This is a genomic window from Streptomyces sp. NPDC050619 (assembly GCF_040654815.1).
Taxonomy (GTDB): Bacteria; Actinomycetota; Actinomycetes; order Streptomycetales; family Streptomycetaceae; genus Streptomyces.
Genome location: NZ_JBFAIR010000032.1, coordinates 1 through 56,801, shown reverse-complemented (window position 1 = coordinate 56,801; position 56,801 = coordinate 1). Strand labels below are relative to the sequence as shown.

Sequence of the window (56,801 nt, the reverse complement as noted above, 5' to 3'; positions counted from 1 at the left end):
GCAGCACCGGGCCCGCGCCGATCTTCTCGCCGCGCGCCAGTGCCGAGCGGAACATCGCGAAGTTGAGCGACATGCGCGTGATGCCGAGGCGGGGGGCCGCCTGGAGGGCCGCCACGATCAGCAGCTCGTTCATGCCCGGGTCGGCCGAGCGGTCGCGCCGCATCAGGTCCAGGGAGGCGCCGTCCGTGCCCCACGGCACGAAGTGGAGGATCGCCTTGAGGTCGCCGTACGCCCCCGGCCGGTCGTCCGCCTTGTGGGCCGTGGCGATGAGGCAGTCGCCGTCGGCGGCGTCGCCGATGCGGCCCAGGGCCATGGAGAAACCGCGTTCGGTGTCGGTGCCGCGCCAGTCGTCGGCGGCGCGGCGGATCCGCTCCAGCTCGGCCTCGCCGATGTCACGGACGCGTCGTACCCGGGTCTCGTAACCGGCCCGCTCGATGCGCTTGACCATCTGGCGGACATTGCGCATCGCGCGGCCGGCGAGGGAGAAATCCGCGACGTCCACCACCGCCTCGTCGCCCAGTTCGAGGGCGTCGAGACCGGTCTCGCGGGTCCAGACCTCGCCGCCGGTCTCGGAGCAGCCCATGACGGCGGGGGTCCAGGAGTGGGCTCTGGCCTCGTCCATGAAGCGCTCGATGGCGCCCGGCCAGGCCTCCACGTCGCCGATCGGGTCACCGCTGGCGAGCATCACGCCGGACACGACGCGGTAGGTCACCGCCGCCTTGCCGCTGGGCGAGAAGACGACTGCCTTGTCGCGGCGCAGTGCGAAGTGGCCGAGGGAGTCGCGGCCGCCGTGCTTGTCCAGCAGCGCCCGCAGCCTGCTCTCGTCCTCCTGGGTCAGCCGCGCGGCCGGGTGCTCGGGCCGGAAGGCCAGGTAGATCGTGGTGATGGCGGTGAGCAGGCCCAGGGCGCCCAGGGAGACGGCGACGGTCCATGACGTGGGGCCCTGGTAGTCGACCGGGCCCTCGAAGCCGAACAGGCCGTACAGGACGTGCGTAATGCGATCGGCCACGCTCGGATCGCCGACCATGTGCCTCGAGTGGACGCTGACGATGATCAGTCCGAGGACGAGGGAACCGGCGCCCATGAGGACGAAGTTGGCGAGCGCGCGCCACCGGCTGCGCGGGTCGGGCAGCGCCGCGAACTGGTCGCGGTGGCGCAGCAGTGGGACGAGCAGGGCGAGCGAGATCAGCGCCCCCACGGGCGAGTGGCGGTACGTGAACTGGGCCACTGCCCCCGCCGGGAGCAGTACCAGCGCCAAGCGCCAGGCCCGGCGCTTGGCGCGCTTGAGGCCGTGGGCGAGCAGCAGCAACAGGACGCCGGCGCTGAGCGAGAGCGCGGCCGCGAACGGGCCGAGCGCGCCGGGCAGCACCTCGGCCATGGTGTGCATACGGCTGTGCCTGAAGCGTGGGAAGACGCCCGCGGCGATGTCCAGGAGGCCCACGAGGGCACAGGCTCTGCCGACGAGGGCGGGGACAGCCTCGGGCCGCGGACCACGGATGACCCGCCCCACTCGGTGTGATCGGGTCGGAACCGAGCCCGACATTTCCTCATCTGTCCTGACAGACATCGCATCCCGTAGTTCTTGCGAGAGACCTTGAATCCGGTGCCGATTCGGGCATCCGGCGACATTGCGCCCTCTAGGACGGTGTCTTGGAGGTGCCGGTTCACTCACCTTCTCAAAACCGGTTCAAAGGCTGAGGAAAGTCCCGGACAAGTCCTGGCAGGCAGAAAGCGACCCATGGGTCTCACGAGCAACAAGGTGTTGGTACTGGCGGTCCTGTCCGCCGTACTGCTGTTCGTCGGCACGGTATGGCTGTGGCCGCGGCTGGCGCGGCGGAACTGGCGGGCCGTCGGCGGACGCGTCGGCCTCCTGCTCGCCACTCAACTGGCGCTCTTCCTGTCGCTGGGGCTGGCCGCCAACCAGGCCTTCGGCTTCTACGCCTCCTGGGCGGACCTCTTCGGGCAGGAGACCGACCAGGGAGTGGTCGTCGACCACACCGGGCGCGTCGGTTCCGGCGGCCCTCTTCAGGTGATCGACACGCGGCGGGTGAAGGACGCCGGCAGTTTCCCGCCGCGGTCCGGCGGCCGGATCCAGCAGGTCGAGATCACGGGCCGTACGACGCACATCGCCACGCGCGCGTACGTGTATCTGCCGCCGGAGTACTTCCAGTCGCGGTATCGCACCCGGACGTTTCCCGCGGCCGTCGTCCTGACCGGTTATCCGGGTACGGCTCTGGCGCTGGTGGACAAGCTTCAGTACCCGCGCACGGCTTCGGACCTCGCCAAGGACGGCCGTATGCAGCCGATGATCCTGGTGATGCTCCGGCCGACGGTGGCGCCGCCGCGGGACACGGAGTGCGTGGACATCCCGGGCGGCCCGCAGACCGAGTCGTTCTTCGCCAGGGACCTGCCCGACGCCGTACTCGCGCACTACAGGGTGGGCAAAAAGCCCGGCAGTTGGGGCATCATCGGCGACTCCACGGGCGGCTACTGCGCGCTGAAGCTCGCCATGCACCACCCCGGGGTGTACGCCGCCGGGGCGGGCCTGTCGGCGTACTACGACGCGCCCGTCGACCCCACCACGGGCGACCTCTTCCACGGCGACAGGCGGGTGCGCGACCGCGCGAACCTGTGGTGGTACCTCAAGCACATGCCCGCCCCCGACACTTCACTGCTCGTCACCAGCAGCAAGATCGGCGAGTCCAACCACAAGGACACCCTGAAGTTCATAGAGCGGGTGAAGGACACCGGGCTGACGCGGATCTCGTCGATCATCCTCGAAAGCGGCGGGCACAACTTCAACACCTGGCGGCGGGAGATTCCGGCGACGCTCCAGTGGATCAGCGGGCGGCTGAGCGACCGCTGAAAATGATCTTGTGTTTCCTGTCGTTCTTGCCATTCCTGTCGAATTCTGCGGCGGATCCGATTCCTGATGGCGCGTGAAGGCATCGGGATGGCTGGGTTTTTGTGGGGCGGGGCACCATGATTCCCCTACGCGCGGTAAGTTTCTGGCCATGCCACGTGGACGTCACCGCCATTCCCCGCCCTTGCACAGGCTGCTGCCCCCGTCGGCGATAGCCGGCGTCTCTTTCGTCTGCGCGCTCGGCCCCTGGGTGTTCACGGAGCAGACGGTGCTTCGTGGTCTGGCCGCGGCCGCCGCGGCGACGGCGGTCGTCGGTGCGGTCGTCATGCGCCGCTGGGACACGCAGGCGGGCAAGCAGGTCGCCGACCTCACGCGCGCGCGTGCGAGCGACGAGTGGCGCAACGAGGAGCGGGTCGCCGAACTGGAGACCGACCTGGAGGAGTCGCGCGAGGTGCGCGTCAAGCTGGAACAGCGGCTGCGGGCGAAGCGCACGGAACTGGCGGGCCTGCGCAACGAACACGCGGCGCTGCTGCGTCGGTACGCCACGGCGGAGACCGAGCGGGCGAGCGCCCTGGAGGGCCGCCGACTGCTGGAGATAGAGGCGTCGGCTCCGGCGACGCGCGAGTTGCTGCCGGCGCCGGTCGAGTCCGTGGAAGTGAAGGCGGAGGAGGCGGGGGCCGACGCGGGTGCGGAGGTGGCCGCGGCGGAAGAGGAATCAACGGTTCCGGCAATCTTCTCGCCGGACGGTTCCAAGCTGTTCCGGCGGGCGGGGGCGGCGCTGAAGAAGTTCGACGTGGAAAGCGACGCTTCGCCTCAGAGCGATGGTTCTCCGAAAGGCGACGGTTCCTCGAAGGGCGACGGCTCCCCGAATGGTGACGGTACGTCGGGTGTGAACGGGGCCGGGGCCGCGAAGGGCGAGCCGGTGAAGTCGGTAGAGGCGGTGCAGGCGGATTCCGCCCCGGCCGAGGCCGCCGCCGCACCAGCGGAGGCCGCGCCGGAGGACGAGGCGCAGGGGAAGCCCAAGGCGGTCGACGGGCATGAGCGCGCGACCGCCATCACTTCGGCCAAGGCGCTCCAGCCCGCCCGGCAGCCCACCGGGCACTTCATCGCGCCGACCGCGGTGGCGGTCGTACCGCCGACGCCCGCGCGGCGTCCCGCGGTCGAGGGCGGCTTCGACTTCTTCGGTGCGAAGCAGGAGGCCGGGCCGGCCGCCCTGGAGGCCGTGCAGAACGAGGACCTCGCCGATGTGGTGGGCCAGGAGGCGCTCGCCCTCCACAAGGCCGAGTCCGAGGCCCAGTTCAAGCCGGCGGACGAGGAGTCGCGGGGCGTCGGCCAGGTGATCGACCTGACGGCTCACGACGAGACGGAGCAGATCGACGTACAGGGGCTGCGGAGCGCGGTTTCGTAGCGCTGGCGCGGCTTGGACCCCATGGCTTGGACCCCACGGCTAGGACGCCATCCAGCGGTCCGGTCGCGCGTCCTTCCGTCCCGTCCGGGACCTCTCCGCCTGCCCGCGCAGCAGCTTCGCGGCCTCCTGAGCGTCCCGTAGCCGCGCTGTCACGGTCTTGTTGGCCCCCGTGTCCACGTGCACGTCGGCGACTCGCCAGACGCGCTGCCAGGGCCCTTGTGCGAGCCGCACGCTCTGCACCTTCGCGTGCGGTACGAGCGACAGGCTCCGCCGCAGCAGCCCGTGCCGGGCCGCGAACACCGCGTCGGTGACGACGAGTCCGTTGCCCCGCCACCACACCGGCACGCACCACCGCGCCCGCCCCGGCGGGCGGGACAGTGCCGACAGGGGTGGCACGGTCACCCCGGGCAGCACGCGCGCGACGACCGATTCGGCGACCTCCCGTGGAGCGACCGGCAGCAGCACGGAGTTGGACGATCCCGCCACGTCCAGCTCCACCCGCACCCAGCCGCGCCTGCGCCACAGCGGCGGCTCCACGATCCGTACGGTCTGCACGCGCCCCGGTGGCACCGTCTCGTGCGAACGGTCCAGCAGCCCGTGGTCGATGCGCAGCCCGTCCGGCGACTCGCCCACCGTCCAGTCGTACTCGCCGACGAACCGCCCCACACTGCTCGCGCCCGCCGCGCCCAGCAGCGGCAGCGCGGTCGCGAGGACCGTCCACACGCTTTCGGTGGCCAGCCACAGCACGGACGGTACGACCAGCGCGGCGGCCAGCGTGCCCCAGGTCGCGCCGGTCAGCAGCAACGAGACGGCGAGGACGCCCGGCGGCACGCGCAGCAGCTCGCGGGACGGCGCCTCGCCCACCTCGTGCGCGGTCTCGGGCGCGAAACCGGCGGCGCGCGCGAGGAGTTCCGCGCGCAGCGCACGCGCCTCGTCCTCGCCCAGGAAGGCGAGCTCGTCCTTCTTGTCCGTGCCGACGACGTCGAGTTTGAGCTTCGCGACACCCGCGACCCGCCCGAGCAGCGGCCGGGTGACGTCGACGGCCTGGATCCGCTCGAGGCGGATGTGCGCGGTGCGCCGGAACAGCAGACCGGTACGGATGCGCAGTTCCGACTCGGTCACCGCGAAGTGGGTGAACCACCAGGTCAGAAAGCCGTAGAGGGCCGCGGCCGGGACGAACACGGCGAGGCCGATCAGCAGGGTGGCCGTGGTCAGCCGGGTCAGCTGCTCCTGCGTCTGGTTCGGATCGTGCGCCGCCCAGCCGATGATCACGGCGATCGGCGCCCACGCTCGCCTGAGCGGCGTCACGGGGTGCAGCCGCCGCTCGATGAGGGGCGGCTTCTCGGGTACGTCGCCCTCGACGCCCGGCGCCGTCACAGCCCCGCCGATCGGGCCTCGCCGAGCTCGGTGAGCCGGTCGCGCAGCCGTTCCGCCTCGGCCGGATCGAGGCCGGGGATGGTGGCGTCGGTCGCCGCGGCCGCCGTGTGCAGCTGCACGCCGGCCAGCCGGAAGCGGCGCGCGACGGGCCCCGAGGTGACCTCGACCAGCTGCATCCGGCCGTACGGCACCACGGTCTCCTCCTGCCACAGCACGCCCCGGCTGATCAGCAGGTCGTCGGCGCGCTCGGCGTACCGCCAGGAGCGCCAGTTGCGGCCGAGCAGCACCCAGCCCCACGCCATCAGGGCCAGCGGCAGCAGCGCGAAGACGGCCCAGACCGGGCCTGCCGTCAGCCCCAGCAGCAGCCCGATGGCGACGGCCAGCAGCCCCAGCCACACCACCAGCAACAGCCGTCGCATGGTCAGCAACCTCCGCGGAAGCCCGGTCCAGACCGGTTCGTCCCCCGCGGTCCCCGTGTTCTGCGTGCTCCCCGTCTCCATACGGCCAGCGTACGTAGGGGAGACTGGGTCCATGACTCCTACGACGGAGACCATGGTCGGTATCGGCGGCGCCGCGGAGAGCACCGACATGGTGCTCAACATCGGCCCCCAGCACCCGTCCACGCACGGCGTGCTGCGGCTCCGCCTCGTCCTGGACGGGGAGCGCATCATGCGCGCGGAGCCGGTGATCGGCTATATGCACCGCGGCGCGGAGAAACTGTTCGAGGCCCGCGACTACCGCCAGATCATCATGCTCGCCAACCGCCACGACTGGCTGTCGGCCTTCTCGAACGAGCTGGGCGTGGTCCTCGCCGTGGAGCGGATGCTCGGCATGGAGGTCCCCACGCGCGCGGTGTGGACGCGCACGCTGCTCGCCGAGCTGAACCGGGTCCTGAACCACCTGATGTTCCTGGGGTCGTATCCCCTGGAGCTGGGCGGCATCACGCCGGTCTTCTACGCGTTCCGGGAGCGCGAGGTCCTCCAGAACGTCATGGAGGAGGTCTCCGGCGGCCGTATGCACTACATGTTCAACCGTGTCGGCGGCCTCAAGGAGGACCTGCCGGCCGGCTGGTCCGCACGCGCGCGTGCCGCCGTCGCCGCAGTGCGCTCCCGCATGGACCGCTTCGACGATCTGGTGCTCGGCAACGAGATCTTCCGGGGGCGCACCCGGGGCGTGGGCGCGCTCACACCGGAGGCCGTGCACGCCTACGGCGTGAGCGGGCCGATCGCGCGCGGCTCGGGCGTCGACTTCGACCTGCGCCGGGACGAGCCGTATCTCGCCTACGGGGAGCTTCAGGACACCCTCAAGGTCGTCACCCGGCAGGAAGGCGACTGTCTCGCCCGCTTCGAGGTCCTCCTGGAGCAGACGCACATCGCCCTCGACCTCGCCGACGCCTGCCTCGACCGGCTCGCCGAGCTGCCGCCCGGTCCGATCAACCAGCGGCTCCCGAAGGTCCTGAAGGCACCCGAGGGCCACACGTACGCGTGGACCGAGAATCCGCTCGGCATCAACGGCTACTACCTCGTCAGCAAGGGCGAGAAGACCCCGTACCGGCTGAAGCTGCGCTCCGCCTCGTACAACAACATCCAGGCGCTGGTGGAGCTGCTGCCCGGGACGCTGGTTTCGGACATGGTGGCGATCCTGGGGTCACTGTTCTTCGTGGTCGGGGACATCGACAAGTAGGCCGTCGAGGCCGACCGGCTGGAGCAGCCAGCCGAAGTCGCCGAGTCCGCCCGCCGCGGTCAGCTCGGCGGCCTCTGAGGCGCTCGCGAGGGCGCGTAGGTACTGCGCGGGCTGTGTGGACGCCAGGGCGAGCGGGGGGCGTGCGCCCGTGATGCCCAGGGTGCGCAGTGCCTCGCGCTGCGGCAGCAGGCGCGCGCCGGGGAGCGCGCAGGCGTCCAGTGCCACATGCGCCGTGATGTCGCAGGAGCCGTCCGGCACGGGCGCCGTCTCACGCCCCTGACGGAAGCCGGTGAGCGTACCGAAGGGCGGGCGCGCGTGCGCGGTGTGCGCGTAGTCGACGGCGACGGCGAGCCCCCGGTCGAGCGCCGAGACCGTCGACGCCCACGCCTCGTCCCTGGGCAGACCGATCTCCGCCCGCAGTCCCTCCTCGCCCGGCAGCGGCCACCACCGCGCGAGCCACTGCGCCTGCGCGCCGGAGACGGGCTCCCCGAGCCGCTCCCGCCCGTCCTCCCGGACGAGCACCAGCCGCGGCACGCCCGCGGAGTCCACCTCGGCGACCTCCACGGGGACGTTGTCCAGCCACTCGTTGGCGAACAGCAGCCCGGTGACGCCCCGCGGGGGCTCGGCCGACCACTCGATCCGGTGATCGAGGCCCTCCGGGCGATCGGCGATCTCGACGGCGTACCCGCGCGCGCGGGAGGCCACCTCGGCGGGCAGCGCGGCCAGCACCCCGGCGACCAGCTCGCCCCGCCCCGCGCCCATGTCGACGAAGGCGAGCGCCTCCGGCCGCCCCAGCGCCTCGTCGACCCGGCACAGCAACCGGGCCACGGCCTCGGCGAACAGCGCCGAGGCGTGCACCGACGTACGGAAGTGCCCGGCCGGCCCCTCGGGCCCGCGATAGAAGCCGTCCGGCCCGTACAGCGCGGCTTCCGCCGCCGCCCGCCAGCCGAGCCACACGCATGCTTCGTCCTCCGTCACGCGGCCAGGTTAGGCACACAGAGGAACGGAGCCTCCACCTTGCGGAGTATGCGGGCGGGGTACGGATCGGCCCTCCGGTTGACCCCTGCACGCATCACACGTCCCTACGCTGGGTTACGTGCAGCGCCTCTACGACTTCCTCCGCAGGCATCCGACATGGCTGGACAGCTTCTGGGCCGTCTTCCTCCTCGGGATCTCGGTGGTGAGCGAGACCGCCCGTCAGGAGTCCCGGGGGTCCGACTCCGAGGCGGTGGTCGTCCCGATCGTCCTTCTGCTGTGCCTGGTGATCGCGCTGCGCCGGCGCATGCCGGAGAAGATGCTGCTGCTGGCCATCGGGCTCGGCGTGGCGCAGGTCGCGCTGGACGTCGAGACCAGGGCCGCGGACTTCGCCCTGCTGGTGATCGTCTACACCGTGGCCGCGACGGGCGCCCGCTGGGCCTCCCGGCTCTCCCTGGCCACCGGCCTGTGCGCGGCCCTCGTGGCACAGTCGCGCTGGCCGAACGACGACACGAGCGCGCTGGGCAACATCGCGATAGTGATCTTCCAGACGGTGCCGTTCGCGCTGGCCTGGGTGCTCGGCGACTCGATCCGCACCCGCCGCGCCTACTTCGCGGAGCTGGAGGAGCGGGCCGCGCGCCTGGAGAAGGAGCGCGCGGCGCAGTCCAAAGTCGCGGTCGCCGCCGAGCGCGCCCGGATCGCGCGCGAGCTGCACGACGTCGTCGCGCACAACGTGTCGGTGATGGTGGTCCAGGCCGACGGCGCCGCCTACGTCCTCGACGCCGCCCCCGACCAGGCGAAGAAGGCCCTGGAGACGATCTCCTCCACCGGCCGCCAGGCCCTCGCCGAGATGCGCCGCCTGCTGGGTGTCCTGCGCACCGGCGAGCACCAGGAGGGCGGCGAGTACGTCCCGCAGCCCGACGTCGAGCAGATCGAGGACCTCGTCGAGCAGTGCCGCCGTTCCGGGCTGCCCGTCGACTTCAAGATCGAGGGCACCCCGCGCCCGCTGCCCAGCGGCGTCGAGCTCACCGCGTACCGCATCGTGCAGGAGGCGCTGACCAATACGCGCAAGCACGGCGGGCCCGACGCGGGCGCCAGCGTCCGCCTGGTCTACTTCGACGACGGACTCGGTCTCCTCGTGGAGGACGACGGCAAGGGCGCCCCGCACGAGCTGTACGAGGAGGGCGGCGTCGACGGCGCCGGCCACGGCCTGATCGGCATGCGCGAGCGGGTCGGCATGGTCGGCGGCACCCTGGACGCGGGGCCGCGCCCGGGCGGAGGATTCCGCATCAGCGCCCTGCTCCCGCTCAAACCCGCGCACTGACGCCGACGCACACACCTTGTTGACACCTGTAACGGCCCCGAAGACGGACATGGAAGAGGACCCCCGATGACGATCCGCGTGATGCTCGTCGACGACCAGGTGCTGCTGCGCACCGGGTTCCGGATGGTGCTTGCCGCCCAGCCGGACATGGAGGTCGTCGCGGAGGCGGGCGACGGTGTCGAGGCCCTCGAGGTGCTGCGGGCGACCACTGTGGACGTGGTGCTGATGGACGTCCGCATGCCGAAGCTCGACGGCGTGGAGGCCACCCGCCGCATCTGCTCGGGGCCCAACCCGCCGAAGGTGCTGATCCTGACCACCTTCGACCTCGACGAGTACGCCTTCTCGGGGCTGAAGGCGGGCGCCTCCGGCTTCATGCTGAAGGACGTACCGCCCGGCGAGCTCCTGACCGCCATCCGCTCCGTGCACAGCGGAGACGCCGTCGTGGCCCCGTCGACCACCCGGCGCCTCCTGGACCGCTTCGCGCCGATGCTGCCCGCCACCGGCAAGGAGCCCCAGCACAAGGAGCTGGAGCGGCTCACCGGTCGTGAGCGGGAGGTCATGGTGCTGGTCGCCCAGGGACTGTCCAACGGCGAGATCGCGGCCCGGCTCGTGCTCTCCGAGGCGACGGTCAAGACCCATGTGGGCCGCATCCTGACCAAGCTGGGGCTGCGGGACCGGGTGCAGGTGGTCGTCCTGGCGTACGAGACGGGGCTGGTGCGGGCGGGGGGCCAGGGCTGAGCCCGGGGACGTGACCTTCACGTAATGGGCGCCCACTAGGGTCTGCGCATGCTCCTGTGGATCAACGGCCCTTTCGGCGGCGGCAAGACACAGACCGCACATGAGATCCAGCGGCGCCTGCCCGGCAGTGTCATCTGCGACCCCGAGCACGCTGGCTTCGGCCTGCGCCGCATGCTCCCGCCCGACCTGCGCGGAAACTTCCAGGACCTGACGTCCTGGCGGCAGGGTGTCGTCGAGGTTCTGGACCTCGCCCTCACCAAGCATGACGGCGTGGTGATCGCCCCGATGACCGTCACGGACTCCGTCTGCTTCGAGGAGACCGTCGGCCGGCTGGGCGAACTGGGTCATGACGTACGGCACTTCACGCTCCTCGCCGAGCGCGAGACCGTCCTGAGACGGCTGCACGAGCGCGGCTTCGGACACCTCCTTCAGTACGTCGCCGGGAAGAACGCGGGTCTGCGCAAGGAGACTTGGGCCGTGCGGCAGCTCGATCACTGCCTGGAGCGGCTGAGCGAGCCGGAGTTCGCCGAGCATCTGTGGACCGACCACTCGACCGTGCCGAAGACGGCGGACCGCATCGCCGTCCTGGCCGGGCTCACGCTCAGCCCGAACAACGAGGGCGCGCTGCGGACGCGGCTCAGGCAGGTGCGGGTCGGGCTGCGGCACATCCGGTTCGACTGACGGGTCGCCGGAGGGCTGCCTCAATGGAGGGCTGCCTCGGAGGGCTGCCTCAACGGAAGGCTGCTTCGGAGGGCTACCTCAATATCCCTTCCAGGAAGTCGCTGCCCAGCCGGGCCACCACGGTCACGTCCAGCTGGTGCAGGACGTACCGCCCACGGCGGCGCGTGGTGATCAGGCCCGCCTTCTTCATGACGCCCAGGTGCCGGGATATCTCGGGGGCGGTCATGCCGTGCACCAGGGTCAGCTCGCCGGTGGTGAACGCGCTGCGGGCCAGGCTGCGGCACAGCAGCATCCGCACCGGGTGGGACAGGGCGGCCATCCGCAGCGTCAGCTGCTCGACCGAGGGCGGAGCCGCGAGCTCCGGGGAGCCGAGCGGGTAGTGCAGCACCGGCTGCCAGTCGTACCGGTGCAGGACCATCAGGTGGGGCCAGCCCAAGCTGGTGGGGATGAGCAGCAGGCCGCCGCCGCCCGTGGCCGTACGGCCGTCGCCGAGCTTGTCGACCGTGATCCGTGCGGCGGACTCGTCGAGCGCCACCGCCGGCGACACCGAGGCCAATGCCTCGGCCAGGCCCCTGCGCCGCAGGAGGTCCGTCTTGTGCCGGGCGTCCGTGGCCAGCTGGTGGCGCAGCCGGGACCAGGTCTGCGCGAAGAACGCCTCGTCGCAGTCCTCCAGGAACTGTCTCAGCCAGGCCCGGATTCCCGGTGGGTCGGCCAGCAGCCGCTCACTGAAGCGCACCTGCTGTGGCCCGCGCGCGGCGGCCAGCTCCAGCGCCCGCCGGCGCAGCTCGGGGTCGGAGAGCGCGGTGGTCCGGCGCGTGCTGTACGGCAGGGCGCAGGTGAACTCGAGCGCCGCGTCCACGAACTGCTCGTCCGTCAGCTTGTCGAGCAGGTCCAGCTCCTCGGCGAGAGTCGCGCCGGGGAGCGTGGCACCGCCCGGGATGCCCGCGGCCGGCAGGAACAGGTCCGAGAACAGCGTCCGCCACAGGAAGTCGGCCTCGCACATCCGGTCGGCCAGATGCGGGTCGAGCCCCGCGGTCACGCTCGTCACCCAGCCCTGCAGGCCCGGATGGTGTCCCGGCTCGGACAACGCGTGCAGCGCCATGCAGAGCTCGGCCAGAGGAGAGGTCACGACGGCGACCCTCTCCGGCCGCAGCCCCGCGATGTCGATGGTCACGCTCATGCCCTCATGGTGCACCTCGCCACTGACAACGCGGCCGTCGATTGACGGGGGTCGTCAACCGACGCGGAGCCGCGGCGGCGACACAACCCGGGACCACCGGGGCAGCCGCGGAGCCCGATCCCGGCTGCGTCCGCGGCCCCGTTCTACCCGCTGACCTCCTCGGCCACCCGGGAGGCGAAGTGCGCGACCGCCGCCTTGACGTCGTCGGCCGTCCATTCCAGGCCGGGGGCCCGTACGCCGACCTCCGTCCAGGTCAAGCCGGGTCCCGGAGCGCACCAGGCGTTGGCGAAGAGCGTGGTGCCCGTCTCCTCGGCCGTTCGGATCGCGGCCTCCGAGACGGCTTCGGCGTCGTACGGCAGCCAGACCTGGAACTCGTTCGTGTGCGGCTCGGCCGGGTGCACGCGCGTCCACGGCAGCGCGGACGCCGCGAACCCCTCGCGCAGCGCGGCGGCCACCACGCGCGCGTGCCGCACGTAGTCGGGCAGCCGGGGCAGCTCACGCTCCAGGCCGACGAGGGCGGCCAGTGCCGTCGGGAACTGCTGGAAGACCATGCCGCCGTAGCGGTGCCGCCACGCCCTCGCCTCCTCCACCAGCGTCTTCGGACCGGCGAGGGCGGCGCCGCCGAAGCCGTCGAGGGACTTGTAGAACGACACGTAGACGCTGTCCGCCAGGTCCGCGATCTCGTCCAGGGAGCGACCGAAGTGGACGGTGGACTCCCACAGGCGGGCGCCGTCGAAGTGCACCACCGCGTCACGCTCGTGCGCCGCCTCCACCACGTCGGTGAGCTCCTCCCAGGTGGGCAGCACGAAACCGGCGTCCCTGAGGGGCAGTTCGAGCATCAGCGCCCCGAAGGGCTCCTCGAAGTCGCGCACCTCCTCGGCCGTGGGCTGCCGTGGCTCCCTGCCGACACGGACCGGACGCAGCCCGCTGACCTGACTGAAGGCGCCTCGCTCGTGCACCTCCGGGTGGGCCAGCGCGTGCAGGGCGACGGTCGGATTGCCGGTGCGGCCCGCCCAGCAACGCAGGGCGACCTGCTGGGCCATGGTGCCCGTCGGGAAGAAGGCGGCGGCCTCCTTGCCGAGCAGCCCCGCGACCTTCTCCTCCAGGGCCTCGACGACGCCGTCGCCGTAGATGTCCGAGGGTTCGTCGAGGTCGTAGCAGTCCGGGACGTGTTCCAGCAGCGCCAAACGCTCCCGCAGCGTGCCCAGATAGCCGGGGCGCGCCAAGGCGCGCTTCGAGGCGCGGTGGGCGCTGATGCGCCGCTCCCGGTGTCCCTTGCGCCACTCTTCGTCCGAGACCTGCTCCGCCGTATCGCTCATGGAGCCGTATTTTCCGCCCTCTCACGCGGGGGACTCGCAGCCTGTGGAAAACCCCACAGCCTGTGGACAACCGAACGCCCCTCGAACCAATCGCGTTAACATGACGAGAAATCGTCCGGTACCCAGAGCGGACTGGAACGGGAAGGCCGCCGTCGCGTGAGTACAGTCCAACAGCCAGACACCCAGGACCGCCCCGCGCGGCTCTCCGTCGGCGTCGTCGGCGCCGGCCGGGTGGGCCCCGCACTCGCCGCGTCCCTGCAACTCGCCGGGCACCGCCCGGTGGCCGTCTCCGGAGTCTCCGACGCCTCCCGGCGGCGCGCCGCGCTGATGCTCCCCGACGTACCGGTCGTGCCGCCCGCCGAGGTCATGGAGCGCGCCGACCTGGTGCTGCTGACCGTCCCGGACGACGCCCTGCCCGGTCTCGTCGAGGGCCTCGCCGAGACCGGGGCCGTGCGGCCGGGGCAGCTGCTGGTGCACACCTCCGGGCGGTACGGCGCGAAGGTCCTGGACCCCGCCCTGCGCGCGGGCGCGCTGCCGCTGGCCCTGCACCCGGCGATGACCTTCACCGGCACTCCCGTGGACGTGCAGCGCCTGGCGGGGTGCTCCTTCGGCGTCACCGCGCCCGAGCAGCTGCGGCTGGCCGCCGGGGCCCTCGTCATCGAGATGGGCGGCGAACCCGAGTGGATCGACGAGGAGATGCGGCCGCTGTACCACGCGGCGCTCGCGCTGGGCGCCAACCACCTGGTGACGCTGGTCGCCCAGTCCCTGGAGCTGCTGCGCGCGGCCGGGGTCGAGGCCCCCGACCGGATGCTCGGCCCGCTGCTCGGCGCCGCCCTCGACAACGCCCTGCGCTCCGGCGACGCGGCCCTGACCGGCCCCGTCGCGCGCGGGGACGCGGGCACGGTCGAGGCCCATGTCGAGCAGCTGCGCCTGCACGCCCCGCAGACCGTCGCCGGCTACCTGGCGATGGCGCGCGCGACGGCGGACCGCGCGCTCGCCCACGGACTGCTGAAGCCGGAACTCGCGGAGGACCTCCTCGGGGTACTCGCCGACGGAACCGACGGGCCTGACGGGATCGACGGCCCTGACGGAACCGATGGCCGTGACGGAACCGATGGCCCGGGCGGGCCTGACGGGATCGACGGCGCCGAAGGGGATGCCCGGTGACCGCCGCCCTGCTGCGTACCGCCGCGGCGCTGCACGCACGCGCGCGTGCCGGCCGCCGAGCCGTCGTGATGACCATGGGCGCGCTGCACGAGGGCCACGCCACGCTGATCCGTACCGCTCGCGAGATCGCCGGCCCCGACGGCGAGGTCGTCGTCACCGTCTTCGTGAACCCGTTGCAGTTCGGCAAGGGCGAGGATCTCGACCGCTACCCGCGCACCCTGGACGCCGACCTCAAGATCGCCGAAGAGTCGGGCGCGGACGCTGTGTTCGCCCCCGGCGTCGAGGAGGTCTACCCGGGCGGCGAGCCCCAGGTCCGCATCAGCGCCGGGCCCATGGGAGAGCGGCTGGAGGGCGCCTCGCGCCCCGGCCACTTCGACGGCATGCTCACCGTCGTCGCCAAGCTGCTGCACCTCACGCGCCCCGACATGGCGCTGTACGGGCAGAAGGACGCCCAGCAGCTCGCCATGATCCGCCGCATGGTGCGGGACCTGAACTTCGGCGTCGAGATCGTCGGCGTACCGACCGTCCGCGAGGAGGACGGCCTGGCCCTGTCCAGCCGCAACCGCTACCTCTCGTCCGAGGAGCGGCGCACCGCGCTCGCGCTGTCCCGCGCGCTGTTCGCGGGCCGCGACCGGCACGCGGCACAGGAGGCGCTCCGCGCGCGGGCGCGCGAAGTGCCCGCCACGCACGCGCGTGCCGAGGCCCTGAGCGCCATAGGGGAGTCCCGAGCTGCGGCCGACGCGCACGCCGTCGCGAAAGCCGCCCCGGGCGGCCCCGCGGCCGTCCGCGCGGCCGCCCGCCTGATCCTCGACGAGGCCGCCCGCCTCAACCCGCCCCTGGCGCTGGACTATCTGGCCCTCGTGGACCCGTCCGACTTCACCGACGTCAAGGACGACTTCACCGGCGAGGCCGTCCTCGCCGTCGCCGCCCGGGTCGGGACGACCCGGCTGATCGACAACATCCCCCTGACCTTCGGAGCCGCCTCGTGACCAGCACCGGCATACGACTGCACGCGCCCGCACCCGGGTGGTCCATCTCCGCGGACGTCGTGGTCGTCGGCTCCGGAGTCGCCGGCCTCACCGCCGCCCTGCGCTGCGAGGCGGCCGGCCTGCGGACGGTCGTCGTCACCAAGGCCCGCCTCGACGACGGCTCCACGCGCTGGGCGCAGGGCGGCATCGCCGCGGCCCTCGGCGAGGGCGACACACCCGAACAGCACCACGACGACACGCTGGTAGCGGGCGTGGGCCTGTGCGACGAGGAGGCCGTACGGATCCTCGTCACCGAGGGCCCCGACGCCGTACGCCGGCTGATCGCGACCGGTGCGCACTTCGACGAGTCCGAGGAAGGCGCCCTGGAGCTCGCCCGCGAGGGCGGCCACCACCGGCGCCGCATCGCGCACGCCGGCGGAGACGCGACCGGCGCGGAGGTCTCCCGCGCGCTCGTTGAGGCGGTACACGCGCGTGGCCTGCGCACCATCGAGAACGCCCTCGTTCTCGACCTCCTGACGGACGCCGACGGTCGTACGGCGGGCGTAACCCTGCACGTCATGGGCGAGGGCCAGCACGACGGCGTGGGCGCCGTGCACGCCCCCGCCGTGGTCCTCGCGACCGGCGGCATGGGCCAGGTGTTCTCGGCGACCACCAACCCCTCGGTGTCGACCGGCGACGGCGTGGCGCTCGCCCTGCGCGCGGGCGCCGAGGTGAGCGACCTCGAATTCGTCCAGTTCCACCCCACCGTGCTCTTCCTCGGCCCGGACGCGGAGGGCCAGCAGCCCCTGGTCTCCGAGGCGGTACGCGGCGAAGGCGCCCACCTCGTGGACGCCGGCGGTGTGCGCTTCATGGTCGGGCAGCACGAACTCGCCGAACTCGCCCCCCGGGACATCGTCGCCAAGGGCATCCTGCGGCGCATGCAGGAGCTGGACGCCGAGCACATGTTCCTCGACGCCCGGCACTTCGGCGCCGACATGTGGGAGCACCGTTTCCCGACGATCCTCGCCGCCTGCCGCGCCCACGGCATCGACCCGGTCCACGAGCCCATCCCGATCGCCCCGGCCGCCCACTACGCCTCCGGCGGCGTCCGCACCGACCCCCACGGCCGGACCACCGTTCCCGGCCTGTACGCGTGCGGCGAGGTCGCCTGCACCGGCGTGCACGGCGCGAACCGGCTCGCCTCCAACTCCCTCCTGGAGGGCCTGGTCTACGCCGAGCGCATCGCCGCCGACATCGCGGCGAGCCGGACGGAAAACGGCCTCCACGCGCGCGTGCCCGCACCGGTCGAGCGGCCCGAGAAGCCCGCGCATCCCCTGCTCGCGTCCGAGGCCCGGTTCGCGGTCCAGCGCATCATGACGCGGGGCGCGGGCGTCCTGCGCTCGGCCGGGTCCCTGACCGCCGCCGCGGACGCCCTCCAGCAGCTGCACAGCGAGGCCCGTGGCGCCCTCGACGAGAACGGCAAGACCGCCGAGCCCGGCGTCGACACCTGGGAGGCCACCAACCTCCTGTGCGTGGCCCGCGTCCTGGTCGCCGCCGCCCGGCTGCGCGAGGAGACCCGCGGCTGCCACTGGCGCGAGGACCACGCCGAGCGCGACGACACGACATGGCGCCGCCACATCGTCGTACGGCTGAATCCCGACCGGACGCTGGCCGTACACACCACGGACACCGCAGACTTCCCCCCGACCCGGCAGCAGCACCGTCCCCAGGAGCAGTGACAGAAGTGAGCACCCCCGATCTCCCCCTCGCGTCGACCGGCGGCTGCGGCGACGGCTGTGCCTGTGGCGCGGAATCCGACGCGGGATACGCAGAGTACGAAGAGTGCGGGCTCGACCCCGCGCTCGCACAGCTCCTGGCCGACGCCGGACTCGACCCCGTGGAGGTCGAGGACATCGCCAACATCGCCATCCAGGAGGATCTCGACCACGGCGTGGACGTCACGACGGTCGCGACCATCCCCGAGGAAGCCGTCGCCACCGCCGACTTCACCGCGCGCGAGGCGGGCGTCGTGGCCGGCCTCAGGGTCGCCGAAGCGGTCCTCTCGGTCGTCTGCGCGGACGAGCTGGAAGTCGAGCGGCACGTCGAGGACGGCGACCGCGTGGCGGAGGGCCAGAAGCTCCTGTCGGTCACCACGCGCACGCGTGACCTGCTCACCGCCGAACGCAGCGCGCTCAACCTCCTGTGCCGCCTGTCGGGCATCGCGACCGCCACGCGCGCGTGGGCGGACGAACTGGACGGCACCAAGGCGCGGGTCCGGGACACCCGCAAGACGACGCCGGGACTGCGCTCCCTGGAGAAGTACGCGGTGCGCTGCGGCGGCGGCGTCAACCACCGCATGTCGCTCTCCGACGCGGCCCTGGTCAAGGACAACCACGTCATCGCCGCGGGCGGCGTCACCCAGGCCTTCAAGGCCGTACGGGAGGCCTTCCCGGACGTACCGATCGAGGTCGAGGTCGACACCCTGCACCAGCTGCGCGAGGTCGTGGACTCCGGCGCCGACCTGATCCTGCTGGACAACTTCACGCCGGGCGAGTGCGAGGAAGCGGTGGCCGTCGTGCACGGCCGCGCGGCGCTGGAGGCGTCGGGCCGGCTCACCCTGGAGAACGCGAAGGCGTACGCGGACACCGGCGTCGACTACCTCGCCGTAGGCGCCCTGACCCACTCCTCGCCGATCCTGGACATCGGTCTCGACCTGCGCGAGGCGGAGTAGTCGCGATGCTCCTCACGATCGACGTAGGAAACACGCACACGGTTCTGGGCCTGTTCGACGGTGAGGACATCGTCGAGCACTGGCGGATCTCCACGGACGCGCGCCGCACGGCCGACGAGCTGGCGGTGCTCCTCCAGGGCCTGATGGGCATGCACCCGCTCCTCGGGGACGAGTTGGGCGACGGCATCGACGGCATCGCGATCTGTGCGACGGTCCCCTCGGTCCTGCACGAGCTGCGCGAGGTGACCCGGCGCTACTACGGCGACGTGCCCGCCGTCCTGGTCGAGCCGGGCGTGAAGACGGGCGTGCCGATCCTGACGGACAACCCGAAGGAGGTCGGCGCGGACCGGATCATCAACGCGGTGGCGGCGGTCGAGCTGTACGGCGGCCCGGCCATCGTCGTGGACTTCGGTACGGCGACGACCTTCGACGCGGTCAGCGCGCGCGGGGAGTACGTCGGCGGGGTCATCGCCCCCGGCATCGAGATCTCCGTCGAGGCGCTCGGCGTCAAGGGCGCGCAGCTGCGGAAGATCGAGGTGGCCCGGCCGCGGAGCGTGATCGGCAAGAACACGGTCGAGGCGATGCAGTCGGGCATCATCTACGGGTTCGCGGGCCAGGTGGACGGTGTGGTGAACCGTATGGCCCGGGAGCTGGCGGACGATCCGGAGGAGGTGACCGTCATCGCGACGGGGGGACTGGCGCCGATGGTGCTCGGGGAGTCCTCGGTGATCGACGAGCACGAGCCGTGGCTGACGCTGGTCGGGTTGCGGTTGGTGTACGAGCGGAACGTGTCGCGCATGTGAAGCGGGTCGCGCATGTGAAGCGGCCGGGTGGCTCACCGCGCCACACCCACACCCCTTATGTCGAGTTTGTCTGATTAGCGCGTATCGTCGCCGCATGCCCACGCCATACGGATCCCGCGGCGGCATGGCGTTCGGCGTGGAGGAGCTGCGTGTGCTCCGCCGCGCTCTCGCCCTCGCCCTCGACCCCACGCCCGCCCCGGCCGAAGACGTCCAGGACTGCCTCCGCCTCGCCGAGTCCCTCGACGAGGCGATGCGGGAAGGAGCCCGGCTGCGGGCCTTCCTGGTGGCCGACCTCGCCCGGTACCGCGCCGCCCTGCCCGGCACCGTCGCCGGCTACCTCACGCTCCTGGAGGAGGCGCTGGGCGCCGGATACCGCCCGAACCCCGACGACCTGGCCGCACTCCGCGCCCTGCGCGGTAACCCCGCCGCGGCCACCCTCCTGGACCGCTGCCAGGCCCTGGCCGAACAGGACGTACGCGCCCGCCTGGCCCGCGGTAGGTCCCACCGGACCACTGTGCCCACCCCGACCGTCCCGGCCTCCCGTACCCGCCTCCTGGCGCTCCCAGGGGGGCTTTCCGCCGCCTCCGAGAGCCTGGTTCATGGCTCCGCCAGGGGGTCGGTCAAGAGTCCGGCCGAGAGCCCGGTTCAGTGCTTCCCCGGAGGGTCGGTCAAGGATCCCGCCGAGAGTCTGGCTCAGTTCTCCGCCAAGGGTCCGGCCAAGGACCCCGCCAAGAGGCCCGCGGAGAAGCCCGCCGAGCGCCCCGAGCGCCCCGAGCGCCCCGAACGACCCGCCGCCCCCAAGCCGCCGACCCCGGCCACCCCCAAGCCCACGCGTCCCATCCCGACCCCGGGCGAGGTCTTCCCCCGCCGCAAGCCGACCCCGCCACCCGCGAACCCTCCACAGCAACTGGCCGCGGGCTGAGACACCCCGCCCGGGTCGTTCACCGGCCCCTGGCTACCCTGGACGCATGGACTATGTCTCGGCGCTCGTGCCCCCGGTCGTCATGGCCGTGTTCTTCATCGGCCTGATCAGGGTGATCGTGAAGACCCAGGGCGGGGCCAACAAGGCCAAGGAGGACGCGGCCGTCGACGCCGCCCTCGCGCGCGTGGAGAACGCCCGTCAGAACTCCGCGAACACCGACGCCTGAGCAGCCGACGGCCGTCGCCCCCGGCGTACTACTCCAGTACTTTCCGTAGTCGTACGCCCCCTTTGTCGCCGTCCGTCATCAAAAACGCACGTTCGGCAAGCGAATGCCGGAATCTCTCACTATTGTGTCGAGTTGTGCCTCGCCCATTGGGAGAACTCGAAGACGCGGTCATGACGCGGGTGTGGAAGTGGAACCGCCCGGTGACCGTTCGAGAAGTCCTGGAAGATCTTCAGCAGGAACGGTCCATCGCGTACACCACCGTGATGACCGTTCTGGACAATCTCCATCAGAAGGGCTGGGTGCGCCGCGAGGCGGAAGGCCGGGCCTATCGATATGAGGCGGTCTCCACCCGCGCCGCGTACGCCGCCGCGCTGATGAACGAGGCCTGGTCCCAGAGCGACAACCCCGCCGCCGCTCTCGTGGCGTTCTTCGGGATGATGAGCGAGGAACAGCGAGTTGCCCTGCGGGACGCCGTACGCATGGTCCAAGGGCCGGAATCGTCCGAAGTCACCCCGGAGACCCCGTCCGATACCGCGGAGGAGAACCCCGGCTCGGCGCGGGAGAGCGGCGGGCGATAGCGTCCGCTCATGTCAGCAGAGAGCTCAGCAGAGAGTCCCTCGACGGAGAGCCCCGAAGTCACCGCAAAAGCCATCACCGTGCGGCGGGCCCGTACCGGGGATGTCGCTGCCGTACGTCGTCTCCTTGACAGGTACGTCCGCGACGGCATCCTGCTCGACAAAGCGACGGTGACACTTTACGAGGACATCCAGGAGTTCTGGGTGGCCGAACGGGACGCCGGCTCAAGTACTGAGGTGGTCGGCTGCGGTGCCCTGCACGTGATGTGGGAAGACCTCGCGGAAGTCCGCACTCTCGCCGTGAAGCCGGGCCTGAAGGGCGCCGGTGTCGGCCATCAGTTGCTGGAGAAGTTGCTGCACACAGCGCGCTGGCTAGGGGTTCGCCGCGTTTTCTGTCTGACCTTCGAAGTGGACTTCTTCGGCAAGCACGGCTTCGTCGAGATCGGCGAGACCCCCGTCGACACCGATGTCTACGCGGAGCTGCTGCGTTCCTATGACGAAGGCGTGGCTGAGTTCCTCGGCCTCGAACGAGTGAAACCGAACACCTTGGGCAACAGCCGGATGCTTCTGCATCTGTGATCGCCGAGGGGGACAAGGCGAGACCCTATTCCGCCCGGCCGAGCCCTGCCCAGGTTCCCTATGTCCGAAACGCGCATGTTTCCGGACTGAGGGCGGCCGGTCTGTCTCTCCCGGGGGTTTGTGTTTTTCCAGCAAAAGCGGTTTGCTTTCCGACGTAGTGCAGTACTGCATATATCAGGGGACGGCGAAACGGCGGACGCCGCAGACCCCCGGCCCACGAGTTATGGATGAAAGGAAATCCGGTGGCACAGAAGGTTCAGGTCCTTCTTGTCGATGACATCGACGGCGGCGAGGCGGACGAGACCGTCACGTTCGCGTTGGACGGCAAGACGTACGAGATCGATCTCACGACCGCCAATGCGGACAAGCTGCGCGGTCTTCTCGACCCTTACGTGAAGGGCGGTCGTCGTACCGGAGGCCGCGCTTCGGGTGGGCGTGGAAAGGCCCGTGCCGCTTCCGGCGGCAGCCAGGACACCGCGCAGATCCGCGCCTGGGCGAAGGAGAACGGTTTCGAGGTCAATGACCGCGGCCGTGTTCCCGCGACCATTCGCGAGGCCTACGAGAAGGCCAACGCCTGATTCGGGGCCTGGCAGGCGGTCGACGGCTGTGCGCACGCGCGTCGCAGCCGCAGGCGGTGGCACTGAGCTGCCACCGTGTCCAGCAGGCGTACAAGATCGGGGGCGTCCCCACCGCCCCCCATGGCCGACAACGTCGGCAGCGAGGCCTCGACGTCGCACCCGGGCTCGGGGGGCCGCACCCACACGGCGGCCCCCTGCACGGCCCCGGAGCGGCCCGGGGCCAGTGGCGGCGGGCCTCCGGCGGGCCCCGGCTCGTACGGAAGCCCTCTCGCCCTGGCCGGCCCCGGCTCGTACGGAAGCCGTGCCGGCATACCCGGCCCGGGCACACCCGTCCCCGGCCGGAAGGAATGGGGCGTCGCCCCGACCGGCGTCGGCGGCCCGGCTTCGGGTGGCAGCGGCGCGTCCATGACGCCGCCCTCGCCGATCGCCGTGAGATCGAGGGTCAGCCCGCCCCACTCCAGCCAGTCCAGCACTCCGGGCAGTTCCTCGGCGTTGCCCGCGGCCACCAGCAGCCGCATCCGGTCGCCCTGAAGTGCCACCGGAGAGCCCGGCACCAGGTGGCGCAGTGCCGCCCGCCCCGCCTCGGCGGGCACATCCAGGACGTCGAAGTGCGGGCCCACGGCCAGCCGCAGCCCGGTTCCGGTGTTTCCGGGGCCGGCGGGCACTGTCGTCCAGCCCAGTTCGTTCTCGTACCACCGGCGGATCGGATCACTCGGATCGAGCGGCCGGCGGGGGAGCGGGAACGTGGTGAGGTCCGTGGTGACCGAGGGAAGGGTGCCAACCATGCCAAGTGCAACCGTCGAAGAGACGTGCGGGTTACGCTGGGTGTCCCTGTGATTGCGCAGAGTTCCGTAAATGGGGGCGCGCTGGGGTACGGGGAGGCGCAAGGTTGTTCGCCCATAGCGGAGCGAACCGGTGCGCGCGGCATGGACTGTCGGTCCGTGCGGGTAAGACATCCCTAGTGGGAGGGGGCGACACGCAGGAAACGGCGTCTCACGTTCGCCATCGGCGTACTGGTGGTGAGGGTAAGGGCCTGGCCTGCGGGAACATCGTCTCGCACCATCGGGTTGGAGCAGATGTCGGCTAACCGGGGTCAGGAGGCCAAGGATGGTGTCGGCAGTTGGAATGAGCGGTCCCCGCTTGCGGGACTAAGCTGCGGAAGGACAGGGAGGGGAAGTTCCCCCCACTGCCTGACCGCTCTGAGGAGCGATTAACGATGTTCGAGAGGTTCACCGACCGCGCGCGGCGGGTTGTCGTCCTGGCTCAGGAAGAAGCCCGGATGCTCAACCACAACTACATCGGCACCGAGCACATTCTCCTGGGCTTGATCCACGAGGGTGAAGGTGTCGCCGCCAAGGCCCTTGAGAGCCTCGGGATTTCGCTCGAGGCGGTCCGCCAGCAGGTGGAGGAGATCATCGGCCAGGGCCAGCAGGCCCCCTCCGGCCACATCCCCTTCACCCCCCGTGCCAAGAAGGTCCTGGAGCTGTCGCTCCGCGAGGCCCTTCAACTGGGCCACAACTACATCGGCACGGAGCACATCCTGCTCGGCCTGATCCGTGAGGGCGAGGGCGTCGCCGCCCAGGTCCTGGTCAAGCTGGGCGCAGACCTCAACCGAGTGCGGCAGCAGGTCATCCAGCTGCTCTCCGGTTACCAGGGCAAGGAGACCGCCACCGCCGGCGGGCCTGCGGAGGGCACTCCCTCGACGTCCCTGGTCCTCGACCAGTTCGGCCGGAACCTCACCCAGGCCGCTCGTGAGTCCAAGCTCGACCCGGTCATCGGGCGCGAGAAGGAGATCGAGCGGGTCATGCAGGTGCTGTCCCGCCGTACGAAGAACAACCCGGTCCTGATCGGTGAGCCCGGCGTCGGCAAGACCGCCGTCGTGGAGGGTCTCGCCCAGGCCATCGTCAAGGGCGAGGTGCCCGAGACGCTCAAGGACAAGCACCTCTACACGCTGGACCTCGGCGCCCTGGTCGCCGGCTCCCGCTACCGCGGTGACTTCGAGGAGCGCCTGAAGAAGGTCCTCAAGGAGATCCGCACCCGCGGCGACATCATCCTGTTCATCGACGAGCTGCACACGCTGGTCGGTGCGGGTGCCGCCGAGGGCGCCATCGACGCCGCTTCGATCCTGAAGCCGATGCTGGCCCGCGGTGAGCTCCAGACCATCGGTGCGACCACGCTGGACGAGTACCGCAAGCACCTGGAGAAGGACGCCGCGCTGGAGCGCCGCTTCCAGCCCATCCAGGTCGCGGAGCCGTCCCTGCCGCACACGATCGAGATCCTCAAGGGTCTGCGCGACCGCTACGAGGCCCACCACCGTGTCTCCATCACGGACGAGGCGCTGGTGCAGGCCGCCACCCTGGCCGACCGGTACATCTCGGACCGCTTCCTGCCGGACAAGGCGATCGACCTGATCGACGAGGCCGGCTCCCGGATGCGCATCCGCCGGATGACCGCGCCGCCGGACCTGCGCGAGTTCGACGAGAAGATCGCCGGTGTCCGCCGGGACAAGGAGTCCGCGATCGACTCGCAGGACTTCGAGAAGGCCGCCTCCCTCCGCGACAAGGAGAAGCAGCTCCTGGCCGCCAAGGCCAAGCGGGAGAAGGAATGGAAGGCCGGCGACATGGACGTCGTCGCCGAGGTCGACGGCGAGCTGATCGCCGAGGTCCTCGCGACCGCCACCGGCATCCCGGTCTTCAAGCTGACCGAGGAGGAGTCCTCGCGTCTGCTGCGCATGGAGGACGAGCTCCACAAGCGGGTCATCGGCCAGGTCGACGCCGTCAAGGCGCTGTCCAAGGCGATCCGTCGTACGCGTGCCGGTCTGAAGGACCCGAAGCGTCCCGGTGGTTCGTTCATCTTCGCCGGCCCCTCCGGTGTCGGTAAGACCGAACTGTCCAAGGCGCTCGCCGAGTTCCTCTTCGGCGACGAGGACGCGCTGATCTCCCTCGACATGTCGGAGTTCAGCGAGAAGCACACGGTGTCGCGTCTGTTCGGTTCGCCCCCCGGATACGTGGGCTACGAAGAGGGCGGCCAGCTGACCGAGAAGGTCCGCCGCAAGCCGTTCTCCGTCGTCCTCTTCGACGAGGTGGAGAAGGCCCACCCGGACATCTTCAACTCGCTGCTGCAGATCCTGGAGGACGGTCGCCTGACCGACTCCCAGGGCCGGGTCGTCGACTTCAAGAACACGGTCATCATCATGACGACCAACCTCGGCACCCGGGACATCTCCAAGGGCTTCAACCTGGGCTTCGCGGCCTCGGGCGACAAGAAGTCCAACTACGAGCGCATGAAGAACAAGGTCTCGGACGAGCTCAAGCAGCACTTCCGCCCCGAGTTCCTCAACCGCGTCGACGACGTGGTCGTCTTCCCGCAGCTGACGCAGGAGGACATCCTGCGGATCGTCGACCTGATGATCGGCAAGGTGGACGAGCGCCTCAAGGACCGGGACATGGGCATCGAGCTCTCCCAGTCCGCCAAGGAGCTGCTGTCCCAGAAGGGTTACGACCCCGTCCTGGGCGCCCGGCCGCTGCGCCGGACGATCCAGCGCGAGATCGAGGACTCGCTCTCCGAGAAGATCCTCTTCGGCGAGCTGCGTCCCGGTCACATCGTGGTCGTGGACACCGAGGGCGAGGGCGAGGCCAAGACCTTCACCTTCCGGGGTGAGGAGAAGTCGGCCCTGCCGGACGTCCCGCCGATCGAGCAGGCGGCCGGCGGAGCCGGTCCGAACCTGAGCAAGGAGGCGTAAGCCTCAGGGCGACGCCAGAAGGGGCCGGTGCTTTCGAGCACCGGCCCCTTCGTCATGCCCGCACGCTTACGACAACTGGCCGTCGTAGTCCGGCAGTTTGTACGTCTTCTCGGCGTGGCCGCCCGACAGGTCGGTGGCGCTGTTGCCGATGTTCGCGATGATCGTGTAGCCCTTCGACTCGATGTCGACGCGCTGGGCGGTCTTGTAGGCGGCGACGTCCTTGAAGAGGTCGCCCAGGCTGCGGACGTACAGCCCGGAGACCTGGTAGCCGACCTGCTTGAGGTTGTAGTCGGTCGCCGAGGCGATGATGCCCGGACGCGCCGTCACGAAGAACAGGGCGACGCCGTGCTCCTGGGCGTACTCGGCGGCCGCCAGGACCGGCTTGTTGGCCGGCTGCGGGTAGCTGAATCCGAAGTCGGTCTCCAGGGTGGTGTTGTCGATGTCGAGGACGATCGCCTGCTTCTCGCCCGGCTTCGTGTTCGCGATCCGCTGCTTCAGGTAGGGCAGGGCCTGGTCCATCACGGCCTGGCAGTCCTTCTGCCAGGTCGCGTAGTCGACGTCTGCGGCGGCGGCCGTGACGGTGGCGGCCGTGGCGGTGCCCGTGGACGTCGCGGCGTCGGCGGGGGCCGAGAGCGTGACGAGGGCGGCCGCGGAGACGGCTGTCAGGGCTGTTCCGCGCAGCCAGGGGCGTCGGCTTCTCATGTGGGGGGGTCCTCTCGCGTCCGTGCACGATTGTTGTCGCGTGCATGATTGGTGACCGGAGTGGCGCGAGGGGAACCGTAGGGTTACTGGACGGTAAGTGGCCAGAGACCTGCGTCACATCGGGCTGTGTGACTTGATGGCCGCGATCCGGGCGGCCGGTGATAAGCCGCACAGGCGATTTGTCCGTTACTAGCGGGAATAGTGGCAACCGACGTATTCGCAAAAGGGACTTTTGCCTGCGAAGGGCCCGCGAAGAGCCCGCGAAGAGCCTGTCAAGAGTCCGTAAGTATCGGGACAAAGTACTAGCTTCTGTCGTAGATCACAGGTTTGGGACTATTCGGGGTCAAGGGTTACCAAGGGATGGCCCCATCCGGTGGACGCCTGTGCGTCGGATGGTTTTCCTGTCTCCGACCCCATGAGGTTCTCTATGTCCCCGCGTGTCTCGTTCCGTTCTTCCCGTACGTCCCGTCTCCGCACCCGTGCGACCGTGTTGGCCGTCGGCCTGGGGGCCTCGGTCGTGCTGGGGGTCGGAGTCGCGGCCGCCGCGGACGCCACGTCGGTGGCCACCACCGCCAGTGCCGTCCAGGTGCAGTCCAAGGCCGCCGCCGCCAAGAAGGCGGCGTCCTGGATCGACCCGGTGAAGAAGTACAAGCTGTCCGCCGGCTTCAACCAGTCCGGCAGCATGTGGCAGTCCACCCACAGCGGGCAGGACTTCGCCGTGGCGAGCGGCACCCAGGTCCTGGCCGTGCACGGCGGCACCGTCGCCAAGGCGGGCGGCAACGGCGCCGGTGACGGACCGGCGTACGGCAACGCCATCGTCATCAAGCACGGCAACGGGACCTACTCCCAGTACGCCCACCTGTCGCGGATCGACGTGAAGGTCGGCCAGGTCGTCAAGACCGGCCAGCACATCGCCCGGTCCGGCAACACCGGCAACTCCAGCGGCCCGCACCTGCACTTCGAGATCCGTACGACCGCGAACTACGGGTCGGCCATCGACCCGGCCGCCTTCCTGCGCGCCAAGGGCGTGACCGTCTAAGGATCGTCAAGGACCGTCGAGATCGCGCCCTGAGCCGCTCAGGACCCTTGGTGGGCCTGGGTCACCAGGTCCGTGGCGACCTTCAGGACAGCCTCGCGCTTCTCCTGGGGGTCGCCTTCGAGGTCCTGGAGGAGGAACATCCCGGCGTGCAGGGTGAACAGCGCGCTGGCGTAGCGGACCTGGTCGACCAGGTCCGCGTCCGGGTCGGCGATGATGGCGCGCAGGCCCTGCATGCGCTGCTTGAAGGTATCGCCGATGCGCAGTTCCCGTACGGTCGCCTGGTTCTCCTGCATGAAGCGGAACAGCGGTGTCGCGCCGGCCAGGGCCTCGCTGTAGCGGCGTACGATCTCCTGCTTCGTCTCCAGGGTGTGCGGCTGTCGCTTGCCCCACTCGATCAGGTCGAGGATCGGCTGCGTCAGGTCGTCGAAGAGACTGACGAGGATCTCTTCCTTGGACTTGAAGTGGTAGTACAAGGCCGCCTTGGTGACGTCGAGTTGCTCCGCGATCTCACGCAGGGAGGTCTTCTCGTAGCCCTGCTCGGCGAAGAGTTCGAGGGCTACGTCCTGGATGCGCTGGCGGGTGTTGCCGCGGCGCTGCTGCTTGGTGCCGTCCATGGTGCCGCCCATCCTCGTACTCCTCGGCCTTGTAGAAAACTTACTTGACGCCCGGCTAGTTAGCCATCTAACTTCCCTGAGTGTAGTCAACTAGCCGGGCGGCAAGTAAGCAGCCGGCCGGACGCGGTACCCAGGGGAGTGGGAAAGATGGCGGACGCGCAGACGGCAGAGCCGGAGTCAGAGAAACAGCCCAGGAGTGTACGGGTCGTCCTGCTGGCGCTGATGATCACGATGATGCTCGCGATGCTCGACAACATGATCGTGGGTACGGCGATGCCGACGATCGTGGGCGAGCTCGGTGGGCTCGAACACCTGTCGTGGGTCGTGACCGCGTACACCCTCGCGACGGCGGCTTCCACTCCCCTGTGGGGCAAGCTCGGCGACATGTACGGGCGCAAGGGCGTCTTCATGAGCTCGATCGTGCTCTTCCTGATCGGGTCGGCGCTCAGCGGCATGGCCCAGGACATGGGGCAGCTGATCGGCTTCCGGGCCGTGCAGGGCCTCGGCGCGGGCGGTCTGATGGTCGGCGTCATGGCGATCATCGGTGACCTGATACCGCCGCGGGAGCGTGGCAAGTACCAGGGCATGATGGCCGGCGTCATGGCGCTCGCGATGATCGGCGGCCCGCTGGTCGGCGGCACCATCACGGACAACTGGGGCTGGCGCTGGTCCTTCTACATCAACCTGCCGCTCGGCGTGGTCGCGCTCACCGCGATCAGCGTCGTACTGCACCTGCCGAAGAAGCGGGCGCAGGCGCGGATCGACTATCTGGGCGCCGGACTGCTGACCGTGGGCATCACCGCCATCGTGCTCGTCACGACCTGGGGCGGTACGGAGTACGCCTGGACGTCCGCGCGGATCATGGAACTCATAGGGATCGGCGTCGCCGCCCTCATCGGATTCGTGTTCTGGCAGACCAAGGCCGCCGAGCCGGTCGTACCGCTGCACATCTTCCGCAGCCGCAACTTCACGCTGATGGCGATCATCGGCTTCATCACCGGCTTTGTGATGTTCGGCGCGACCCTCTTCCTGCCGCTGTACCAGCAGTCGGTGCAGGGTGCCTCCGCGACCAACTCCGGTCTGCTGCTCCTGCCGATGCTCGGCGCGATGCTCGTCACCTCGATGGTCGCGGGGCGGGTCACCACGAACACCGGCAAGTACAAGGCCTTCCCGATCGTCGGCAGCATCCTGATGGTCGTCGGGCTGTATCTGCTGTCGACGATGGACACGGGCACCTCGCGGTTCACGTCCGGTGTCTTCATGGCCGTGGTCGGTCTCGGCATGGGCTGCCTGATGCAGATAACCATGCTGGTCGCCCAGAACAGCGTCGAGATGAAGGACATGGGCGTCGCCTCCTCGACCTCGACCCTCTCGCGCACCCTCGGCTCCTCGTTCGGCGTCGCGATCATGGGCGCGCTGTTCAACCACCGCGTCCAGGACGTCATGGCCGAGCGGGCCGGAGCGCTGGGCTCCAAGGTGACCGAGCAGTCCGCGCAGCTGGACGCGAAGGGCCTGGAGAAGCTGCCGGCCGCCGTGCGCGAGGCGTACCAGCACGCGGTGTCCGCCGGCACGCACTCGGCGTTCCTGCTGGGGGCGGCGGTGGCGGTGGTCGCGATGGTGGCGGCGTGGTTCGTGAAGGAGGTTCCGCTGAAGGGAGCGGGGCCGCAGAAGGCGGGGGAGGGCCCGGCGGACGGTACGGCGGCCGCGAAGGCGCCGGTGGCCGAGGCCGTCTGAGCCCCACTGCGAGGCCTCCGGGTGGTTGTCCGCCCCCGGGGGCCTTCGTCATGCCCGGATCGACGCCGGGACGTCGGGGCCATTGTCAGTGCCCCGTGTCACCATCGGTCGCATGGACAAGATGCGGCAGTTGCGGCTGGCCAAGGACGCGATGGACCGCGACTGGGCCGACCCGGAGCTGGACCTGGAAGCGGTGGCCGCGCACGCCGGGTACTCGCGGTACCACTTCATACGGGCCTTCAGGGAGGCCTACGGCGAGACGCCCGGCCAGTATCTGACCCACCGCCGCATCGAGCGCGCGGAGGACCTGCTGCGCACCGCGAACCTGTCCGTGACGGAGATCTGCCACCTCGTCGGCTTCAGCAGCCTGGGCACCTTCTCCTCCCGGTTCAAGGCATGGACCGGGCTGACCCCCAGCGAGTACCGGATGAAGCACGTGGGGCGGGGAGCCGCCCTCATACCGGGCTGCTACGCCATGCTCTGGGCCGGCGGGTTCCGGAGCGGACCCGGCAGCGCACAGCGCAATTCTGGAGAAGCGGGCTGACGGCGCCGCTGCCTACGGTGACAGGGCAAGGCCAAGGACCGCCGACAGGAGTGACGCCATGATCAAGGGACTCGCCATTTCGACCGTCTGGGTTCTCGACCAGGAGCGGGCGAAGCAGTTCTACACCGAGAAGCTGGGGCTGGAGGTCCGTACGGACATGACGATGGGCGAGGGCGGCATGCGCTGGCTCACCGTCGGCTCCCCGAACCAGCCCGATGTCGAACTGACGCTGATGGTGCCGGGTGGGGGCGCGATGGACCCGGAGTCCGCCGAGATGATCAAGAAGCTGGTGGCCAAGGGGGCGCTCGGCGCGGGCGTGCTGACCACCGACGACATCCACGGCGACTACAAGAAGCTCAAGGACCGCGGCGTGGAGTTCCTCCAGGAGCCGCAGGAGCGCCCGTACGGCACGGAGGCACTCTTCCGCGACGACTCCGGGAACTGGTTCTCCTTCACCCAGCCCCGCGAGGGCGAGCTGGACCTGGACAAGGACTGGACCTGCTAGTCGCACGCGGCTAGGGCAGCATCGGATAGCTTCCGGTGTTCGTCGGCGCGTGCTCGGGCAGCCACAGCACCGCCACCGCCCCCTCCGCCGGTACCTCCTCCGGCGCGCCCGCCTGCCGTACGTTGCGGAAGGTCAGGCGGGCGCCGAGCACCCGGGCCTGCCCGGCCGCGATGGTCAGGCCCAGTCCGTGGCCGTGGCCGGCCCGGTCGGCGGAGCCGGTGCGGAAGCGGCTCGGGCCCTCGGCGAGCAGGTCCTCGGGGAAGCCGGGGCCATGGTCGCGGACCCGGATGACCCGGCCCTCGACGGAGACCTCGATCGGCGGCTTGCCGTGCCGGGCCGCGTTGGCGAGCAGGTTGAACAGGACGCGCTCCAGGCGCCGCGGGTCGGTGGTGACCTCCGACTCGTGCACCACGCGCACCTCGATGGCCGGGTCCTTCGCCGTCACCCGCCGGCTGACGAACTCGCCCAGCAGGATGTCCTGCAACTCGGCCCGCTCGGAGGCGCCGTCGAGGCGGGCGACCTCCAGCACGTCCTCGACGAGCGTGCGCATGGCCTTGGCCCGGTCCAGCACCAGTTCCGTCGGACGGCCCGGCGGCAGCAGTTCGGCCGCCGTCAGCAGTCCGGTCACCGGGGTGCGCAGTTCGTGCGCGATGTCGGCGGTGACCCGGCGCTCCGCCTCCAGCCGCTGCCGCAGCGTGTCCGCCATCGCGTCCACCGCGCTCGCCAGGTCGTCGGTCTCGTCCCGTACGAACCCGCCGATGGCCTCCCGCACCCGCACGTCCGTCTCGCCCTTGGCGAGCTGGTTCGCCGCGGCCGCCGCCTTGCGCAGCCGCCGCGACAGCTGCCCGCCGATGAGCACGCCGAGCGCGCTGCCGCCGAGGACGACCGCGATCGCGCCGATCACCAGGGCCTGGTCGAGGTCGTTGAGGATGTCCGTACTGCGGTCGGTGAACCCGGTGTGCAGGGACAGCACCTGCCCGCCCTTGACCGGTACGGCGGCCCAGATCTCCGGCACGCCGTCCGCGCCGTCGGACACATAGGTCGCCCGGCGGCCGTGCTCGACCCGCTGCCGCAGCGCCGGCGGCAGCTCCGGGTCGTCGATCTTGATGCTGGGGAAGTTCGGCCGGTTGGACAGCTCATAGTTGCGCTGCGCGATCTGGACGCGCTCGTCGGCGAGGTCGCGCGCGTTGTCCAGCATCGAGACCCGGGCGGCGTTGTGCACGACGAGGCTGAGCGCGATCGCCACCAGCGCGCCGACCAGCGCGATGGCCGCGCTCAGCTTCCATCTCAGTCCCGTACGTATGCCCGGAATCACGGTGCTCGGGCGCCGAAGGTTCCCCACCCGGTCCCCCTGCTCAGGCCTTCAACTTGTAGCCGAAGCCGCGGACCGTCTCGATCCGGTCCTGGCCGATCTTCGTCCGCAGCCGCTGCACATGGACGTCGACGACGCGGGTGTCACCGCCCCAGCCGTAGTCCCACACCCGCTCCAGCAGCTTGTCGCGCGACAGCACCGTGCCCGGCGCGGAGGAGAACTCCAGGAGCAGCCGCATCTCGGTCGGCGTCAGCGCCACCGGCTGTCCGGCCCGGCGCACCTCCATGCCCTCGGTGTCGATCTCCAGATCACCGAAGGCCAGCAGGCCGCCGTCGTGCGCCGGGGCCGCGGCATCGTCCGTGCGATCGCCGCTCGCGTGCCCGAAGCGACGCAGCACCGCGCGGATCCGGGCGACCAGGACCGCGCCGTCGAAGGGCTTGGTCACATAGTCGTCGGCGCCCGCCTCCAGCCCCAGCACGACGTCGATCGAGTCGGCGCGCGCGGACAGCATGATCACCGGCACGGTCGACTCGTCCCGGATACGACGGCACAGGCTGACCCCGTCGAGTCCGGGGACCATGACGTCCAGCAGGGCGATGTCGGGTCGGTCGGCGCGGAACGCCTCCAGGCCCGACAGCCCGTCGGGCATGGCGGTGACCGCGAAGCCGTCCCGCTCCAGGGCGAGTTGGGTGGCCTCGCGGATGACGTCGTCGTCCTCGACGAACAGGACATGGGTCTGATCTGCCATCCCGCTGCTCTCTGCCTCTCTGCTCTCGGTCCCCGTGTCGTGCCGTGTACCCGGTCACGCGGTCGCTCGTCCACTCGTTGATCGGTTCGGACGGCCCGATCGGTTCACGCCGTCGTGGATCGGCGGCGGGTCAGTTGTCCTGAGTCGGCGATGGAGTGTCCCCCACCGTGTTGCCGTAGTCGTTGTGCGTGCGGAACTCCTCGGCGAAGCGGCCCGCGCTCCAGCGGTATGTGATCACGTTCTCGCCGGACGGGCTCGACACCGGGTCGCCCTTCTCGTAGACCTGCTTGGTCACCACCAGGTCGCCGCGGTCGATCTCCGCGTAGACCGGGGGCTCCTCGGCCCGGAAGACATTCTCGTACGAGCCACCCTCCTCGCGATATACGTACGAGCCGACCCCGACGGAGTCGCCGCAGGTCAGCACATTGACGACGACGTCGTCGGCCGATCCTCCGGTCAGTTCGCCGTACGACACGTCGACGGGGTACTCGTCGGCCACGCACGGCTTCAGCTCGCGCTTGACCTCCGCGGAGACGCCGGGATCGTCCTTGACCAGCCGGACCGCGTTCACACCCTCGGCCGTCCTGGCGGGAATCGGCGAGGGCGAGGCCACGACGCCCGCCACCGAGTCGGAGCGGGCCGGTCCCTCGTCGCGGGCACCGGTGCCTCCGGTGCCGCAGGCGGACACGAAAAGGGCAAGGGCGGCGAGCACGGCCACTGCCGTGATCGCCGCCTGGAAGGTCCCTCGGGTCGGTGTGGGCCCGGGCCGGGCGGGCCCGATGTGATCAGTCCCGATGCGGTCCGGTCCGATGCCCTCCGGTCCGGCGCGGTCCGGTCCGGTGTGGTCCGGTCCGGTGTGGTCCGGTCCGGTGCGGCCGGGCTCCGTGTGGCCGGGGTCGGTGTGGTCGGGGTCCCCGCCCGTGCGCCCGATGGCGCCGGCCCTCGTGCCTAGGCCGCGCAACTCTTCCGCTCCTCACGCTCCAGCACGTGTGCGCCGAGCTCGTCGTCATCCCTGCTCTCCAGCTCCTCGCGGAGCCGGGCGAGCGCCCGGTGCAGCGTGCTCTTGACCGTTCCGGCCGACATACCGAGGGCGGCGGCCGTCTCCTCCGTGGACATCTGCTCCCAGTGTCGCAGCACCACGACGCTGCGCTGCTTGGGAGCCAGCACCTTCATGATGTCCATCAGCAGGGCGCGGTCGGCGTGCTGTTCGGTGGAGTCGTCGACCGAGGCGTCCGGGAGCTGCTCGGTCGGTACCTCCTCCAGCCTGCGGGCCCGCCACCACTCGGTGCGCGTGTTGATCATGACCCGGCGCAGGTAGGCGTCGGCCAGCCGCTTGTCCGCGATGCCCTCCCAGCGGCCGTACGTGCGTACCAGCGCCGTCTGGAGCAGGTCCTGCGCGTCGACCGGGTCCGGAACCAACCGGCGTGCGCTGCGTAGCAGCGCCTCCTGCCGGGTGCGGACGTACTCCTCGAATTCGAGCACCTCGCCCTGCGCCATGTCGACCGCCTCCTGCTCCCCGTTTCCGGCCGGCTCGATCGCCGTCGGATTCATTGCCTGTGGTGCCAGTGGTGCCTGTCGGGCACAGAAATGAAGCTACGGAGGGGTTGTCACGGAGCTGTGCGCAGCAGCCTGCGGCTAGCACTCGGCTGTCCGTCAGTTGTGTAACGGAAGTAGGGGCGGGGTAAGACGCCGTACCGAATGGCCGTGTTATGGAGTGATTTGCCGTCAGGAACGGTGTGCCGGAAGGGCCGACGGCAGCCGATACAGACCACCCGCGAGCGGTTCCACCAGACCGTCCGAGACGAGCCCGTCCAGCGCCCGGGCGCGCTGCACCGGCTCGTGCCACACCCGGTCCAGGGCCGCCTGCGGGACCGGCCCGTGAGCCTCGCGCAGTACGGCGAGGAGCTTGCCGCGCACCTGCCGGTCCGTGCCCGCGTACGTCTGGCCGCGGCGCGGCGGACCGTCGTGCTCCGGCTTGCCCGCGAGCCGCCAGGCGCACTGGGCGGCGATCGGACAGCGCTGGCACGTCTCGTTCTTGGCCGTGCACACCAGCGCGCCGAGCTCCATGGAGGCGGCGGCCCAGCGGGCGGCGGTCCGCTCGTCCTCGGGCAACAGCGCGCGGGCAAGCTTGCGTTCGGCGGCGGTGGTGGCGTTGGGCGGGTACTGCACGCCGGTGACGGCCCGCGCGAAGACCCGGCGCACGTTGGTGTCCAGGACGGCGTGCCGCTGCCCGTACGCGAAGGAGGCGACGGCCGCGGCCGTGTACTCGCCGATGCCGGGCAGCGCGAGCAGCTGCGCGTGGTTCGTCGGTACGTCGCCGCCGTGCCGTTCCGTTATGGCGACGGCGGCGCCGTGCAGCCGCAGCGCGCGACGCGGATAGCCGAGCCGCCCCCAGGCGCGGACGGCCTCACCGGGAGCCTCCTTGGCCAGGTCGGCGGGGCGCGGCCAGCGGGCGAGCCACTGCTCGTAGACGGGCAGGACGCGGTTCACCGGCGTCTGCTGGAGCATGAACTCACTGACCATCACCCCCCAGGGCCCGGCCTCCGCCCGCCGCCACGGCAGATCACGGGCGTGCTCGTCGAACCAGGCGATGACGGGGGAGTGCAGCGGCTCGCCGGAGGCGTTGTGGGCGGGACGGCCGACGGGGCTGCCGACGGGGCTGTCGACAGGGCCGTCGATGCTGTGCGGGGACTTCGTGGGCGCAGTCATGGCCTTCCGATCCTGCCATGCCGGGGGGCGTCGTTGGGGATTGCGCTGGGGGGCGGGTCGGGTGTGGCGGGCGTTTGGTGGCGGAGGGGGATGCGGGACGGCCGGCTGACGGGGGGAGCGGGTGGGTGGCCGGTGGGGCGCGAGGAGTGGTCGGCCGGTGAGGCGCCCGGGGCGGTCGGCCGGTGAGGTGCGCGGGATGGTCGGCCGTGAAGCGATGCGGTCCTGACCCTGACCTTGCCCCTGACCCTGTCGGCGCGGTCAGTCGGTCGAAGCCTGTTGGGCCGCAAGGATGTTGTGGCGTTCCACCTCCGCCATGTGCTGCTCCGCCCAGGTGCGCAGGGCGGCCAGCGGGCCTTCGAGGGACAGGCCCAGTTCGGTCAGCCGGTAGTGCACGCGTGGCGGCACCGTCGGCTAAACGTCGCCCTGGCCGGAGGGGGCCCGGCCGTCCTGCTCCTGCACGGCTTCCCGCACACCTGGGAACTGTGGACCGACGTCATGGCCGGCCTGTCCGACCGGTACCGGGTGATCGCGCCGGACCAGCGCGGCTTCGGCGCCAGCACCCGCGCAGCGACCGGGTACGACGCGGGCTCCCTCGCCGACGACGCCGAGGTCCTGCTCGCGGCGCTGGGCGAGACCTCGGCCACCGTGGTGGGGATCGACGCGGGCACCCCGCCCGCCTTCCTCCTCGCGATGCGCCGCCCCGCTCTCGTACGACGGCTCGTCCTCATGGAGTCCCTGCTGGGCCGCCTCCCCGGCGCCGAGGCCTTCCTCGCCGACGGACCCCCCTGGTGGTTCGGCTTCCACACGGAGCCCGGTCTCGCCGAGGCCGTGCTCGACGGCAACGAGGCCCGCTACATCGACTGGTTCCTCGACGCCGGCACCCTCGGCGACGGCCTGTCCCCGCACATCCGGGACGCCTTCGTACGGGCCTACACCGGCCGGGAGGCGCTGCGCTGCGCCTTCTCCTCCTACCGCGCCCTTCCCACCAGCGCGGCCCAGATCCAGCAGGCCGCCGCCGCGACCCGGCTGACCGTGCCGACGACGGTCATCGGCTCGCACCCCGTGGGCAGCGCACTGGAACACCAACTCCGCCCCCTCGCCGACGATCTCACCGCCCACCTCGTCGAGGACTGCGGCCATATCATCCCGCTGCACTGGCCGGCGGCCCTGCTGTCCCTGCTGCGGGAGTGCCTCCCCGGCGCGGAACAGCCGGTTCCGGGATGATGATCCGGAAAAGTTGTGGCCCAGGCGGCGGGTGGGGCCAGTGAAGGTGCTGATCTCTCGTACAGTTTGCGCCGTGGGATCTCTGCGCAATCCGGTCGGGCCGCTTCCCTCCTCCATTTACTGGCGACGGAGGGCCGTACTGCTGTCTGCGCTCGCCCTGTTGGCGGCGCTGCTGATCATCTGGCTCGTGTCCTCGGGCGGCGGAGGCGGCAAGAACGGTGCCGAAGGCTCCAACGGCAAGAACCCCTCGCCCTCGACGATCACGCCGGGGCCGTCCGGCTCCGGACCGGCGATCAGCCAAGCGCCGGGCGGGCGCGACGAGTCGAGCGGTGGGGATTCCACCGGGTCGGGTTCGGGCTCGGGTTCAGGATCCGGCGACGGGTCTGGTGACGGCTCCGGTGACGGCTCCGGGGCCGGCGACGGCTCTGGAGCGGGTTCCGGCGCGGGCTCTGGTTCGGACTCTGGCTCTGGCGACGCCGGCGGTTCGGACAGCGCAGGCGGCAGCTCGGGCAGCGGAGTCGGTGGGGGCGACGCTCTTCCGGCCGGTTCCACGCTGCCCAACTGCACCGCGAACTCCGTGAAGTTGACCGTGCGCAGCCTCCACAACGCGTACGAGCCCGGCCAGACGCCCGCTCTGCTGATGACCGCGCAGAACACCTCCGCCAGCGACTGCAAGGTCGATCTCGGCCCGAAGAACGCGGTGTTGACGATCACTCAGGCGGGCGGCGACGACGACTACTGGTCCTCCGCCGACTGCCCCAAGGGCTCCGGCAGCCTGCTGTTCCGCGTGCCGGCCGGCGACAGCATCACGTACACCGTGAAGTGGGACCGCAAGCCGAGCGCTCCCGAGTGCGCGACGCCTCCGGCGGGTTCGGCGGGGGCGGGGACGTACCTGGTGGAGGCCAAGACGCCCGGGTTCGGGACGACACAGACGTCGTTCGTGCTGGAGAACGACTAGCTCAGGCCTGGCGTTCCAGGAGCGTGCTCGAGCGTGCTCAGACGTAGCGCTCCAGGATCGACGACTCCGCCAGCCGCGAGAGCCCCTCCCGCACGCTCCGCGCCCGGGCCTCGCCGACTCCGTCCACGGTCTGTAGGTCGTCCACGCTGGCGGCGAGCAGCTTCTGCAGTCCCCCGAAGTGCTCCACGAGCCGGTCGATGATGGCGCCCGGCAGCCTCGGCACCTTCGCCAGCAGCCGGAAGCCGCGCGGCGAGACCGCCGAGTCGAGCGCTTCCGGAGACCCGGTGTAACCCAACGCCCGTGCCACCGTGGGCAGTTCGAGGAGTTCCGCGTGGGTGAGCGCGTTGAGCTCGGTCAGCGCCTCCTCGACCGTGCGCGAGCGCTTCGCGGTGGGCTCAGGGACGTAGTCCCGCACGACCAGCTCACGCTCGGGCTCCACGCCGGCGATCAACTCGTCCAGCTGCAAGGCCAGGAGACGTCCGTCCGTGCCCAGCTCGACCACGTACTCGGCGATCTCGGTGGCGATACGGCGCACCATCTCCAGACGCTGGGCCACGGCCGAGACGTCCCGGACGGTCACCAGGTCCTCGATCTCCAGCGCGGACAGGGTGCCCGCGACCTCGTCGAGGCGGAGCTTGTACCGCTCCAGGGTCGCCAGGGCCTGGTTGGCGCGGGACAGGATCGCCGCGGAGTCCTCCAGGACGCGGCGCTGGCCGTCGACGTACAGGGCGATCAGCCGCATCGACTGGGAGACCGAGACCACCGGGAAGCCGACCTGCTTGCTCACCCGGTCCGCGGTGCGGTGCCGAGTGCCCGTCTCCTCCGTCGGGATCGTCGGGTCGGGGAGCAGTTGGACGCCCGCCCTGAGGATCTTCGACAGGTCGGAGGACAGCACGATTCCGCCGTCGAGCTTGCACAGCTCCCGCAGTCGCGTCGCCGTGAACTCGACATCCAGGACGAATCCGCCCGTACACATCGACTCGACGGTCTTGTCGGACCCGAGCACCATGAGGCCGCCGGTGTTGCCGCGCAGGACCCGCTCGAGGCCGTCGCGCAGGGGCGTGCCCGGAGCCACGGCGCTCAGCGAGGCGCGCATGAGGCCTTCGGCACCGGAACTCCCGCCGGACTTTCCGGGAGCTGCCGCCCGGTCGTTGGCTGCCACTGCACTCCTCCGGTCGCAGGTTCTGGGGCACTCCCGTTCGTACGGTTGATTCGTACGGATCGCACGATTGATTCGTACGGACAGGCGAGACCAGGGCAAAGTCTACCGGCGGTCCTCCTCGTCCCGTGGGGCCTCTCGGCGACGCGAGCGCGGAAGGACCCTCAGGGCGTCCGCTATGTCCGCGACTTCCAGGACCTTCATGCCGGCCGGGATCTTGCCCGGATCGCCCGGCACGAGCGCGTGCGTGAAGCCCAGACGGTGTGCTTCCGAGAGCCGGCGCTGCACGCCCGTGACCCGTCTGACCTCGCCCGCGAGGCCGACTTCGCCGATCGCGACGAGGTTCTTGGGGAGGGGGGTGTCGCTGGCCGCCGAAGCCAGGGCGAGGGCGATGGCGAGGTCCGCGGCGGGCTCCGACAACTTCACACCGCCGACCGTCGCGGAGTAGATGTCCCTTTTGCCCAGGGCGCTGATCCGGCCGCGCTGCTCCAGGACGGCGAGCATCATCGAGACCCGGGAGGTCTCCAGGCCGGACGTGGTGCGCCGGGGGGAGGGGATCTGCGAGTCGACTGTGAGCGCCTGGACCTCGGCCACCAGCGGGCGGCGGCCCTCCAGGGTGACGGTCAGGCAGGTGCCGGGGACCGGCTCGGCACGCCGGGTCAGGAACAGGCCGCTGGGGTCGGCGAGGCCGGTGATGCCCTCGTCGTGCAGCTCGAAGCAGCCGACCTCGTCCGTCGTGCCGTAGCGGTTCTTGACACCGCGTACGAGACGCAGGCGCGCGTGCCGGTCGCCCTCGAAGGACAGGACGACGTCCACGAGGTGTTCCAGGAGGCGGGGGCCGGCGATGGCGCCGTCCTTGGTGACATGGCCGACGAGGAGCGTGGACATCCCGCGCTCCTTGGAGGCGCGGATCAGGGCGCCGGCCACCTCCCGCACCTGGGACATGCCGCCCGGCGCGCCGTCGATCTCCGGGGAGGCCACCGTCTGCACCGAGTCGAGGATCAGCAGGGACGGCTTCACCGCGTCCAAGTGACCGAGCACGGCGGCCAGGTCGGTCTCGGCGGCGAGATACAGGTGGTCGTGGATCGCCTTGATCCGGTCGGCGCGCAGCCGGACCTGGCTCGCCGACTCCTCGCCGGTCACATACAGCGTGCGGTGCTCGTCACTCGCCGACTTCGCCGCCACGTCGAGCAGGAGGGTCGACTTGCCGACGCCGGGCTCGCCCGCGACGAGGACCACGGCGCCGGGCACCAGCCCGCCGCCGAGCACCCGGTCCAGCTCCGGCACACCGGTGGAACGGGCGGTGGCCTGCCGGCCGTCGACCTCGCCGATGGGCACGGCGGAGGTGGTGACGCGCCCCGGCGTCGTCGTACGGACGGCGGGCGCGCCGTACTCCTCGACCGTCCCCCAGGCCTGGCACTCGGGGCAGCGGCCGAGCCACTTGGCCGTCTGCCAGCCGCACTCGGTGCAGCGGTAGGACGGCCGGTCCTTCGCGGTCTTCGTACGGGCAGCCATGCACGAACCGTAACCGGCACCACTGACAACACGGCCCGCCGTCCCACCGAACGCCGTTCCGCCAACGCCGTCCTGCCACCCTCCGCCAAACCGGGCACCTCGTACGAATTGGCCACCAATCGGATCGAACGATCCGCGGAACCAGGTGTTCCTGTCCCCTATTGAGGGATCGTTTCACCCGTACGGATTAAAAGTGCGCAAGGGACAAGAAGGGGCCGACGCGGGCCCCCTACGGTCCACGGATGATGAGCAGCAGTCCGGAGACCTCGACCCGCACCACCGGCGCACATAGGGCGTATCGGGAGGCGCGCGACCGCGCGGCGGCGCGCACGCTGGCGCAGCGCCCGCCCGCGCAGCCCCCTCCCGCGCGCTACGAGCCGTACCTGGACGGCCTGTTCACCTACTGCCTGTCCGTGCTGTGCGACCACGAGGCGGCGACCGCGGCCCTGGGCGACGTCCTCGCGCTCGCCGAGCGGCGTGGCCGGCACGGCCCGGAGGCCGCCGGGGACCGCAGGGCCTGGCTGTACGCGCTGGCCCGCTGGGCGTGCCTGCGCAAGCTGGCCGAGGCCAAGCAGAAACGTCAGGCCACGCACGCGGCGGGCCGAAGCGGTGCGGGCCGAAGCGGTGCGGGCCGAAGTGATGCGGGCCGAAGCGATGCGGGCCGGACGGGTGCGGGCCGAACCGCCCCCGTCCGCGCGGCCACCGACCGGCGTCAGAACGCGCAGTCCGCCACCTTGCCGGTCTCCGAGGAGGCCCAGGAGGAATGCCGGCGGGAACTCGCTCTTCTGGCCTGGCCGGAGGCGGCCGGCACCACGCCGGAGCAGCGTGAGGCGCTCGAACTCGCGGTCCGCCACCACCTGGCCGCCCACGAGGTCGCCGCCGTCCTCGGCATGGACCTCGCCGCCGCCCGCGAACTGCTCGCCTCCGCCGCCTGTGAGGTCGAGCGCACGCGCGCGGCCCTCGCCGTCGTCGAGTCCGGCGGCTGCCCGAGCGTGGCCCGCCTCACCGGTGACCACCAGCTCGTACTCAGCGCGGCCCTGCGGCGCGAGCTCGTCCGGCACGTCGACGACTGCCCGCGCTGCCGCCGTACCGCCGAGCGCGCGGTCCCCGGCCACTGGCCCGGCGCCGCCGTCACCCCCGCCGAACTGCCCGTCCTGGAGGCACCCCGCGCCGCCCTGCACCTGGCCATGGCCCACCTCCCGCGCGCGCGGGGCTGCGTGCCCCGCTTCGACCGGCGCGGCTTCCCGATGGACCCCAAGGACCGCGCTGCCCGAAGGGACCGCCTACGCGCGCGTGCCGTCACCACGACGGTCGTCGCCACCGTCGTCGCCGCCCCCGTGCTCGCCCTGTGGGCCGCCTACCGGGGCACGTCGACCGGCGAGGGTCCCGACGGCCACTCCGCCAGCGCCAGCGAGGCACACGGCCCCGACACCCTCGACGGCGAGACGGTGGACGGCGGCGGTTATGAGAACGCCGGAAACGCCAGCCCCCGCGGCGGCGACCGCTTCGCCAAGGGCACCAAGCCCGACGTCTCCGTAGAGGTCATCAGCGTCACCGGTGCCGGCAAGAAGGGCGCCGGACACCTGGAGGTGGCGGCCGGCCACAGCGGGGACACCACCCTCGTCACCCTCACCGCGACCGGCTCCGCACCGGTGCGCTGGTCCGCGACCACCGGAGCCTCCTGGCTCTACTTCAGCCAGTCGTCGGGAACGCTCGAACCGGGCGAATCGTTGACGATCAAGGTGTACGTCGACCATCTGCGCGAGCCGTCCGGGGACTGGAGCGCGCGCGTGGCGATCTCACCGGCCGGCGCCGTCATCGCCATCGAGGGCTACGGCACCGCCCCCGCCCCGTCCGGCCCCGGCCATGGACACGGCCCCGGCCATGGTCACGCCCCCGGCGATGGACCCGCCCCGGGCACCCCCACCGACCCGCCCCCGTCCGGCCCCGTCCCCGGCCCGAAGCCGACGACCCCGGCCCCCTCGCACCCCACGCCCAGCGACCCGCCGCCCACGTCGTCCGGCCCGACCCCGACGCCCACCGATCCGACTCCGCCCCCGACCCCCACCGACCCGTCCCCCTCCGCCCCGGAGGGTTCGACGCCACCGCCCGCAGACAGCGGCGACCCGAGCCCGTCCACCTCGTAAGGCCTCTCCCAGGCCTCACTCCAGGCCTCAGGCCGTACTAACCGACAGGCCGTACTAACCGACAGGCCGAACTAGCCGACAGGCCGTACTAGCCGACAGGCCGTACTACCCGACCGGATCCGCCGGATGCGGTGCCAGCAACGGCAGCTGCGCGGCCAGCCGCTCCTCGCACAGCTCGACCAGGCGGTCGTAACCGGCCTTGCCCATCAGCTCGATCAGCTCCGGCCGGTAGGAGACGTACACCGGATCGCCCGCGCCGTGCGCCGAGGTCGCCGAGGTGCACCACCAGTGCAGGTCGTGCCCGCCCGGACCCCAGCCGCGCCGGTCGTACTCACCGATCGACACCTGGAGCACGCGCGTGTCGTCGGGCCGGTCGATCCACTCGTACGTCCGCCGCACCGGCAGCTGCCAGCAGACGTCCGGCTTGGTCTCCAGCGGCTCGCGGCCCTCCTTCAGGGCGAGGATGTGCAGCGAGCAGCCCGCGCCGCCCGCGAAACCGGGCCGGTTCTGGAAGATGCACGAGCCCTGGTAGGGGCGGGTCTGGCGGTCGCCGTCCTCATCCTCCGAGATCCAGCCGGTCTCCGTGCCCACGTCGTGGTGCTGCCAGATCTCCGGAGTGAGCCTCGCCACATGCTCGGCGACCCGCTTCTCGTCGTCCTCGTCGGAGAAATGGGCGCCCAGCGTGCAGCACCCGTCGTCCGCGCGGCCCGCCTGGATGCCCTGGCAGCCGCTGCCGAAGATGCAGTTCCAGCGAGAGGTCAGCCAGGTCAGATCGCACCGGAAGACCTGCTCGTCGTCCGCCGGATCGGGAAATTCCACCCATGCGCGCGCGAAGTCGAGCCCCTTCTCGTCGGTCTCCCTGACGGTCTGCGTGGCTCGCTTCTTTCCGCTCGTCTTTCCGCTCGACTTCTTCGGTGCTTTCGCCTGCGAAGAACCTTCGGGCATTTTGGCCTTCTTGTCCGACTTGGAGGTCTTGTCGTTCTTCGCCTTTTTCGTCTTTGGCACCCGTCCAGGGTAAGTCGCCCACGGCCGGTCCCGGGACAGCGGAAAGAACGGCTCCGGGGAGGGTCCAGGGTTCAGCTGGCAGTAGCGTGCCGTACATGAGACTCGGTGTCCTCGACGTGGGATCGAACACGGTGCATCTGCTCGTGGTGGATGCGCACCCGGGCGCACGACCGCTGCCCGCGCACTCGCACAAGGCGGAACTGCGCCTTGCCCAACTCCTCGACGAGGGTGGAGCCATCGACCCCGACGGCGTCGACAAGCTGATCGGCGTCGTCCACGAGGCGCTCCAGGCCGCCGAGGACAAGGGCGTCGAGGACCTGCTGCCGTTCGCGACCTCCGCCGTGCGCGAGGCCAGCAACGCCGACGACGTCCTCGCGCGCGTGCAGGCCGAAACCGGCGTCGAGCTCCAGGTCCTCACCGGCACCGAGGAGGCCCGGCTCACCTTCCTCGCCGCCCGCCGCTGGTTCGGCTGGTCCGCGGGCAAGCTGCTCGTCCTCGACATCGGCGGCGGCTCCCTGGAGATCGCCTACGGCATCGACGAGCAACCCGACGCGATGGTGTCGCTGCCGCTCGGCGCGGGCCGCCTCACCGCCGGCTGGCTGCCCGGCGACCCTCCGGACCCGGAGGCGATAAGGGCGCTGCGCCGCCATGTCCGGGCCCAGATCGCCCGCACGGTGGGGGAGTTCACCCGCTTCGGCGCCCCCGACCACGTGGTCGCCACGTCCAAGACCTTCAAGCAGCTGGCCCGACTGGCCGGCGCCGCCCGCTCCGCCGAGGGCCTGTACGTCCAGCGTGACCTCAAGCGGGAGTCCCTGGAGGCGTGGGTTCCGCGTCTGGCCGGCATGACGGCGGCCGAGCGAGCCGAACTGCCGGGAGTCTCGGAGGGCAGGTCCGGCCAGCTCCTCGCGGGCGCCCTGGTGGCCGAGGGGGCGATGGACCTGTTCGGCGTGGAGAGCGTGGAGATCTGCCCGTGGGCGCTCAGAGAGGGCGTAATCCTGCGGCGGCTGGATCACATGGGCTCGGAGTAGCCGCCTCAGGGGCGCGAGGCCGTGACATATGCGGCTCCGCCGCGTGGGCGCGACAAGCCACAGCGAACCCGCACTCGCCCGTGGCAAACACCACAACGGCGAACAGGCGCCCGGCACCCACCCAACCGCACCCCGTAATCTGTCCTCCATGGCAGAGCCAGTCGTACGCATCCCGGATGCGAAGGTCGCCCTGTCCACGGCCTCCGTCTATCCGGAGTCGACGGCGACGGCATTCGAGATCGCCGCGCGCCTCGGCTACGACGGCGTCGAGGTCATGGTGTGGACCGATCCGGTCAGCCAGGACATCGAGGCGCTGCGCAGACTCAGCGACTACCACCGGATCCCGGTCCTGGCCGTGCACGCCCCCTGTCTGCTGATCACGCAGCGCGTGTGGTCCACCGACCCCTGGGTCAAGCTCCAGCGCGCCCAGGCGGCCGCCGAGAAGCTGGGCGCGAGCACGGTCGTCGTCCACCCGCCGTTCCGCTGGCAGCGCCAGTACGCCCGTGACTTCGTGACCGGGATCTGGCGGATGGCGGACGAGACGGATGTGCGGTTCGCCGTGGAGAACATGTACCCCTGGCGTTACCGCGACCGCGAGATGCTCGCCTATGCGCCCGAGTGGGACGTCACCAAGGACGACTACCGCCACTTCACGATCGACCTCAGCCACACCGCCACGGCCCGCGCCGACGCGCTCCAGATGATCGACCGCATGGGCGGCCGCCTCGGGCACGTCCACCTCGCCGACGGCCGGGGCTCGGCGAAGGACGAGCACCTCGTCCCCGGCCGCGGCACCCAGCCCTGCGCCGAACTGCTGGAACGTCTCGCCCTGACCGGCTTCGACGGCCATGTCGTCATCGAGGTCAACACCCGTCGGGCGATGTCCGGCGCCGAACGCGAGGCCGACCTCGCCGAGGCCCTGGCCTTCACGCGGCTGCACCTGGCCTCGGCGGTGAAGGTGCCCCGCCGGTGAACGGCGCGACCGCCCGGCGCCGGGGCCGCCCCCCTCGTACGGAATCCGCCGACACCCGCGGCCGCATCCTGACCGCCGCCCGCGAGGAGTTCTCCGAACGCGGCTACGACAAGGCGTCCATGCGCGGCATCGCCAAGGCGGCCGGGGTCGACCCGGCCCTGGTCCACCACTACTTCGGCACCAAGGAGCAGGTGTTCGAGGCGGCCGTCGAGGTCGCCTTCGCGCCGGCGCTCAAGGTGCGGGACGCGATCCTCGAAAGCCCGCTCGACGACGTCGGCGAGCGCCTGACCCGCACCCTCCTCGGCCTCTGGGAGAACCCCGTCACCCGGACCCCGCTGCTCGCGATCGTCCGCTCGGCCGTCAACAACGAGACCGCGGCCGCCGTCTTCCGCCGCCTCGTCTCCGCCCAGCTGTTGCGCCGCATCGCCTCAGAGCTCGACGTCCCGGACGCGGAGCTGCGCGCCGAACTCGCGGCGGCGCAGCTCGTGGGGGTGGCGATGATGAGATACGTGATCAAGATCGAGCCGCTGGCGTCGGCGGACCCCGAGCAGATCATCGCGCGGGTGGCGCCGGTGGTGCAGGGGCACCTGACGAACCCCTGAAAGCTGAGATACGTATCCCGCATTCCGGACAAGGTGTCCGCCCCCTGGATGTCCGGCGTACGCTCGATACGAGTCAGAAGTCTCTGATCGCAGTCTCTGCAGTCCCTTAAGGAGCGAGCGACGATGCCCGAGCTGAGGTCCCGCACAGTCACCCACGGCCGCAACATGGCGGGCGCACGCGCCCTTATGCGCGCCTCCGGTGTACCCGGTGCGGACATCGGCCGCAAGCCGATCATCGCGGTCGCCAACAGCTTCACCGAGTTCGTCCCGGGCCACACCCACCTCCAGCCGGTGGGCCGGATCGTCAGCGAGGCGATCGTCGAGGCCGGCGGCATCCCGCGCGAGTTCAACACCATCGCGGTCGACGACGGCATCGCGATGGGCCACGGCGGCATGCTCTACAGCCTGCCCTCCCGCGACCTGATCGCGGACAGCGTGGAGTACATGGTCGAGGCCCACTGCGCCGACGCCCTGATCTGCATCTCCAACTGCGACAAGATCACCCCGGGCATGCTGATGGCCGCCCTGCGCCTCGACATCCCGACGGTCTTCGTCTCCGGCGGCCCGATGGAGTCCGGCCGCGCCACCCTCGTCGACGGCACGGTCCGCACGCTCGACCTGGTCGACGCGATCTCCGACGCCGTGAACGACAAGATCTCGGACGAGGACATCCTCCGTATCGAGGAGAACGCCTGTCCGACCTGTGGCAGCTGCTCCGGCATGTTCACGGCCAACTCGATGAACTGCCTGACGGAGGCCATCGGCCTGAGCCTCCCCGGCAACGGCTCGGTCCTGGCCACCCACACGGCCCGCAAGGCGCTGTACCAGGACGCGGCCCGCACGGTGATGGACATCACCCGCCGCTACTACGAGCAGGACGACGAGACGGTCCTGCCGCGCAACATCGCCACCATCGCCGCCTTCGAGAACGCGATGGCCCTGGACATCGCGATGGGCGGCTCGACGAACACGATCCTGCACCTGCTGGCGGCGGCCCAGGAGGCGGGCGTCCCGTTCGGCCTGGAGGAGATCAACGAGGTCTCGCGCCGGGTCCCCTGCCTCGCCAAGGTCGCCCCGAACGTCGCGAAGGACCGCACGTACTACATGGAGGACGTGCACCGCGCCGGCGGCATCCCCGCCCTGCTCGGCGAACTGCACCGCGCGGGCCAGCTGAACGAGGACGTGCACGCGGTCCACAGCCCGTCCCTGGCGGACTGGCTGAAGACCTGGGACGTCCGCGCCGGCTCGCCCTCTCCCGAGGCCGTGGAACTGTGGCACGCGGCCCCCGGCTGCGTCCGCTCCGCCGAGGCCTTCTCCCAGTCGGAGCGCTGGGAGGCCCTGGACGAGGACGCCGAGGGCGGCTGCATCCGCTCGGCCGAACACGCGTACTCCAAGGACGGCGGCCTCGCGGTCCTCAAGGGCAACCTGGCGGTCGACGGCTGCGTGGTGAAGACGGCCGGCGTCGACGAGTCGATCTGGACCTTCGAGGGTCCGGCGGTCGTCTGCGAGTCCCAGGAAGAGGCCGTCGAGAAGATCCTCAACAAGCAGATCACGCACGGCGACGTCGTCGTCATCCGCTACGAGGGCCCCAAGGGCGGCCCCGGCATGCAGGAGATGCTCTACCCGACGTCCTTCCTCAAGGGCCGCGGCCTCGGCAAGACCTGCGCCCTGGTCACGGACGGCCGTTTCTCCGGCGGCACCTCCGGCCTGTCCATCGGCCACGCCTCCCCGGAGGCGGCCTCCGGCGGCACGATCGCCCTCGTCGAGGACGGCGACCGCATCCGCATCGACATCCCGAACCGCACCATCGAGCTGCTGGTCGACGACGCCGAGCTGACGCGGCGCGAGCAGGCCCTGGGCGGGGTGTACGCCCCGAAGAACCGCGACCGGAAGGTCTCGGCGGCGCTGCGGGCGTACGCGGCGATGGCGACGAGCGCGGACAAGGGCGCCGTGCGGGACGTGAGCTTGCTCGGCTGAGAGCCTGGCTTACGGGGCCGTCCCTTCGGGGGCGGCCCCTTTCGCGTGCTACCAGTCCGACGGGTTGCGGGCGTCGACGCCGAAGACGGTGCCGTCGGGGGCGGACGCGTAGACGTGGCCGTCGGCGATGCGGGGCGCGGGCAACGTGGCCAGGACCTCATCGGAGTTCGTGCCCAGCCGCGGCGGCGTCTGCGCGAGGAGTCCGCCCTTGGTGGCGTCCACAGCGAGCAGCCGTCCGTCGCCGGCGCTGAAGTACACGTGCCGGTCGTCGGCAACCGGCGCCGAACCCTGGCTCACGGACGTTTCGAGGGACCAGGTCTGCTTGCCCGCCCGCGTGTCGACGGCGACCAGGGAACCGCCGGTGCCCAGCAGGAAGACGCGGTCACCGTGTACGACGGCCTGCGCGCCGGCGACCGGAACGGTCAGCGTCACGCGCCGCGAAGCCCCGGACCTCGGGTCGTAGCGGAGCACGGCGTTCGCTTCGCCGTAGCCTCCGTCGCCGGCCAGGAGGAAGACGCCGCCGTTCGCGGCACCGACGGCGGTCAGCGTGCCCTTGAGCCGTGCGTCCCAGCGCACGTCTCCGGTCCGCGGATCCACCGTTGTGAGCCTCGTCCGCGACCCGTCGTCGGATGTGCTGGTGGCGTAGACCCACGGACTGCCGGCGAACGAGTCGAAGTACGGCCTGCTCAGGCCCGGTATCCGCCGGTTCCACTTGACCTCGCCCGACGCGCTGTCGATGCCGGTGACCTTCCCGTCGGCTCCGGTCAGCACCAGCATGCCGCCCGCGTAACGGAAACTGCCATACCCCGACGTGTCTGACACATCCGACACGTCCACCTTCCACCGCGTCCTGCCCGACGCCGGATCGAGCGCTTCCAGGCGCCTGCCCGCGTGCGTCAGTACATGCACGAGCCCGCCCGAGAGGCTGGGCGGCCGGCCGGAATCATCGTCCTTGCCGAGGGCATGCCGCCACAACACGCTCCCGTCGGCCGGATCGAGCCCCGTGACCAGCCCCGGCTGTGCACACAACAGGCGCTGTGAGCCGTACGAGCACCAGGGCGGGCTGGTCTTTCCGGACTCTCCGGACTCTCCGGTCTCTCCGGACTCTCCGGTCTTTCCGGGCGCGGGCTTCGTCGCCCAGGAGTTGAACCCGGCCGACGCCGAGGGTGCTCTGACCGCGTCCCCCTGTGCCGCACCGCCGTCCGCCAGCAGCCGCAGCGAGGCAAGCCCGCCGCCCGCGACGAGGACCAGGGCCAGGGCCCCCAGGAGGACTGCCCGCCGACGACGGCGTCCTTCGGCCTGCCGCGGGTGCGGCTCCTTCGAACCCCGCTCGGGCTTCGGTGAATCCCCCGTCCGCTGCGCCGGTATGAACGCCTGCGTGTCGTACGAGGCCGCCACCGACCGCAGTTCCCGCATCAACTCGTCCGGCGTGGGCCGGTCCTCGGGCTCCTTGGCCAGACACCGCAGCACGAGCGGCGCGAGATTCCCCGGTACGCCCGTCAGATCGGGTTCGTCGTGCACGACCTGGTAGGCGACGACGTACGGACTGTCGGAGTCGAACGGCCCCCGCCCCGTGGCCGCGTGGACCAGAACGGACCCGAGCGCGAACACGTCGGCGGCGGGCCCGACCTCCCGCGGCCGCCGGAACTGCTCGGGCGCCATGAACGGCGGCGTACCGATCAACTTCCCGGTCTCGGTGCGCAGTTCACTGTCCTTTGGCCGAGAAATGCCGAAGTCGATGACCTTCGGCCCGTCCTCGGCGAGCAGCACGTTGCTCGGCTTCAGATCCCGGTGTACGACGCCCACCCGATGGATGTCGCGCAGCGCCTCGGCCAGCCCGGCCATCAGCCGGCGCAACTGCGAGGGCCCCATGGGCCCGTTCCGCTTCACCTGGTCGGACAGGGTCGGCCCCGGGATGAACAACGTGGCCATCCACGGCCGTTCGGCCTCCGGATCGGCGTCGACGACCGACGCGGTGAAGGCCCCACTCACCCGCCGAGCCGCGGCCACCTCCTGCCGGAACCGCCCCCTGAACTCGGGATCCTTGGCGAACTCCGCGTGTACGACCTTCACGGCGAGCTTCATCCCGGAGGTACTCCGGGCGAGGTGCACGACTCCCATCCCGCCGGACCCGAGACACGACTCCAGACGGTAGTGACCGGCGTACTCGGGAAGTTCCGCTTCCGCGCCCGCTCCGGTGTTGCGCTGTGGCGCCATGGAAACACCCCCGTGCTGCTGGTCCGCGCGCGCGACGCACGGAGCCTAGTCGATGACTCGTACGACACAGAGGCGACTTGCTAGTCTCCGCGTGCGAGTTGCGAACATGTGTTTCATGGCGTGATTTAGGGGAATCAACGGGACCCCATGGCAGTCATGGGTCCAACGGGGGTGGTTTTTCATGTCTATTGACCGTGCCGAAGAGGTCGAGGGCGGCGAAGAGAAGTCTGTCGCCACGGCGGCCACGGCCGTGCGCTACTACCCGGTCGCACCGGGCGTCCGTCTCAACGTCCGCAGCGGCCCCGGCACCAGTTATCCCATCATCAAGTCCCTGCCCGAGGGTTCCCGCGTCCAGATCCTGTGCCAGACGCCGGGGACGACGGTGACGGGCCCGTACGGCACGTCGAACATCTGGGACAACATCGCCAACGGCCAGTACGTCTCGGACGCCTACGTGAACACCGGCAGCGACGGCTACATCCGCCCCCGCTGCGCTCTCTAACGGCGAGTTCGTCTCCGGCGCCTACGTGAACACGGGCAGCGACGGCTACATCCGCCCCCGCTGCTCCTGATCCCGCCCGGAGCCCGCGGCCCGCACGGAGCCATAATCGACGCGTGAGCGACGAAACCGGCATCCAGGAAACCCCCGCGGGCTCCCCAGGTACACCCCGCCCGGAGCCCCTCCGCTTCTTCGGCACGACCTGGGTGAACCACGACAACGGCTACACCCCCCGCCGCAGCGCCGCCTCCCTCGGCTCCCTCGCCACGGCGGTCGCCTCCTGCCTGATCCTCCGCTTCGCCTACGAGGGTCTCCAGATCGCCGACACCGGCAGCTTCGTCACCCTCCTCATCACCGTGATGTTCGCGCTCTGCAGCGCCCTCGCCTTCCGCCACACCTGGGACGGCTTCGGCAAGCGCCCCGACCCCGACCGCCAGGCCTCCCTCCGCGGCCTCCTGGCCATCGGCTTCGTCGGCTCGCTCCTCGCCTACTTCTTCCGCTCCCTCACCGAGGCCCCCGGCGAGAAACTCCACCGCGAGGAGTACGAGACGGCCCTCAAGGACCACGAGAAGCGCACGTCCCGCCGCACCGGCAACCCCTCGAAGAAGCGCCGCCGCACCTGACCGGCCCGGTGCCACGGGAGCCCTGCTTCTCCCGAGCCGCGCAGGCACACACCTCTCACCCAAATCTCACCGCCGCCCATCCCCGACTCCGGCCACGATGGCCGTATGACCGCCTCCTCCCACACCACCCGAGCCCACTCCTTCAACGCCGCCGCAGCCCAGTACGCCGCCAACCGCCCGTCCTACCCGCCCGCCCTCTTCGACGCGGTCGAAGCCCTGGCCGACCGCTCCCTCACCGGCGCCCGGGTGGCGGACATCGGCGCCGGCACCGGCATCGCGACTGCCCTCCTGCACGCCCGCGGCGCCGAGGTCGTCGCTGTGGAACCAGGCGACGGCATGGCGGCCCAGTTCCGCCGCGCCCACCCGGGCATCCCGATCATCAAGGGCAGCGGCAACGCCCTCCCCCTGGTCACCTCCTCCCTCGACTTCCTCACCTACGCCCAGGCCTGGCACTGGACCGACCCCGCCCACTCGGTCCCGGAAGCCCTGCGCGTCCTGCGCCCGGGCGGAGCGCTCGCCCTGTGGTGGAACACCACGCCCCTCGACGTGCCGTGGCTCGCGGCCCAGGCAGACCGCATCGACCGCCGCTTCGACGTCCACCCCAAGGTCGCCAAGGGCGGCAGCGGCGCCCCAGCAGCCCTCGCCGACCCCACCGGCCGCCTCGACTTCGCCCGCCGCCAGGTCCGCTGGAGCCGCCGCATCCCCGTCGACACACACCTCGCCAACATCGGCAGCCGCTCGGTCTTCCTGCTCCAGGTCAAGGAGGCGAGCGCCGCCTTCCTCGCCGAGGAACGCGAGCACCTGCTACAGACCTTCCCGACCGGAATCGTCGAAGAGGTCTACGACGTCGACCTCCTGCTGGCCATCAACACCTGAACACCAGCACCCCGCTTGACGACGCCCGCTCCCCAGGAGGATTATTCATCACATGATGAATTACATACCCGACCCTCCCGACCCACCCGAGACGGGAACGACCACGAACGACACCCCCGCCGTCCGCGCCGAACACCTCACCGTCGTCCGAGGCCCCCGCACCGTCCTGCGCGGCCTCGACTTCACCGTCCCGCGCGGCCAGATCACCGGCCTGCTCGGCCCCTCCGGATGCGGCAAGTCGACCCTCATGCGCGCGATCGTCGGCACCCAGGCCAAGGTCACCGGCACCCTCGACGTCCTCGGCCGCCCCGCCGGCCACCCCACCCTCCGCACCCGCATCGGCTACGTCACCCAAGCCCCCTCCGTCTACGACGACCTGACCGTCCGCCAGAACCTCGACTACTTCGCCGCGATCCTCGACCCGGGCCGCACGTCCGCGGACCACCGCCACGAGAACGTCACCCGCACGATCACCGACGTGGATCTGACCACCCACGCCGACGCCCTCGCCGGCACCCTCTCCGGCGGCCAGCGCAGCCGCGTCTCCCTGGCCGTCGCCCTCCTCGGCACCCCCGAACTCCTGGTCCTCGACGAACCGACCGTCGGCCTGGACCCCGTCCTGCGCCGTGACCTGTGGAACCTCTTCCACGACATCGCCGCCCAGCGCGGGGCCACCTTGCTGATCTCCTCCCACGTCATGGACGAGGCAGAGCGCTGCCACCGCCTCCTCCTCATGCGCGAGGGCGAGATCCTCGCCGACGACACCCCCGACGCCCTCCGCACCCGCACCCACTCTGAGACGGTCGAGGCCGCATTCCTGCACCTGGTCGACGAGGCGATCGAGGCCGGCCGCAAGAAGGAGACCGCACGATGAGCATCAGCACGACGACCACACCCGCCACGACGATGAAGCCCGCCCCCACCAGCGCCCTGAGCGCCTCCCGCGCCACCGCCACCGCGGCCCGCGTCCTGCGCCAGCTCCGGCACGACCCGCGCACCATCGCGCTGATGATCCTGATCCCCTGCGTGATGCTGTTCCTGCTGCGCTACGTCTTCGACGGCAGCCCGCGCACCTTCGACAACATCGGCGCCTCCCTCCTCGGGATCTTCCCCCTGATCACGATGTTCCTGGTCACCTCCATCGCCACCCTGCGCGAACGCACCTCGGGCACCCTCGAACGCCTCCTCGCCATGCCCCTCGGCAAAGGCGACGTCATCGCCGGCTACGCCCTCGCCTTCGGCGCCCTCGCGATCATCCAGTCCGCCCTCGCGACGGGCCTGGCGCTCTGGTTCCTGGACCTGGACGTCACGGGCAGCCCCTGGCTCCTCCTCCTGGTAGCCCTCCTCGACGCGCTGCTCGGCACCGCCCTCGGCCTCTTCGTCTCGGCCTTCGCCTCCTCGGAATTCCAGGCCGTCCAGTTCATGCCGGCGGTGATCTTCCCCCAACTCCTCCTGTGCGGCCTCTTCACCCCGCGCGAAAAGATGCACCCCGTGCTGGAGGCGATCTCCGACGTCCTCCCGATGTCCTACGCCGTCGACGGCATGAACGAGGTCCTCACCCACACGGACATGACGGCGGACTTCGTCCGTGACGTACTGATCGTGGCGGGGTGCGCGCTGCTGGTCCTGGGTCTGGGCGCGGCCACCCTGCGCCGCCGGACCGCATGATCGACCCAGCGCGGCAGCGCCAAGCCCCTCCGACAGCGACCCGCCGTCCGACGTCCCGCCCACCGGACACCCGAGCCGCACACCCACCCCCGGTGCGAGGATGAACCCGGACGACGCACCCCCCGGAGGGCACCCCAGCCATGACCCAGAAAGTCGCAGTTCTCGGCACCGGCAAGATCGGCGAAGCCCTGCTCAGCGGAATGATCCGCGCCGGCTGGGCCCCGGCCGACCTCCTGGTCACCGCCCGCCGCCCTGAGCGAGCCGAAGAACTCCGCACCCGCTACGGAGTCACCCCGGTCACCAACCCGGAGGCCGCCAAGACCGCCGACACCCTGATCCTCACGGTCAAACCGCAGGACATGGGCACCCTCCTCGACGAACTCGCCCCGCACGTCCCCACCGACCGCCTGATCATCAGCGGCGCCGCCGGTATCCCCACCTCCTACTTCGAGGCACGCCTCGCCACCGGCACCCCGGTCGTCCGCGTCATGACGAACACCCCCGCCCTCGTCGACGAGGCCATGTCCGTCATCTCCGCCGGCACCCACGCCACCGCCGACCACCTCGCCCACGCCGAGGAGATCTTCGGCGCCGTCGGAAAGACGCTCCGCGTCCCCGAGTCCCAGCAGGACGCCTGCACCGCCCTCTCCGGCTCCGGCCCGGCCTACTTCTACTACCTGGTCGAAGCCATGACGGACGCCGGCATCCTCCTCGGCCTGCCCCGCGACAAGGCCCACGACCTGATCGTCCAGTCCGCGATCGGCGCCGCCACCATGCTCCGCGACAGCGGCGAACACCCGGTCAAACTCCGCGAGAACGTCACCTCCCCCGCGGGCACCACTATCAGCGCCATCGTCGAACTGGAAAAGCACGGCGTACGAGCCGCCCTCATCGCCGCCCTCGAAGCAGCCCGCGACCGCAGCCGCGCGCTGGCCTCCGGCAACAACGGCTGACGCCGTACGGCCCCCGGGAAGGGGGCCGCACGCCACCTTCATCCGGAGGCAGCCGGCAACAGCCCGATGGCCCGATAAGCGGCATCGACATTCGGCCGGGCCATCGCCCGCGCCCTCTCCGCTCCATCCCGCAGCACCCCCTCAACAAAGACAGGATCAGCGCACAGCGCTCTGTGCCTGTCCTGCACGGGCCTCAGGACCTCGACCACGGCCTCCGCGGTGTCCTTCTTCAAGGCGCCGTACGACTCATACGCACCGCTCAAGTCCGATGGGTTCCCACCCGTGCAGGCCGCGAGGATCTCCAGCAGATTCGCGAGCCCCGGCCGCCGCTCCGGGTCGTACACGACGTCCAGCTCGCTGTCGGTCACGGCCCGCATGACCTTCTTCCGCACCACGTCCGGCTCGTCGAGCAGATAGACGATCCCCGGCCCCGCGTCGTCGCTCTTCCCCATCTTGGACGTCGGCTCCTGAAGATTCATGACCCGAGCAGCCACCTCCGGACGCGTCGCCCGCGGCACCACGAACGTATGCCCGTACCGCTGGTTGAACCGCACCGCCAGATCCCGCGCCAACTCCACATGCTGGGTCTGATCGTCCCCGACCGGCACCTCGTTGCTCCCGTACGCCAGGATGTCCGCCGCCATCAGCACGGGATACGTCAGCAGCGACAGCCGCACACTCCCGCCCCGCTCCCGCTCACGCGCGGCCTTCTCCTTGTACTGGATCATCCGCCGCATCTCGCCGTCCGTGGCCACGCACTCCAGCACATACGACAGCCGCGCGTGCTCGTCCACATGACTCTGTACGAAGACCGTGCACAGCTTCGGATCCAGCCCGGCCGCCAACAGCAACGTCGCCGCCTGCCGACTGAGCCGGCGCACCCGCGCCGGATCATGGTCGACGGTCAGCGCGTGCAGATCGACGATGCAGAACAGGGCATCGGCCCGGTGCTGATCGACGGCGGCCCACCGCCGCATCGCCCCGAGGTAGTTCCCCAGCGTCAGATGCCCGGTCGGCTTGACCCCGCTGAAGACCCGCGTCATCTCTCCACCTCCTGGTAGAGACCGCCACCTTGGGCCGGTCGATCCTCCGGGAGGGAGAAACAAGAACGGCCGCCGAGGCGGCGGCCGTAGTGTGCATACGTGAGGACGGCCGCCTTCAGGCGGCCCACCACTGCTGGGTGCACGTATGCGTCGTCATGCGGCCCAGAGTACCCCTCCGGAGCGCCGTCAGGACGGGAGTTGACACGCCCCGACCCGATACGTAGTGTTCTCCGAGTTGTCCGACGTGAGCGCCGACTCCGGTCGGTCCCCGGACAGCCATTCCGCAAGACCAGTCAATACTCGACGACCAGTTGTTCTGCCGTCGTGCCATTGGCATGCGTATTCGCGAAATGAGGAATCCGTGTTCGAAAGGACGCGGCCCCCGATTAGCTCGGGAGCCGGGAATCCGCTAACGTCTCACTCGTCGGAACGGCCCAACAGCCGAGACGACAGCCCCGCTGACCGGGAATCAGGACCGAAAGGATCTGGTAGAGTCGGAACCGCCGGAAAGGGAAACGCGAGAGCGGGAACCTGGAAAGCACCGAGGAAATCGGATCGGAAAAGGATCTGGTAGAGTCGGAAACGCAA

At 70.8% G+C, this 56,801-nt stretch carries 52 protein-coding genes and 2 pseudogenes (1 of these 54 running past the window's edge); 34 read left to right on the top strand and 20 right to left on the bottom strand.

The window, feature by feature from the left end; translation table 11 throughout:
• Positions 1–1,543, bottom strand: the 5' portion of a protein-coding gene (locus AB0I77_RS39020; protein ID WP_363287552.1) for a phosphatidylglycerol lysyltransferase domain-containing protein. Its footprint begins 269 nt before the window's first position; the window shows 1,543 of its 1,812 coding nt (coding positions 1–1,543); its start codon is at positions 1,541–1,543; its stop codon lies beyond the left edge, outside the window.
• A 195-nt stretch (positions 1,544–1,738) separates the two neighbouring features.
• Between AB0I77_RS39020 and AB0I77_RS39015 the strand changes: the two genes are divergently transcribed.
• Positions 1,739–2,866 carry an alpha/beta hydrolase-fold protein gene (locus tag AB0I77_RS39015; protein WP_363287551.1) on the top strand — a complete coding sequence of 376 codons (1,128 nt, stop codon included), beginning with the start codon at positions 1,739–1,741 and terminating at the stop codon, positions 2,864–2,866.
• Between the two features lie 148 nt (positions 2,867–3,014).
• Entirely contained in the window at positions 3,015–4,271 is a 1,257-nt protein-coding gene (locus AB0I77_RS39010) for a hypothetical protein (RefSeq protein ID WP_363287550.1), read from the top strand.
• Between the two features lie 39 nt (positions 4,272–4,310).
• Here the strand turns inward: AB0I77_RS39010 and AB0I77_RS39005 are convergent, their stop codons facing one another.
• Positions 4,311–5,648 (bottom strand): PH domain-containing protein, encoded by a 1,338-nt coding sequence (locus AB0I77_RS39005; protein WP_363287549.1) that lies wholly within the window; start codon positions 5,646–5,648, stop codon positions 4,311–4,313.
• Entirely contained in the window at positions 5,645–6,148 is a 504-nt protein-coding gene (locus AB0I77_RS39000; RefSeq protein WP_363287548.1) for a PH domain-containing protein, read from the bottom strand. The genes AB0I77_RS39005 and AB0I77_RS39000 overlap by 4 nt, the downstream gene beginning before the upstream one ends.
• 31 nt (positions 6,149–6,179) lie before the next feature.
• On the opposite strand from AB0I77_RS39000, the gene AB0I77_RS38995 reads away from it, so the two are divergent.
• Positions 6,180–7,331: an NADH-quinone oxidoreductase subunit D gene (locus AB0I77_RS38995; RefSeq protein ID WP_363287547.1), complete on the top strand. Its 1,152-nt coding sequence runs from the start codon at positions 6,180–6,182 to the stop codon at positions 7,329–7,331.
• Here AB0I77_RS38995 and AB0I77_RS38990 read toward each other — a convergent pair.
• Positions 7,296–8,309 (bottom strand): SAM-dependent methyltransferase, encoded by a 1,014-nt coding sequence (locus tag AB0I77_RS38990; protein ID WP_363287546.1) that lies wholly within the window; start codon positions 8,307–8,309, stop codon positions 7,296–7,298. The genes AB0I77_RS38995 and AB0I77_RS38990 overlap by 36 nt on opposite strands.
• Before the next feature lie 118 nt (positions 8,310–8,427).
• Here AB0I77_RS38990 and AB0I77_RS38985 point away from each other — a divergent pair, with 118 nt between their 5' ends.
• From AB0I77_RS38985 to AB0I77_RS38975, 3 genes are all read left to right on the top strand, one after another.
• Positions 8,428–9,630, top strand: a complete 1,203-nt coding sequence (locus AB0I77_RS38985; RefSeq protein ID WP_363287545.1) for a sensor histidine kinase — start codon at positions 8,428–8,430, stop codon at positions 9,628–9,630.
• A 66-nt stretch (positions 9,631–9,696) separates the two neighbouring features.
• The gene (locus AB0I77_RS38980) at positions 9,697–10,368 is read left to right on the top strand and encodes a response regulator transcription factor (protein WP_363287544.1); all 672 of its coding nucleotides are present in this window, start codon (positions 9,697–9,699) and stop codon (positions 10,366–10,368) included.
• 48 nt (positions 10,369–10,416) lie between these two features.
• Entirely contained in the window at positions 10,417–11,049 is a 633-nt protein-coding gene (locus tag AB0I77_RS38975) for an ATP-binding protein (protein WP_363287543.1), read from the top strand.
• Between the two features lie 73 nt (positions 11,050–11,122).
• Here AB0I77_RS38975 and AB0I77_RS38970 read toward each other — a convergent pair whose 3' ends face one another.
• Complete coding sequence (locus AB0I77_RS38970; RefSeq protein WP_363287542.1) at positions 11,123–12,229, bottom strand: DUF5937 family protein; 1,107 nt, start codon at positions 12,227–12,229, stop codon at positions 11,123–11,125.
• A gap of 143 nt (positions 12,230–12,372) precedes the next feature.
• On the bottom strand, positions 12,373–13,548 hold the full coding sequence (locus tag AB0I77_RS38965; RefSeq protein WP_363287541.1) for a beta-eliminating lyase-related protein: 1,176 nt from the start codon (positions 13,546–13,548) through the stop codon (positions 12,373–12,375).
• Positions 13,549–13,704: 156 nt separating this feature from the next.
• On the opposite strand from AB0I77_RS38965, the gene AB0I77_RS38960 reads away from it, so the two are divergent.
• The 10 genes from AB0I77_RS38960 to AB0I77_RS38915 all read left to right on the top strand — a co-directional run bounded on the left by AB0I77_RS38960 (position 13,705) and on the right by AB0I77_RS38915 (position 22,097).
• Positions 13,705–14,715, top strand: coding sequence for a DUF2520 domain-containing protein (locus tag AB0I77_RS38960; RefSeq protein WP_363287540.1), 1,011 nt, complete (start codon positions 13,705–13,707; stop codon positions 14,713–14,715).
• On the top strand, positions 14,712–15,704 hold the full coding sequence (panC, locus tag AB0I77_RS38955) for a pantoate--beta-alanine ligase (protein WP_363287539.1): 993 nt from the start codon (positions 14,712–14,714) through the stop codon (positions 15,702–15,704). Before AB0I77_RS38960 ends, panC begins: the two co-directional genes overlap by 4 nt.
• Complete coding sequence (locus AB0I77_RS38950) at positions 15,701–17,422, top strand: L-aspartate oxidase (protein ID WP_363287538.1); 1,722 nt, start codon at positions 15,701–15,703, stop codon at positions 17,420–17,422. The genes panC and AB0I77_RS38950 overlap by 4 nt, the downstream gene beginning before the upstream one ends.
• Before the next feature lie 5 nt (positions 17,423–17,427).
• Complete coding sequence (gene nadC, locus AB0I77_RS38945) at positions 17,428–18,414, top strand: carboxylating nicotinate-nucleotide diphosphorylase (protein ID WP_363287537.1); 987 nt, start codon at positions 17,428–17,430, stop codon at positions 18,412–18,414.
• 5 nt (positions 18,415–18,419) lie between these two features.
• Complete coding sequence (locus AB0I77_RS38940; RefSeq protein WP_363287536.1) at positions 18,420–19,217, top strand: type III pantothenate kinase; 798 nt, start codon at positions 18,420–18,422, stop codon at positions 19,215–19,217.
• A gap of 124 nt (positions 19,218–19,341) precedes the next feature.
• Positions 19,342–20,139 (top strand): hypothetical protein, encoded by a 798-nt coding sequence (locus tag AB0I77_RS38935; RefSeq protein WP_363287626.1) that lies wholly within the window; start codon positions 19,342–19,344, stop codon positions 20,137–20,139.
• Between the two features lie 46 nt (positions 20,140–20,185).
• Positions 20,186–20,365 carry a hypothetical protein gene (locus AB0I77_RS38930; protein WP_363287535.1) on the top strand — a complete coding sequence of 60 codons (180 nt, stop codon included), beginning with the start codon at positions 20,186–20,188 and terminating at the stop codon, positions 20,363–20,365.
• Between the two features lie 146 nt (positions 20,366–20,511).
• The gene (locus AB0I77_RS38925) at positions 20,512–20,943 is read left to right on the top strand and encodes a BlaI/MecI/CopY family transcriptional regulator (RefSeq protein ID WP_363287533.1); all 432 of its coding nucleotides are present in this window, start codon (positions 20,512–20,514) and stop codon (positions 20,941–20,943) included.
• A 9-nt stretch (positions 20,944–20,952) separates the two neighbouring features.
• Positions 20,953–21,519 carry an amino-acid N-acetyltransferase gene (locus AB0I77_RS38920; protein WP_363287532.1) on the top strand — a complete coding sequence of 189 codons (567 nt, stop codon included), beginning with the start codon at positions 20,953–20,955 and terminating at the stop codon, positions 21,517–21,519.
• A 242-nt stretch (positions 21,520–21,761) separates the two neighbouring features.
• Positions 21,762–22,097 (top strand): Lsr2 family protein, encoded by a 336-nt coding sequence (locus AB0I77_RS38915; RefSeq protein ID WP_363287531.1) that lies wholly within the window; start codon positions 21,762–21,764, stop codon positions 22,095–22,097.
• Here the strand turns inward: AB0I77_RS38915 and AB0I77_RS38910 are convergent.
• On the bottom strand, positions 22,076–22,882 hold the full coding sequence (locus tag AB0I77_RS38910; protein WP_363287530.1) for an SCO3374 family protein: 807 nt from the start codon (positions 22,880–22,882) through the stop codon (positions 22,076–22,078). The genes AB0I77_RS38915 and AB0I77_RS38910 overlap by 22 nt on opposite strands.
• A 431-nt stretch (positions 22,883–23,313) precedes the next feature.
• Here AB0I77_RS38910 and AB0I77_RS38905 point away from each other — a divergent pair, with 431 nt between their 5' ends.
• Positions 23,314–25,839: an ATP-dependent Clp protease ATP-binding subunit gene (locus AB0I77_RS38905; protein ID WP_363287529.1), complete on the top strand. Its 2,526-nt coding sequence runs from the start codon at positions 23,314–23,316 to the stop codon at positions 25,837–25,839.
• Positions 25,840–25,905: 66 nt separating this feature from the next.
• On the opposite strand, the gene AB0I77_RS38900 is transcribed toward AB0I77_RS38905, so the two are convergent.
• Positions 25,906–26,541, bottom strand: coding sequence for an HAD family acid phosphatase (locus tag AB0I77_RS38900; RefSeq protein WP_363287528.1), 636 nt, complete (start codon positions 26,539–26,541; stop codon positions 25,906–25,908).
• Positions 26,542–26,968: 427 nt separating this feature from the next.
• Here AB0I77_RS38900 and AB0I77_RS38895 point away from each other — a divergent pair, with 427 nt between their 5' ends.
• Positions 26,969–27,580 carry a M23 family metallopeptidase gene (locus tag AB0I77_RS38895; protein ID WP_363287527.1) on the top strand — a complete coding sequence of 204 codons (612 nt, stop codon included), beginning with the start codon at positions 26,969–26,971 and terminating at the stop codon, positions 27,578–27,580.
• A gap of 38 nt (positions 27,581–27,618) precedes the next feature.
• Here the strand turns inward: AB0I77_RS38895 and AB0I77_RS38890 are convergent, their stop codons facing one another.
• The gene (locus tag AB0I77_RS38890; protein WP_363287526.1) at positions 27,619–28,206 is read right to left on the bottom strand and encodes a TetR/AcrR family transcriptional regulator; all 588 of its coding nucleotides are present in this window, start codon (positions 28,204–28,206) and stop codon (positions 27,619–27,621) included.
• A 108-nt stretch (positions 28,207–28,314) separates the two neighbouring features.
• Here AB0I77_RS38890 and AB0I77_RS38885 point away from each other — a divergent pair.
• The 3 genes and pseudogenes from AB0I77_RS38885 to AB0I77_RS38875 all read left to right on the top strand — a co-directional run.
• Positions 28,315–29,928: pseudogene (locus tag AB0I77_RS38885) on the top strand (MDR family MFS transporter); the annotation flags it as partial.
• A gap of 112 nt (positions 29,929–30,040) precedes the next feature.
• On the top strand, positions 30,041–30,472 hold the full coding sequence (locus AB0I77_RS38880; protein WP_363287525.1) for a helix-turn-helix transcriptional regulator: 432 nt from the start codon (positions 30,041–30,043) through the stop codon (positions 30,470–30,472).
• Positions 30,473–30,530: 58 nt separating this feature from the next.
• A complete protein-coding gene (locus tag AB0I77_RS38875; RefSeq protein WP_363287524.1) occupies positions 30,531–30,977 on the top strand; it encodes a VOC family protein in 447 nt (148 codons plus the stop codon).
• 10 nt (positions 30,978–30,987) lie between these two features.
• On the opposite strand, the gene cseC is transcribed toward AB0I77_RS38875, so the two are convergent.
• From cseC to AB0I77_RS38845, 6 genes and pseudogenes are all read right to left on the bottom strand, one after another.
• Complete coding sequence (cseC, locus tag AB0I77_RS38870) at positions 30,988–32,319, bottom strand: two-component system sensor histidine kinase CseC (RefSeq protein WP_363287523.1); 1,332 nt, start codon at positions 32,317–32,319, stop codon at positions 30,988–30,990.
• Between the two features lie 13 nt (positions 32,320–32,332).
• Positions 32,333–33,037: a two-component system response regulator CseB gene (gene cseB, locus AB0I77_RS38865; RefSeq protein WP_363287522.1), complete on the bottom strand. Its 705-nt coding sequence runs from the start codon at positions 33,035–33,037 to the stop codon at positions 32,333–32,335.
• 130 nt (positions 33,038–33,167) lie between these two features.
• A complete protein-coding gene (locus tag AB0I77_RS38860; protein ID WP_363287625.1) occupies positions 33,168–33,818 on the bottom strand; it encodes a hypothetical protein in 651 nt (216 codons plus the stop codon).
• Positions 33,819–33,985: 167 nt separating this feature from the next.
• Positions 33,986–34,534 (bottom strand): SigE family RNA polymerase sigma factor, encoded by a 549-nt coding sequence (locus tag AB0I77_RS38855; protein WP_363287624.1) that lies wholly within the window; start codon positions 34,532–34,534, stop codon positions 33,986–33,988.
• Between the two features lie 228 nt (positions 34,535–34,762).
• The gene (locus AB0I77_RS38850; protein ID WP_363287521.1) at positions 34,763–35,746 is read right to left on the bottom strand and encodes an A/G-specific adenine glycosylase; all 984 of its coding nucleotides are present in this window, start codon (positions 35,744–35,746) and stop codon (positions 34,763–34,765) included.
• A gap of 258 nt (positions 35,747–36,004) precedes the next feature.
• Positions 36,005–36,163 (bottom strand): annotated as a pseudogene (locus tag AB0I77_RS38845) (winged helix-turn-helix transcriptional regulator); the annotation flags it as partial.
• 6 nt (positions 36,164–36,169) lie between these two features.
• Between AB0I77_RS38845 and AB0I77_RS38840 the strand changes: the two are divergent.
• Positions 36,170–36,970 (top strand): alpha/beta hydrolase, encoded by an 801-nt coding sequence (locus tag AB0I77_RS38840; protein WP_363287623.1) that lies wholly within the window; start codon positions 36,170–36,172, stop codon positions 36,968–36,970.
• A gap of 73 nt (positions 36,971–37,043) precedes the next feature.
• Positions 37,044–37,928: a hypothetical protein gene (locus tag AB0I77_RS38835; RefSeq protein ID WP_363287520.1), complete on the top strand. Its 885-nt coding sequence runs from the start codon at positions 37,044–37,046 to the stop codon at positions 37,926–37,928.
• A 37-nt stretch (positions 37,929–37,965) separates the two neighbouring features.
• Here the strand turns inward: AB0I77_RS38835 and disA are convergent, their stop codons facing one another.
• On the bottom strand, positions 37,966–39,090 hold the full coding sequence (gene disA / locus AB0I77_RS38830; protein WP_363287519.1) for a DNA integrity scanning diadenylate cyclase DisA: 1,125 nt from the start codon (positions 39,088–39,090) through the stop codon (positions 37,966–37,968).
• 102 nt (positions 39,091–39,192) lie between these two features.
• Entirely contained in the window at positions 39,193–40,602 is a 1,410-nt protein-coding gene (radA, locus tag AB0I77_RS38825; protein ID WP_363287518.1) for a DNA repair protein RadA, read from the bottom strand.
• 242 nt (positions 40,603–40,844) lie between these two features.
• On the opposite strand from radA, the gene AB0I77_RS38820 reads away from it, so the two are divergent.
• A complete protein-coding gene (locus AB0I77_RS38820; protein ID WP_363287517.1) occupies positions 40,845–42,749 on the top strand; it encodes a hypothetical protein in 1,905 nt (634 codons plus the stop codon).
• A gap of 105 nt (positions 42,750–42,854) precedes the next feature.
• Here AB0I77_RS38820 and AB0I77_RS38815 read toward each other — a convergent pair whose 3' ends face one another.
• Entirely contained in the window at positions 42,855–43,754 is a 900-nt protein-coding gene (locus AB0I77_RS38815) for a hypothetical protein (protein WP_363287516.1), read from the bottom strand.
• Between the two features lie 95 nt (positions 43,755–43,849).
• Here AB0I77_RS38815 and AB0I77_RS38810 point away from each other — a divergent pair, with 95 nt between their 5' ends.
• The 4 genes from AB0I77_RS38810 (at position 43,850) to ilvD (ending at position 48,334) form a co-directional block, all read left to right on the top strand.
• On the top strand, positions 43,850–44,782 hold the full coding sequence (locus AB0I77_RS38810) for a Ppx/GppA phosphatase family protein (RefSeq protein WP_363287515.1): 933 nt from the start codon (positions 43,850–43,852) through the stop codon (positions 44,780–44,782).
• 148 nt (positions 44,783–44,930) lie between these two features.
• The gene (locus tag AB0I77_RS38805) at positions 44,931–45,755 is read left to right on the top strand and encodes a sugar phosphate isomerase/epimerase (RefSeq protein WP_363287514.1); all 825 of its coding nucleotides are present in this window, start codon (positions 44,931–44,933) and stop codon (positions 45,753–45,755) included.
• On the top strand, positions 45,752–46,357 hold the full coding sequence (locus AB0I77_RS38800) for a TetR family transcriptional regulator (protein ID WP_363287513.1): 606 nt from the start codon (positions 45,752–45,754) through the stop codon (positions 46,355–46,357). Before AB0I77_RS38805 ends, AB0I77_RS38800 begins: the two co-directional genes overlap by 4 nt.
• Before the next feature lie 123 nt (positions 46,358–46,480).
• Positions 46,481–48,334: a dihydroxy-acid dehydratase gene (ilvD, locus tag AB0I77_RS38795; protein ID WP_363287512.1), complete on the top strand. Its 1,854-nt coding sequence runs from the start codon at positions 46,481–46,483 to the stop codon at positions 48,332–48,334.
• Between the two features lie 48 nt (positions 48,335–48,382).
• On the opposite strand, the gene AB0I77_RS38790 is transcribed toward ilvD, so the two are convergent.
• On the bottom strand, positions 48,383–50,551 hold the full coding sequence (locus AB0I77_RS38790) for a serine/threonine-protein kinase (RefSeq protein ID WP_363287511.1): 2,169 nt from the start codon (positions 50,549–50,551) through the stop codon (positions 48,383–48,385).
• A gap of 181 nt (positions 50,552–50,732) precedes the next feature.
• Here AB0I77_RS38790 and AB0I77_RS38785 point away from each other — a divergent pair, with 181 nt between their 5' ends.
• The 6 genes from AB0I77_RS38785 to proC all read left to right on the top strand — a co-directional run bounded on the left by AB0I77_RS38785 (position 50,733) and on the right by proC (position 55,170).
• Complete coding sequence (locus AB0I77_RS38785) at positions 50,733–51,053, top strand: SH3 domain-containing protein (RefSeq protein WP_363287510.1); 321 nt, start codon at positions 50,733–50,735, stop codon at positions 51,051–51,053.
• A 113-nt stretch (positions 51,054–51,166) separates the two neighbouring features.
• Complete coding sequence (locus tag AB0I77_RS38780) at positions 51,167–51,673, top strand: EamA/RhaT family transporter (RefSeq protein WP_363287509.1); 507 nt, start codon at positions 51,167–51,169, stop codon at positions 51,671–51,673.
• 105 nt (positions 51,674–51,778) lie between these two features.
• Positions 51,779–52,549 carry a class I SAM-dependent methyltransferase gene (locus AB0I77_RS38775; RefSeq protein WP_363287508.1) on the top strand — a complete coding sequence of 257 codons (771 nt, stop codon included), beginning with the start codon at positions 51,779–51,781 and terminating at the stop codon, positions 52,547–52,549.
• Positions 52,550–52,601: 52 nt separating this feature from the next.
• Positions 52,602–53,423 carry an ABC transporter ATP-binding protein gene (locus tag AB0I77_RS38770; RefSeq protein ID WP_363287507.1) on the top strand — a complete coding sequence of 274 codons (822 nt, stop codon included), beginning with the start codon at positions 52,602–52,604 and terminating at the stop codon, positions 53,421–53,423.
• Positions 53,420–54,217: an ABC transporter permease gene (locus AB0I77_RS38765; protein WP_363287506.1), complete on the top strand. Its 798-nt coding sequence runs from the start codon at positions 53,420–53,422 to the stop codon at positions 54,215–54,217. Before AB0I77_RS38770 ends, AB0I77_RS38765 begins: the two co-directional genes overlap by 4 nt.
• A 140-nt stretch (positions 54,218–54,357) precedes the next feature.
• A complete protein-coding gene (gene proC, locus AB0I77_RS38760) occupies positions 54,358–55,170 on the top strand; it encodes a pyrroline-5-carboxylate reductase (RefSeq protein ID WP_363287505.1) in 813 nt (270 codons plus the stop codon).
• A gap of 38 nt (positions 55,171–55,208) precedes the next feature.
• On the opposite strand, the gene trpS is transcribed toward proC, so the two are convergent.
• Entirely contained in the window at positions 55,209–56,213 is a 1,005-nt protein-coding gene (gene trpS / locus AB0I77_RS38755) for a tryptophan--tRNA ligase (protein WP_363287504.1), read from the bottom strand.
• Between the last annotated feature and the right edge of the window lie 588 nt (positions 56,214–56,801).

Excerpts from the sequence above, each read along its gene's own strand:
- AB0I77_RS39015 (WP_363287551.1), top strand. The coding sequence starts at position 1,739 with ATGGGTCTCACGAGCAACAAGGTGTTGGTACTGGCGGTCCTGTCCGCC.
- AB0I77_RS39010 (WP_363287550.1), top strand. The coding sequence starts at position 3,015 with ATGCCACGTGGACGTCACCGCCATTCCCCGCCCTTGCACAGGCTGCTG.
- AB0I77_RS39000 (WP_363287548.1), bottom strand. The coding sequence starts at position 6,148 with ATGGAGACGGGGAGCACGCAGAACACGGGGACCGCGGGGGACGAACCG.
- AB0I77_RS38995 (WP_363287547.1), top strand. The coding sequence starts at position 6,180 with ATGACTCCTACGACGGAGACCATGGTCGGTATCGGCGGCGCCGCGGAG.
- AB0I77_RS38980 (WP_363287544.1), top strand. The coding sequence starts at position 9,697 with ATGACGATCCGCGTGATGCTCGTCGACGACCAGGTGCTGCTGCGCACC.
- AB0I77_RS38975 (WP_363287543.1), top strand. The coding sequence starts at position 10,417 with ATGCTCCTGTGGATCAACGGCCCTTTCGGCGGCGGCAAGACACAGACC.
- AB0I77_RS38970 (WP_363287542.1), bottom strand. The coding sequence starts at position 12,229 with ATGAGCGTGACCATCGACATCGCGGGGCTGCGGCCGGAGAGGGTCGCC.
- AB0I77_RS38965 (WP_363287541.1), bottom strand. The coding sequence starts at position 13,548 with ATGAGCGATACGGCGGAGCAGGTCTCGGACGAAGAGTGGCGCAAGGGA.
- AB0I77_RS38940 (WP_363287536.1), top strand. The coding sequence starts at position 18,420 with ATGCTCCTCACGATCGACGTAGGAAACACGCACACGGTTCTGGGCCTG.
- AB0I77_RS38935 (WP_363287626.1), top strand. The coding sequence starts at position 19,342 with ATGGCGTTCGGCGTGGAGGAGCTGCGTGTGCTCCGCCGCGCTCTCGCC.
- AB0I77_RS38930 (WP_363287535.1), top strand. The coding sequence starts at position 20,186 with ATGGACTATGTCTCGGCGCTCGTGCCCCCGGTCGTCATGGCCGTGTTC.
- AB0I77_RS38920 (WP_363287532.1), top strand. The coding sequence starts at position 20,953 with ATGTCAGCAGAGAGCTCAGCAGAGAGTCCCTCGACGGAGAGCCCCGAA.
- AB0I77_RS38910 (WP_363287530.1), bottom strand. The coding sequence starts at position 22,882 with ATGGTTGGCACCCTTCCCTCGGTCACCACGGACCTCACCACGTTCCCG.
- AB0I77_RS38905 (WP_363287529.1), top strand. The coding sequence starts at position 23,314 with ATGTTCGAGAGGTTCACCGACCGCGCGCGGCGGGTTGTCGTCCTGGCT.
- AB0I77_RS38900 (WP_363287528.1), bottom strand. The coding sequence starts at position 26,541 with ATGAGAAGCCGACGCCCCTGGCTGCGCGGAACAGCCCTGACAGCCGTC.
- AB0I77_RS38895 (WP_363287527.1), top strand. The coding sequence starts at position 26,969 with ATGTCCCCGCGTGTCTCGTTCCGTTCTTCCCGTACGTCCCGTCTCCGC.
- AB0I77_RS38890 (WP_363287526.1), bottom strand. The coding sequence starts at position 28,206 with ATGGGCGGCACCATGGACGGCACCAAGCAGCAGCGCCGCGGCAACACC.
- AB0I77_RS38880 (WP_363287525.1), top strand. The coding sequence starts at position 30,041 with ATGGACAAGATGCGGCAGTTGCGGCTGGCCAAGGACGCGATGGACCGC.
- AB0I77_RS38875 (WP_363287524.1), top strand. The coding sequence starts at position 30,531 with ATGATCAAGGGACTCGCCATTTCGACCGTCTGGGTTCTCGACCAGGAG.
- cseB (WP_363287522.1), bottom strand. The coding sequence starts at position 33,037 with ATGGCAGATCAGACCCATGTCCTGTTCGTCGAGGACGACGACGTCATC.
- AB0I77_RS38855 (WP_363287624.1), bottom strand. The coding sequence starts at position 34,534 with ATGGCGCAGGGCGAGGTGCTCGAATTCGAGGAGTACGTCCGCACCCGG.
- AB0I77_RS38850 (WP_363287521.1), bottom strand. The coding sequence starts at position 35,746 with ATGACTGCGCCCACGAAGTCCCCGCACAGCATCGACGGCCCTGTCGAC.
- radA (WP_363287518.1), bottom strand. The coding sequence starts at position 40,602 with ATGGCTGCCCGTACGAAGACCGCGAAGGACCGGCCGTCCTACCGCTGC.
- AB0I77_RS38820 (WP_363287517.1), top strand. The coding sequence starts at position 40,845 with ATGATGAGCAGCAGTCCGGAGACCTCGACCCGCACCACCGGCGCACAT.
- AB0I77_RS38810 (WP_363287515.1), top strand. The coding sequence starts at position 43,850 with ATGAGACTCGGTGTCCTCGACGTGGGATCGAACACGGTGCATCTGCTC.
- AB0I77_RS38805 (WP_363287514.1), top strand. The coding sequence starts at position 44,931 with ATGGCAGAGCCAGTCGTACGCATCCCGGATGCGAAGGTCGCCCTGTCC.
- ilvD (WP_363287512.1), top strand. The coding sequence starts at position 46,481 with ATGCCCGAGCTGAGGTCCCGCACAGTCACCCACGGCCGCAACATGGCG.
- AB0I77_RS38790 (WP_363287511.1), bottom strand. The coding sequence starts at position 50,551 with ATGGCGCCACAGCGCAACACCGGAGCGGGCGCGGAAGCGGAACTTCCC.
- AB0I77_RS38785 (WP_363287510.1), top strand. The coding sequence starts at position 50,733 with ATGTCTATTGACCGTGCCGAAGAGGTCGAGGGCGGCGAAGAGAAGTCT.
- AB0I77_RS38775 (WP_363287508.1), top strand. The coding sequence starts at position 51,779 with ATGACCGCCTCCTCCCACACCACCCGAGCCCACTCCTTCAACGCCGCC.
- AB0I77_RS38770 (WP_363287507.1), top strand. The coding sequence starts at position 52,602 with ATGATGAATTACATACCCGACCCTCCCGACCCACCCGAGACGGGAACG.
- AB0I77_RS38765 (WP_363287506.1), top strand. The coding sequence starts at position 53,420 with ATGAGCATCAGCACGACGACCACACCCGCCACGACGATGAAGCCCGCC.
- proC (WP_363287505.1), top strand. The coding sequence starts at position 54,358 with ATGACCCAGAAAGTCGCAGTTCTCGGCACCGGCAAGATCGGCGAAGCC.
- trpS (WP_363287504.1), bottom strand. The coding sequence starts at position 56,213 with ATGACGCGGGTCTTCAGCGGGGTCAAGCCGACCGGGCATCTGACGCTG.